This is a genomic window from Desulfallas thermosapovorans DSM 6562 (assembly GCF_008124625.1).
GTDB classification, from domain to species: domain Bacteria; phylum Bacillota; class Desulfotomaculia; order Desulfotomaculales; family Desulfallaceae; genus Sporotomaculum; species Sporotomaculum thermosapovorans.
Map to the genome: position 1 here is coordinate 1 of NZ_VNHM01000021.1, position 40,840 is coordinate 40,840.

The 40,840-nt window shown below is 44.3% G+C and carries 34 protein-coding genes and 1 pseudogene; 4 read left to right on the plus strand and 31 right to left on the minus strand.

Annotation, left to right across the window (positions count from 1 at the left end; genetic code table 11):
- The 30 genes and pseudogenes from LX24_RS13610 to LX24_RS13755 all read right to left on the minus strand — a co-directional run.
- On the minus strand, positions 1–1,149 hold a 1,149-nt coding region (locus LX24_RS13610), incomplete at its 3' end, for an HD domain-containing protein (RefSeq protein WP_166512694.1).
- A 322-nt stretch (positions 1,150–1,471) separates the two neighbouring features.
- A complete protein-coding gene (locus LX24_RS13615; protein WP_243131756.1) occupies positions 1,472–1,864 on the minus strand; it encodes a DegT/DnrJ/EryC1/StrS family aminotransferase in 393 nt (130 codons plus the stop codon).
- A gap of 142 nt (positions 1,865–2,006) precedes the next feature.
- A complete protein-coding gene (locus LX24_RS13620; protein WP_166512695.1) occupies positions 2,007–2,648 on the minus strand; it encodes an acetyltransferase in 642 nt (213 codons plus the stop codon).
- A 12-nt stretch (positions 2,649–2,660) separates the two neighbouring features.
- Positions 2,661–3,284 (minus strand): sugar transferase, encoded by a 624-nt coding sequence (locus tag LX24_RS13625; protein WP_166512696.1) that lies wholly within the window; start codon positions 3,282–3,284, stop codon positions 2,661–2,663.
- Between the two features lie 90 nt (positions 3,285–3,374).
- Positions 3,375–5,051, minus strand: coding sequence for a DUF262 domain-containing protein (locus LX24_RS13630; RefSeq protein ID WP_166512697.1), 1,677 nt, complete (start codon positions 5,049–5,051; stop codon positions 3,375–3,377).
- A 151-nt stretch (positions 5,052–5,202) separates the two neighbouring features.
- Positions 5,203–5,790 carry a hypothetical protein gene (locus LX24_RS13635; RefSeq protein ID WP_166512698.1) on the minus strand — a complete coding sequence of 196 codons (588 nt, stop codon included), beginning with the start codon at positions 5,788–5,790 and terminating at the stop codon, positions 5,203–5,205.
- 14 nt (positions 5,791–5,804) lie between these two features.
- Complete coding sequence (locus LX24_RS15320; protein WP_423244345.1) at positions 5,805–5,897, minus strand: HD domain-containing protein; 93 nt, start codon at positions 5,895–5,897, stop codon at positions 5,805–5,807.
- Positions 5,898–5,957: 60 nt separating this feature from the next.
- Entirely contained in the window at positions 5,958–7,190 is a 1,233-nt protein-coding gene (locus LX24_RS13645; protein ID WP_166512699.1) for a glycosyltransferase family 4 protein, read from the minus strand.
- Positions 7,191–7,240: 50 nt separating this feature from the next.
- Positions 7,241–8,544 (minus strand): annotated as a pseudogene (locus LX24_RS15325) (nucleotide sugar dehydrogenase).
- Between the two features lie 72 nt (positions 8,545–8,616).
- On the minus strand, positions 8,617–9,645 hold the full coding sequence (locus tag LX24_RS13655; protein WP_166512700.1) for an NAD-dependent epimerase/dehydratase family protein: 1,029 nt from the start codon (positions 9,643–9,645) through the stop codon (positions 8,617–8,619).
- Positions 9,642–10,853 (minus strand): glycosyltransferase family 4 protein, encoded by a 1,212-nt coding sequence (locus tag LX24_RS13660; RefSeq protein ID WP_166512701.1) that lies wholly within the window; start codon positions 10,851–10,853, stop codon positions 9,642–9,644. Before LX24_RS13660 ends, LX24_RS13655 begins: the two co-directional genes overlap by 4 nt.
- A 165-nt stretch (positions 10,854–11,018) precedes the next feature.
- Positions 11,019–12,242 carry an EpsG family protein gene (locus LX24_RS13665; RefSeq protein ID WP_166512702.1) on the minus strand — a complete coding sequence of 408 codons (1,224 nt, stop codon included), beginning with the start codon at positions 12,240–12,242 and terminating at the stop codon, positions 11,019–11,021.
- Between the two features lie 49 nt (positions 12,243–12,291).
- A complete protein-coding gene (locus tag LX24_RS13670) occupies positions 12,292–13,422 on the minus strand; it encodes a glycosyltransferase family 1 protein (protein WP_166512703.1) in 1,131 nt (376 codons plus the stop codon).
- Between the two features lie 13 nt (positions 13,423–13,435).
- Positions 13,436–14,689, minus strand: a complete 1,254-nt coding sequence (locus LX24_RS13675; RefSeq protein WP_166512704.1) for a lipopolysaccharide biosynthesis protein — start codon at positions 14,687–14,689, stop codon at positions 13,436–13,438.
- Between the two features lie 270 nt (positions 14,690–14,959).
- Positions 14,960–15,880 (minus strand): tyrosine-type recombinase/integrase, encoded by a 921-nt coding sequence (locus tag LX24_RS13680; RefSeq protein WP_166512705.1) that lies wholly within the window; start codon positions 15,878–15,880, stop codon positions 14,960–14,962.
- Positions 15,881–15,905: 25 nt separating this feature from the next.
- Positions 15,906–16,166, minus strand: coding sequence for a type II toxin-antitoxin system HicA family toxin (locus LX24_RS13685; RefSeq protein ID WP_166512706.1), 261 nt, complete (start codon positions 16,164–16,166; stop codon positions 15,906–15,908).
- Positions 16,163–16,372 (minus strand): 2-oxoisovalerate dehydrogenase, encoded by a 210-nt coding sequence (locus tag LX24_RS13690; RefSeq protein WP_166512707.1) that lies wholly within the window; start codon positions 16,370–16,372, stop codon positions 16,163–16,165. The genes LX24_RS13685 and LX24_RS13690 overlap by 4 nt, the downstream gene beginning before the upstream one ends.
- Before the next feature lie 106 nt (positions 16,373–16,478).
- A complete protein-coding gene (locus LX24_RS13695) occupies positions 16,479–17,009 on the minus strand; it encodes a winged helix-turn-helix transcriptional regulator (RefSeq protein WP_166512708.1) in 531 nt (176 codons plus the stop codon).
- A gap of 181 nt (positions 17,010–17,190) precedes the next feature.
- Positions 17,191–18,072 carry a tyrosine-type recombinase/integrase gene (locus LX24_RS13700; RefSeq protein WP_166512709.1) on the minus strand — a complete coding sequence of 294 codons (882 nt, stop codon included), beginning with the start codon at positions 18,070–18,072 and terminating at the stop codon, positions 17,191–17,193.
- Positions 18,073–18,090: 18 nt separating this feature from the next.
- Positions 18,091–18,567, minus strand: a complete 477-nt coding sequence (locus LX24_RS13705) for a ribonuclease toxin HepT-like protein (RefSeq protein ID WP_166512710.1) — start codon at positions 18,565–18,567, stop codon at positions 18,091–18,093.
- Entirely contained in the window at positions 18,564–18,929 is a 366-nt protein-coding gene (locus LX24_RS13710; RefSeq protein WP_166512711.1) for a nucleotidyltransferase family protein, read from the minus strand. The genes LX24_RS13705 and LX24_RS13710 overlap by 4 nt, the downstream gene beginning before the upstream one ends.
- A gap of 180 nt (positions 18,930–19,109) precedes the next feature.
- Entirely contained in the window at positions 19,110–20,945 is a 1,836-nt protein-coding gene (locus tag LX24_RS13715; protein WP_166512712.1) for a polysaccharide biosynthesis protein, read from the minus strand.
- Positions 20,946–21,293: 348 nt separating this feature from the next.
- Entirely contained in the window at positions 21,294–22,013 is a 720-nt protein-coding gene (locus LX24_RS13720) for a CpsD/CapB family tyrosine-protein kinase (protein ID WP_166512713.1), read from the minus strand.
- Entirely contained in the window at positions 21,997–23,349 is a 1,353-nt protein-coding gene (locus LX24_RS13725; RefSeq protein WP_166512714.1) for a GumC family protein, read from the minus strand. Before LX24_RS13725 ends, LX24_RS13720 begins: the two co-directional genes overlap by 17 nt.
- Before the next feature lie 103 nt (positions 23,350–23,452).
- Positions 23,453–24,256, minus strand: coding sequence for a tyrosine-protein phosphatase (locus LX24_RS13730; protein WP_166512715.1), 804 nt, complete (start codon positions 24,254–24,256; stop codon positions 23,453–23,455).
- On the minus strand, positions 24,249–24,914 hold the full coding sequence (locus tag LX24_RS13735) for a hypothetical protein (protein WP_207706621.1): 666 nt from the start codon (positions 24,912–24,914) through the stop codon (positions 24,249–24,251). Before LX24_RS13735 ends, LX24_RS13730 begins: the two co-directional genes overlap by 8 nt.
- A 242-nt stretch (positions 24,915–25,156) precedes the next feature.
- Positions 25,157–26,770 (minus strand): S-layer homology domain-containing protein, encoded by a 1,614-nt coding sequence (locus LX24_RS13740; RefSeq protein ID WP_166512717.1) that lies wholly within the window; start codon positions 26,768–26,770, stop codon positions 25,157–25,159.
- Positions 26,771–26,930: 160 nt separating this feature from the next.
- Positions 26,931–29,978, minus strand: a complete 3,048-nt coding sequence (locus tag LX24_RS13745) for an S-layer homology domain-containing protein (RefSeq protein ID WP_166512718.1) — start codon at positions 29,976–29,978, stop codon at positions 26,931–26,933.
- A gap of 296 nt (positions 29,979–30,274) precedes the next feature.
- The gene (locus tag LX24_RS13750) at positions 30,275–31,294 is read right to left on the minus strand and encodes a copper amine oxidase N-terminal domain-containing protein (RefSeq protein ID WP_341473581.1); all 1,020 of its coding nucleotides are present in this window, start codon (positions 31,292–31,294) and stop codon (positions 30,275–30,277) included.
- A 205-nt stretch (positions 31,295–31,499) separates the two neighbouring features.
- Complete coding sequence (locus tag LX24_RS13755; protein ID WP_166512720.1) at positions 31,500–31,949, minus strand: hypothetical protein; 450 nt, start codon at positions 31,947–31,949, stop codon at positions 31,500–31,502.
- Between the two features lie 283 nt (positions 31,950–32,232).
- Here LX24_RS13755 and LX24_RS13760 point away from each other — a divergent pair, with 283 nt between their 5' ends.
- Both LX24_RS13760 and LX24_RS13765 read left to right on the plus strand, forming a co-directional pair.
- Positions 32,233–33,840, plus strand: coding sequence for a DUF4127 family protein (locus LX24_RS13760; protein ID WP_166512721.1), 1,608 nt, complete (start codon positions 32,233–32,235; stop codon positions 33,838–33,840).
- Between the two features lie 162 nt (positions 33,841–34,002).
- Entirely contained in the window at positions 34,003–34,776 is a 774-nt protein-coding gene (locus tag LX24_RS13765; protein ID WP_166512722.1) for a copper amine oxidase N-terminal domain-containing protein, read from the plus strand.
- 192 nt (positions 34,777–34,968) lie between these two features.
- Here LX24_RS13765 and LX24_RS13770 read toward each other — a convergent pair whose 3' ends face one another.
- Positions 34,969–39,135 (minus strand): S-layer homology domain-containing protein, encoded by a 4,167-nt coding sequence (locus LX24_RS13770; protein WP_166512723.1) that lies wholly within the window; start codon positions 39,133–39,135, stop codon positions 34,969–34,971.
- Between the two features lie 693 nt (positions 39,136–39,828).
- Here LX24_RS13770 and LX24_RS13775 point away from each other — a divergent pair.
- Both LX24_RS13775 and LX24_RS15390 read left to right on the plus strand, forming a co-directional pair.
- Complete coding sequence (locus LX24_RS13775; RefSeq protein WP_243131757.1) at positions 39,829–40,215, plus strand: helix-turn-helix domain-containing protein; 387 nt, start codon at positions 39,829–39,831, stop codon at positions 40,213–40,215.
- A 392-nt stretch (positions 40,216–40,607) separates the two neighbouring features.
- A partial coding sequence (locus tag LX24_RS15390; RefSeq protein ID WP_479723368.1) for a transposase occupies positions 40,608–40,840 on the plus strand: 233 nt, incomplete at its 3' end.

Genomic DNA, 40,840 nt, shown 5'->3' on the forward strand with positions numbered 1-40,840 from the left:
TGGCAACACTCCGCCATTGTACTCATTCTCTTTCTCGGGATTTCCCAAATAACTCCTTGCCAAGCCGACTATTGCCTTTTCAAGAAGATAATCCGTTTTTATGACACGGTGATGATATATAACATACTTATAAAGTAGCCATCTACGATTAAAAAAGTCCTCAACAGTACTTAAGGTTCTAATATCTGGGCAAAAAAGAAAATGACCATTCATTATAATAAGCCTCATGGATCTAATCAATCTGTCATATTCAATACGTCCATAATTAAATCCGGAGTTTTCCAAATCCCTGGTCACATAATCAAGCCGGTCGCAATCTATAGACCCGTCAATAATGCGGTGAATATCTTCAAAAAGCGAACTTTCTTCGGTAAAAATATAAGTAACAAATTTGCTTACCAACCAGTAAAATAATTGTACCTGTGCTTCATCCCTTTGCTCAGGTCCATTACAAATTACAGATTCAGTCAAACGCTCCGCAATTCTATATCCTATTTCCTCGTGTAAATGGGCATTATTCTCAAAAAATTTTTTTAGTGAATTTTTAAAGTATGTTCTTCTCTCGTTTAAATCGACGTCAGGCATGTCTTTTACATCTTTCCATATCTCTTTTAACGCATTCTCAGATATGTGGCTAAAAGGAGGATGCCCAACATCATGCAGTAATGCTGCAAGGCGAATTGCTTGATAAATTAAAATGTAGGAAAAAAGGTGCTTATCGTTAATAACCTTTGGAGTATTTAATTGGTAAATTGGTTCACGATCATATATTATCCTTATGTTTCTATAGTCCTGCATCAAATCTACAAAGCTGTCACCCAGACTTAAACGCAACGTTCTATTAAAATCATTATCATTACCTAATTTTTCAATTTCATCGTTAATACTATCTAAAAACATATCCCTAACTTCATTATCCGCATTCAGCAGGCTATTATAAAAAATTAACCCGCCTAAATGCATCGTTCCCAGGGAATGTACAAATCGTTTAGTTTGATTGGATGGATATGTAAGATAAACAGTAGAATTCTGCAAAATGTTATGTAAACGGTTAAAAGCTTGCGTAGAAATAATTTGTTTCTCTAGATAACTAATTTGGATTGAGCCATGCAGTGAATCTGCAACCTGAATAATCTTTTGGTTTACCATACCAGCGCCTCCGTTGAGAGGATTTTTCTATATCTCAAGAGGTCGGAATATACGTTATTCATTATTGATTTCCATATGTGCATTTCCTTTTATAGCCTATTTTAGTTAAATATTATCGATATTTTACCATAAATTAATTGCTCCCCATTTTATTTTCCTAACTTCCACAGTTATTTTATAAATTTTTTTACTAAATTCGCCTGTATCATTATAACCGATAAAAACGGTACTTTTCCAATGTTAATCCTTTGGATAACAACAGGCCCTATATAACAATTTATCCGAATAATACAGTTAGTTTAATAAACTTTAAGCCTGACCCCTATTTAATTGCAATGGTTTCAGCGGTTATATTCTGGCTTACAGGGTCTACATCGGCCATCACCGGAGTGGCTCCCCGCATTACGGCGCAAGTGGCTGAAGCAATGAAGGTACGGCTGGTTACAATAACTTCATCACCGGGGCCTATGCCCAGGGCATAAAGGGCCAGCTCCAAGGCCACAGTTCCGTTGGCCAGGGCCACGGCATACCGGCAGCCGGTAAAGGCGGCAAACTCTCTTTCAAATTCCCGCCCCTCTTCCCCGGTCCAGTAGTTCACCTTGCCGGATTTTAGAACGTCACCGGCCGCTGTAATCTCACCAGCGGCAAAATATGGCCAGGGGGCAAAGGGCATTGCACGCACGGGCATTCCCCCGTCAATGGCAAGTTTATTCAATATGTAATCACTCCACAATTTTTTACTTAAAAAATTATTAATGAATCACATAGATCGTGAATTTTTCTGGAGATATTAACCAAGGTCCAATAACAACTTATCCGAATAATACAGTTAGTTTAATAAACTTTAAGCCTGACCCCTATTTAATCGGTTTGGCCGGAACGCCCACCGCAGTGCAACGGGGCGGTATATCCCGAACCACTGCTGCACCGGCGCCAATTGTGGACCACTCACCGATGTTAATTCCTTGGATTATTGAGGAATTAGTACCAATATTACATCCTGTATTTAAAACAACATTCCCGGAAACATTTACACCTGGTAGCAATGTTGAATAATCGTTCATTATGACATCATGCCCAATAGTACAATTCAAGTTAATAATTATATGGCTCCCTAAGCTAATATTTACAGTTAGAATATTACCGGCACAAATTATATTCCCAACACCCATTTCCACATGGCGAGACATCATCACAGAAGGGTGAATCAAATTCACAAACTTATATCCCCACTCTACAGCCTTTTTTACCAGGTTCATTTTGCTTCCGGGGTTACCCACTGCACACACGGTATAAACGGGTTCATTGATACGCCGGTTATAAAAAAAATCAAAGTCGCCCAATACGGGAAAACCGTTTAAAACCTTACCGTGATTGGCAACATTTTCATCAATAAAACCGAGCAATTCCCATTCTTCATTTACAGCATTTATATCCTCAACGAGCCAGGCAACTTCCCGGGCAAAACCACCGGCGCCGATTATAACCAGCTTTTTCAAATAGTATCACCTTCAAGCCCCATATTGACGCTGCTCTTGCCCTTTAAATTCCGGCATGGTAGCATGCCCCTGGGCACTTATTCCTTCGCGTTTAATCGTTTTTAATAATGTAAGCCATAGTATCTTTATATCCATCCGTAACCCCCAATTATCCACATACCAAATATCCAGTTTAAATCGTTCTTCCCAGCTAACAGCATTACGCCCGTTAACCTGCGCCCACCCGGTTATTCCGGGTTTTACCTCGTGGCGGCGGGCCTGCTCCGGTGTATACCGATCGAGGTACTCCATTAATAGAGGTCGCGGCCCCACAAGGCTCATATCCCCCTTTAACACGTTCCACAACTCCGGCAGCTCGTCCAAACTGGTGGCACGTAAAAAACGCCCCAAACGAGTTAAGCGCTGCTCATCCGGCAATGGGTTACCCTGCCCGTCACGCTCGTCTTTCATGGTTCTAAATTTATACATGGTAAAGGGTTTGCCATGCAAACCGGGGCGCACCTGCCGGAAAATTACAGGGGTTCCCATATTCAAACGAATTAGGATAGCCACTATAGCCAGGATGGGAAATATAACAATCAAACCAATTAAGGAAATCAAAAAATCCATTGTTCTTTTAATTGTATACATACGCATACCTCTTTACCCTTTACTTGTATAAAGGTCAATATCAAGCCACCATATATTTTAAACAGGCGGCTTTTCAGCATGGCAACTTATCTCGATTTACAACCGCCAAACCTGCTTCAACGTATCTAAAAGCTTCTGCTGCCGCTGCTTAACCACATCCTGCGTCCACTCTTCTTCCATCAACACCTGGGTAGTCAACGCAAAGGGTGAAGTCCCTTTTCGTGCAAAATATTCATTTTTCTTACGCTCAAACTCAAAATTGCGCGCCTGGCTATTCTTGCTGCGGGATAACAAAACCAGGTTCCCCAACCGGTGTGTCCACTGATCCCGGTCGCCTTCGGCAGGAAACCACTCCAGCCACTTGCTACCCTGCGGCGGGTTTTGGGGCAACACGTGCTCCACTGAAATTACCCGGTAATTATAAACAGCTTCCCCACTGGATAACGCGGCGTCCAAGCGCAGTAGAACCAGCAGGCGAACTTTAACTTGACGGTAGATATCCCCGTCAAGGGCTTCGATAACCAAACGTCGTTCTTCAGCAGTCAGTTGCAGCGGAGAAGTATCCGTGTATAGATCTTCCCCTGCCTCTATGGCCTTTAGCAACGCTCCGTAACGATCAATGCGCTGGTTTATATAGGTCCTGGTAATCATCATTCCAGCCGCCAGGCGCTCCAAATCGCGGAAAAAATGAACCAATTTTTCCGGCTGGTTGTTATTCCGAACCAGGAACAAGATAGCCGGTGGTATCCAGTCTGTATTATCGATGCGCCCGAGCCAACCGAGATACCTGTTTACCTCGCCGGCCAAGGCCGGGCTGGAATAATTAGCGTATAAAATATCATTATAAGCATCAGCCATCGGTAAAAGAACCCGGTCCACCAACTGCCGTGGTTCCTCAGTCGCGCACACCGCTTCCCGAAACTCTTTAAGAACGGTAGCCCGAGGCTTTGTTTTACGGTAAATCATTCGGATGTAGGCAAAAAGGTCCTTAAAAGCCTCCCGCCCCAGTTGTTCCTCAGCTTCCTCCCATTTACGGGCATATTCCGCTTGCTGCCCCTCGGGAATCTGACCGATAATCTCGGCTTTGAGGATATCTGCATGGGACAGATCCATACCCCGGTCGTTTAAAACAGAAAAAATCCGGTAAGCCGAGTCTATATCCGGCGTCCAAACCACCACCAGAAAACATCTATGTAACACATACTGAGCCAGTCGCTGCCGTTTCGCCTCCGGTAGTTCTTGCAAACGCGAACGGAATAATAATGCGTTGTCCCTGAAATTAATCTGGCTGTCCGTAAGGGAACCATTCAATTGTTTCAACTCTTCGATACCGCCACGGGATTGAATGTATTTTTCAAAAAAATATTGGTCCCGGGCGCGCACCGTCAAGCGATAACGATCCGGCGTATCCAGCAAAGAGCTGCCCTTTTCCACCAGAAACCTTTCCAGGTCACCGGCAACCTTTGTATCGGCCGTCAGTTCACGCAATACCGACAATAAGATTGTAAAAGTTATAAGCCTCTGCTGGCCATCCACAACCTGGGCTTCAGGATCTTTCCCCTTGATGAGCACAATACTGCCCAAAAAGTATGGATCCAGCTCTCGCACAGGTTCATCACTTTCACCCAAAGCAGCCACTAGATCATCGAATAACTCCCCGGCTTGTTCAGTAGTCCAGGCGTAGGGGCGTTGGTAGTAAGGTATGGAAAAAGCAAACCAATCGCTGAATACTTCTTTAAGGGGAAACTGTTTCCCTTCGATATCCGCAGACATAACCGTGTTTTCACCTGCCCTTTTCCAGACATTTATTTAGTTAACCAATCACCGATCTTTTTCTTTAAAATGACAACAGGTAGGAACAAATTGAATTAAAACGGGAAAGTTTACTGGTCTTCTTTATGTAATACTTGATAATGTAGTTACTTTAATAAACTTTAAGCCTGACCCCTGACAACCTACCTACATACCCCTTTGCTTCCAGCTCAGCTACAGCGGACTCTATTTCCAACACAGAAAAATGGGGTTTTATGCCATGTATCTCCTGAATGAACTCTCGCCCGGACAGGTTTCTTTTTTCCCTGTGGGCGGCGCGGTCAATATAAACAATGGTGGAGCGCAATTCCAGGTCCCGGGTTTTCATGTAACCGAACTCATCCAACAATTTGTTTATGTGTTCCTGGTGGACTGCTAAAAATTCTTCTGCTTTGCTTTTTATGACATCTTTTCCCGGTGCCGGTGAAATACTATAGCCGTTGACCCGGGAATCAAAGTCCACCGACACAGCACCTAAAGCGTTCATATAATCCAGGTCGTCCGTCAATTCGCTGCAATAGGGGCCGTGGATATACAGTGAATATTGATAGCCGCAAGGAACTTTATAGACCGCCCCCAGTAAATAAACCAGTTTTTGCAATGCCGTTTTTCCAAACCAGTATCCTTTCCCCTGCATTTTTTCAGCTAAAGCCACTATTAGGGCATAACGGTGCCAGGGGATATCAAGCGTAAGTCTCATTTTTTACCCCCACCTTAAAATTTCTCCGGGTTAACAGGCATCAATTCCTCCCCGGCATGGGAAAAAGGGCCATGCCCGACATCGTGCAAAAGGCTTGCCAAGCGCACTATTACGATAAACTTTTAGGTAACACATGCTCCACTTAAATAAACCGTTATAAACAGGCATTATTGCAATTTCACATACTTTTCGCCAGCAGCGTTATATAAACTCCCCCATTCTTTGTTATTCTCCGCAACGCCGCATTCTACCAAGACTTTCAAATAAAAATCCTTGAGCTCTTGCCAAATATATTCTGATTGAAAGTGTTCTTCAACATATTTACGTCCTGCGTTGCCTAACCTTTTTCTTAAGTTTTCATCCTTTAAAACCCAAATTAGATTATCAGCCAATGCTTTAACATCACCAATGGGGCTTAGTAAACCTGTTTCCCCGTGAATTACCGCATCCACAACTCCGGTTGCTAGTGTTCCTACAACAGGCACCCCGGCTGCTGCAGCCTCTAATGCAACGTTACCTAAACCTTCCCTGTGCGTTGGAAATGCCAAGCAATCCATTATACGGTAATAAGGTGCTACATCGTTAACATATCCGGTTTGTATGATATTTTTATCCGACTTTATTTCCTCTCGAATATTTTGCGGAACAGGATCGCCTTCTTCATACCTTCCAATCAAAATTAATCTTACATCCGGAAAAGCCGATTTCACAACTTTATAAGCTTTGATTAATTCAATAATTCCTTTATCTTTTGTAAGCCGCCCAACAAAACCAATAACAGGCACATCTTCAGGGATGCCAAGTTGACAACGTATTTTTTCGTGTTTTAAAGCCCCTTCATTCATGGAAGCAAATCGGGAAACATCTATTCCATTACTACTTCCTTTGCCAATAACATGGGCTTTTTTAGGGTCTAAAAGTCCAAGTGACACAGCCTGCCTACAAAGGCTGTTACTTACAGGCAACACACGGTGTGCGCAAAATACAGCTACCTTTTCACAAATGTACAACACGTTTTTCTTAAACCCTTTCGCAGTTTCCAAACGTAAGCCGCGAAGGGTGTATATTCTACAGGGAACCCTTGCCAGATAGGCAGCGATTCCCCCAAGCAATCCTGCTTTGGGTGTACCCACATTTACAATAACGGGTTTAATCCGCCTCATTAATAGAAACAATCTCCATAATGCAACGAAATCTTTTAAAGGTGATATTTCCCTCTCCATCGGTACAGCATATACATTTACCTTCTCTCTATTTTTAGCGATCTGAAGCTTTTCGCCAGGCGATGAAATTACGTAAACATCAAAACCTGCTTCCCTGAGATAAGCCAACTGCCCGCGCATCAAACCCACACTGCTAGCCGCAGTTACAATATGAATAACTTTGGGTCTTCTTATCATCTTCTGCATCCCCTTACCAAATATAGCGCATAAACAACTGATACCAAATTCTAAGCCTTTACCACATTCGCCCACTTACCGGAAATACAGTTTCTTGTATCAACAATTAACTTTGCTTTTTGCCGCAGCCAATCATAGTCAATACATGAATGGTCTGTAGTAATGACCACGCAATCATAATCAGCTAAGTTTTCCTCCGTTAATTCCACCGAAGTCATTTCCCATCCGGGGTAAGCCCGGTGGCCACCACTACGGGGTACATGCGGGTCATGGTAAGATACTACCGCGCCACGTTCGTTAAGTAACTGGATAATTTTCAAAGCCGGTGATTCCCTTTGATCGTCAACATCTTTTTTATAGGCAATACCCATAATTAAAATCCGGGCGTTTTTCATAGCAATGCCCCGGTCATTAAGTGCCCGCGCCGTCTTTTCCACCACGTAATAGGGCATGCTTGTATTAATTTCACCGGCCAGTTCAATAAAACGGGTGGCGAAATCATATTCACGCGCTTTCCAGGACAGATAAAAGGGATCAATGGGTATGCAATGCCCCCCTAACCCCGGACCGGGTAAAAAGGTTGAAACCCAAAGGGTTTGGTACTGGATGCCGCTATAACCTCCCAAACGTCAATGTCCATCTTGTCAAAAAGTATTTTCATTTCATTGATCATGGCAATATTAACAGAACGGTAAATATTTTCCAAAAGCTTGGTGGCTTCCGCTGTCCGGGTTGATGAAACAGGTACAACCTTGACTACCTTTCCATACAATGTCTTGGCCACCTGTAAGCATGCATCTGTTGTACCTCCTACAACTTTTGGTATAACTTCAGTTTTAAATTTGGGGTTACCGGGATCTTCACGTTCGGGCGAATAAGCTAAAAAGAAATCTTTTCCCACAGTTAAACCACTTTTCAATAATACAGGCAAGATGACTTCGTCAGTTGTGCCGGGATAAGTGGTACTTTCCAAAACAATAAGTTGCCCCGACCGCAGGCACGCTGAAATGGCGGAAACAGCATTATTTATGTAAGTGAGGTCCGGTTCCCTTTGAATCGTTAGTGGCGTAGGTAAACAGATTAATATGGCATCCGGTTCCCCCAACCTTCGAAAATCGGCTGTCGCTTCCAAAAAAGCATTGTTTCTGGCACTTGTCACTTCTTCCGAGCTAATATGTTTTATATACGATTGCCCGGAGTTTAGCAGATCGACTTTGCTCTCATCGTTGTCAAAACCAATAACTTTAAACCCAGCCCGGCTGAATACCAGGGCCAGGGGCAAACCCACATAGCCCATACCAATGACACCGACAACACATGATTTATCTTCAATCTTTTGTATAAAATTTTGCATTTTTATCCCCCACGGCTTGCTTATAGTAACCTACCTCAAAACCTCACATCACGGAACATGTCCCAAGTAAAACTAAATTACATTGTCCTTAAACCAAGTTACCGTTTCCCGTAGCCCGTCAAAAACCGCATAAGCTGGTTCATAGCCCAAAAGTTGTTTCGCCTTGCTTATATCTGCCTGAGAATGTCGCACGTCCCCAGGCCGGAAATCCCGGTAAACAGGTTTTATATTGGCAGCCTCTGGTTGCATTTCGCTAACCAAGTCACGAATCATATAGAATAACTGGTTCAACGTTGTACGGTCACCAAAGGCAACATTGTACACTTGCCCAACTGCTTTTTCATCCTTTACGCTAGCGGCCAATAAATTGGCCTGGACGGCATTATCTATATAACAAAAATCCCGGCTGGTTTCACCGTCTCCATTAATATAAACCGGCTCGCTCCTAAAAAGACCGGCAATCCATTTAGGAATGACCGCCGCATAAGCCCCGTTTGGATCCTGCCTGCGGCCAAAAACATTGAAATAACGAAGACCGATACATTGCATGTTATATATTTGACCAAATACCCTAGCATATAATTCATTTACATATTTAGTTACGGCGTAAGGCGAAAGGGGTTGTCCAATTCTATTTTCCACTTTAGGCAAATCGGGGTGATCGCCATATGTAGAACTGGAAGCAGCGTATACGAAACGCTGCACTCCGGCATCCCTTGCTGCTACAAGTATATTTAGAAAACCATCAATGTTGTTTTGATTGGTGGCAATGGGATCATTTATAGAACGCGGAACAGAACCCAAAGCAGCTTGGTGTAAAACGACATCCGCATTTTCGCAGCATGTTTTACAGATTTCCAGTTCCCTAATATCCCCTTCGATAAGCTTAAACCTGGATGCCTGTTCGCCAGTAACGTTGTTTAGGACAGCATCAATATTGTGTTTATGCCCGGTGGAAAAATTATCAAGACCTATTACCTCTTGATTGAGCTGCAATAGCTTTTCCATCAAGTTAGAACCTATGAAACCAGCCACACCAGTTATCAGCCAAGTTTTACGATTTTCCAACAAGCTTAGTTGAAGTTGTTGATATCTACTCAATTTAAGTTAATCTCGCCTGCCTTTCGTTTGTTCAAACTCTTAACATATTGTGCAAATTCACTCCAAAAATCATATCTAGCCTTATCTATCTTGTCCTTTGTGTAATCCGATGCAGTGATAAAGTTTCGCCTGGCCTGTTGTTCCAACCATTCGTGGTTATTTACGCTTTTTAGAATCGCCTCGGATAATGCGTTACTATCACCCGGTTTATGCAGGCATGATTCGTCCAGTAATTCAGGTATACCACCCGCCGTGGACCCCAATGCAGGACAACCCCTGCTCATAGCCTCAATTAATGCCCGTGGCAATCCTTCTGTTAAGCTGGGTTGAATATAGAGATCTATATTATCCAACCAATTTAAAACGGGATTCCCCCCGGGTAATGTACCACAAAAATATGTAATTTCAGATAAACCAAGTTTGCGGGCAATCTCCTTAAAAGGTTCGGCATTACCACTCCCAAGAATATGAAACTCAAAGGGAGGCAATTCCTTTTTTGCGTTATACAATGCTTTCAAAGCCACGTCAATACCTTTATATTTAGCGGACATGGACCCAATTAAGCCAATCTTAAGAGGTGATGGTTTATTTTTAATGCGCACAAGTCTCATTTGAAGCACATCATCAGAAGTAAAGGGCAACTCCACATCTGAGCAGGCAACTGTTTTACCGTTCGAGGGATAACGCTTTTGTAAGAATTCTTTAGTTACGTATAATACAAAGGGTGCACGGCGAATTAATGCTTTATTTTGCAACTCTGCATAGGGTGCATAAACTTTCCCTTTCCAGTTGCCATAATTCCACAATGCATCCCATGAGCAACCAACCACCTCCACGGCCCATGGCTTTTTTAATCGCTCCGCCACTTGAATGGCCAATCTTCCGGTTAAACTAACCCGGGCAATAAGCGCATCGGCCTTGCTAATCTCATCGAACAATATTTTTTGCGCTTTATTTCGCTTAAATAGCATAGCCTTGGGGTTACTAAGGGATGGCACTGGAACAAAGGACACATTTGGCCCGCTTGAAAGTTTTAGGCCTTTTGTGGATTCAAGTGTAGAAATATCTTGGCATCTTGAGATAACGGTTAGTTCATCAAAGTGCTGCAGATACCGTTGGAATACTTCGTAAGGAAGGTTGCCGTTGGTATAGTATTCGTTTGGATTGTTTTTGTATAAGATAGTGTCATGGGCAAATACGGCTTTCATAAAAACCCCCTTATTTTAAGAGCCTATTCGAAAAGTTTCATAAATAATTTATACCACAATTAGAAACCCCTCTGTCCCGTGGTGATTCCGATTTATAATCACCTTTGTTGTGTCACGTGCCAGCCTGGAAATAACGAAGCTTATAAAAATAATGTCAAGCTCAATTTAAATTTTGATAAACAAACCATGATACGGAAAAAGATATGGTATATGACTATCCAATGCAAATTGCGTTTTATACAAATACAAAAAACCATATACAATTATCAAAAAATATAAAAAAAACCTCCTGGAATCTCTATTTAACGCTTTACAAGCCATTGGAGCGGCTATAAAAAAGGCACTATTTGCGTAAAAAATCAATCTCCCTAGTGAAACCATACTACTATAAAAAGACACAATAAAGGATACGGCAAAAACCGACATAAAAAGTTTATAATAGTCTAATTTTTTTATATCAATTTTATTATAAAATAACAGCAGCAATATCAACAATGGAACCGTGTCAAAACTTAAGATAGAAAAGCTAAAATCATTTACCATAGCATAACCTGCATAACGCTCCCCCATAAGTGGAACTAAAAATTTCGAGATACCCATAAAAATAAAAGGCGTAGCAATAAATCCAATAATTAAAAACCTCTTTACTCTCTTTGAAAGATAATCTTTCTTTAATGCAAAGTAAGCAAACAACAACATAAAAAGCGATGAGTAGTGAAAAAAACCGGCAATTAAAACTAGCAACACATATTTTGTCGCATTTCTTTGCACAATATAAGGCAAGGCATTTAAAACAATACCTAAGGCAATAAACATTCTCAATAAACCCACTGCAAGCATTTGAAAGTATAACATAGTGATTAATAGAAAAATTGCCATTGGCAAACTTATTATGTGTCTAAACTTCACAAAAACCCGATAAAAAAGAAACAATGGCACAAAAGAAGTGGTTATTTGCATATATAAATAATTACTTGTAAACTGCGATATTAAATTATTCAATATCAGGTATCCCGGTTCAATTGTTTCCGTCCGAAAGACATAAAACCACCCATACATAGTAACATCATTAAAAATTCTAATATAGGAAGGATCATCAATAGCCGTGTAACTTCTTAAAGCAAACGTTAGAAACAAAATTAAAAACGACAATGTTATGTACATTTTAAACTCGAAGGTTGTTTTAGATTTTTCAGCTAAAGCAGCAAAAAACACAGCACTTAAAATAATCGCACTATAATATAATGCAGTGCTTAGTTGTTCCTCCGGTAAAATAACACACATCCCAAACGCTATAAAAATATATAAATATAAAATAGCAATATCCACGAACTGCCTGTTCGATATAGTATTTTTAGTGCTCTCAATTTTATTTCCAGCTTGAAACATTACTAAGCATACCTCTATAATCTAATTATTTTAGCGTTAGTCTAAATAACTAAAACTTACTATATAGGACTTCTAAATCTTTAGCCACTTGTTCGACATCATAACCGGCTGTTTTTAATTCAACCACTCTTTCCCCAAATCGAGGGCGTTCTAATTGCAAGCATTTTATAACCCGCTTTACCCAATAATCAACATCACTTTGCAACCCAACAAACTCCATCAAACCCAGCTTCATATCAACTTCCTTGGTAATCACATCTGAAACAACACAAGGAACCCCTGCTGCTTGGGCCTCTATTAAAACAACCGGTAGCCCTTCATAAAGGGACGGAAAGAGAAAAAGATCCAAAGCGCCCATAATAAGCGGAACGTCATCTCTTATTCCCAGCATATGGACACGGTTATCAATACCCTTGGCATGAATAATTGTTTCAATTTCGGTTTTTAACGGGCCATCACCCACAAGCACCAAGTGAGCATCGGGTAATTTTTTTAAAAGGGCATGAAAAATCTCAATTAAAAATTTATGGTTTTTCTGTTCATGAAACCTACCCACATGCCCAATTAGAGGCACGTTTACCGGCAACAAGAGCTTGTCTCTTAGTTCATGTTTATCCCCTAATTTAAATTTGGACAGCTCTATAGCATTAGGTATCACTCTAAACCGGGAATCACTTCCACAATCGGGACCGAATAAATGCTGTCCTGCTGCACGGGAACAACCATACAGGTGCGTGGAATGTTTTAAAATAAGGTGGCGCATAAACTGGCGGTAAATAAGTCTTTTTATTGTATCAGTTTTACCGTCTTGAGTGTTATGACTGTGGGAAATACGCAAAGTCAACCCAGCTTTTTGAGCAGTACGTACAATAAAACCGCTATAGTAATGTACATGGCTATGTACACCGTGAAAAGGCCCGTATTTATGCAGCACCTGCATCAACGTCCGGCCATATACACGGGGACCTACCTTGGCAGGGCTTGGGAGGTGAATTATCCGTCCTCCCAAATCTTTAATCTCGTTATCATAATGGCATTGTTCCTTTGTATGTACTGCAAAATCAAACTGTACTTTATCACGGTCTATATGGCGGTAGATATTCATAATCATGGTTTCCGCGCCGCCACGGTTCATACCGCCAAAAAAGTGAAGAATACGAACAGGTTTATTTTTTTGCATTAATACAGCGCTCCTATCGTTTTGCCGGTATAAAATGCATTTTATAAACTATTGCTAACAAACTAACCAATAACTGCACCAGTGAAGTAATAATTAAAGCATAAGCCGCGCCTTTAAGTCCGGCAATGGGAATTAATATGGCACATGAGGATAAACTAACTAAAGTTACTATGCAAAAAATAGCTGGCTGGATTTTGAAAAACCTAGCCGCTGTTAACCCGTAGCCTAAAAATGATGCTACATATCCAATGCCGGCGCTTACGATAATCAAGTTAAAGATACCGGCATATTCCGCATACTCCGGCGTATAAAGCAAGGCAAGAATTTCTCGGCCAAAGGTAACAGACACGCCCAGACCCATTATACCCAGCCCAGCACCTAAAAGGGCTAGCTTTAACAGCAGCCGCCGGTAAGCCTTCATATTGGCAAAGGCAAAATATTTAGCCAAACGCGGGCTGGCTGACTGCCCCAGCGCACTTACAACAGTATTTCCTGCTACAATTAAATAAGCCATGGCTGAAAAATAACCTAATGCTTCAATGCTCAGTTCATGTTCTATGAAGTAACGTGGAATATTTGAGTTCAATGAAATTAAAGCCATAACAGCACCAAGGGGTAAACTTAGCCGAGCCAACGGCCATAACTTTTCACCACTAAAGACCGGCTGTGGTTCACTAAAGTTACGAGTGTTAACCCAATCATAAAGAACCAGGACTAGAAACCAGCTAATGATTAAACCTACAATACTTAATGTAATGCTACCTGTGACTATAAGTATAATAACCAAAACAACCAGCGACAGAATTCCTTTAACAATATGTGACTTAGCAATCAATTGCATTTGTTCGTGTTTTTGAGCCAAGCCAAAACAAATATCGCTAACGGATTCAATAAATTTGGCTAAACCAAGCAACATAATAACAACCGCTGTTTCCCCACGGTAACCACCGAACCAAATAATTAATAAAATTATGGCTAGGGCAACAGCGCTGCCGGAAATTCGCAGCCCCAAATATTCACCAAAGGAATGTTCATCTTTGGCATCCGTGGCTTGAACGCCCCTTAACTGCAAATTAGTCAACATAAACACAGGTGCCGTTACAGCTAAGCCCAGCGTATATTGCCCCACCACGACGGGAGTGCCTAGTTTTGCCATCGCCATTAACATACCCCACTGGCAGGCGGCATAAATAACGTTACCCGTAAACGTCCAGGAGAAGTTTCGGCGCAGGGACATAGGTTTAATTTGTTTATCATTTGATATCATAAAAACATTATGCTTCCCATCATTTTCTTTAATGCGAAAGTATTGGATACATTAATTTGTTAAACTAAAAAGGACACCCCCAACTTGCTCACCCCAAATTGGCGCGTCCTAATTATAAGAGTATATATGTAAACATAACCTAACACCTGTTTCATATGTAAAATATTCACCTTCACTAAACACCAACATCCCACGACACACTATACATAACGTTTGCGACAAAACTGCTCCGGAATTTCCTTCTTTATATAGCAAAATTCAGCAAGGACTTCAAAATTCCTGCTTCTTTTCCAAAAAAATCTCATTCATTAAACAACAATATATGCCATTTGTCTCTTTGACCTGATCCGCTTTAGCGGCCAGCTCCAGTACAGCTTCCGGTGCTGTTTTGGCATAACGCCGGGTGGTGGAAATGTTTTCATGGCCCAGTACTTCCTGAACCTTGTCAATTGCCACACCTTTTTGCAGTAGTTGGGTACCTACTGTATGTCGGCAACGATGGGGATAAAAATGCACGCCAATTTGTTTTTTGCACTTGTAAGACCAATTCCTGTATTGAATTGGTGTAACATCAATTAGAGATGCCTCACCAGTCCTTTCCTTTTGTATCTCCGCCAATTTCCTGGCCACTTCTGCATCCATCACCGGTACATATCTTTCCTTATTTCCTTTGCCATGCCTAACCCGAATGATATAGCCACCGTTATCTAATCTAATTAGATCGTTACATTTCATAGCCACAACTTCACTTGTGCGCATTCCGGTGGCCAGCATAGTGCGAAATCCTAGAGCAATTGTTTCCGGGATTGTACTTAACCAGTTATCCAGCAACTCAAGCTCGGCGGTAGTCATGAATTTTGGCAGAGCTTGTCCTTCCTTTACACGCAGTCTTCTGGTGTTTATGGGGTTGCCGGCAATTTTGCCTTCTTCAATCAGAAAATCATAAAAACCCTTAAGTACTGATACAGCTTTATTCACTGACCGGGGTTTTAGTCCCGCTTCCACCAGGGAATTTCTGTACAGCCTGGCGTGGGTGGGATTCAGGGCAAGAAAATTAATATTATTTTTATCGGCAAAGTTTACAAACCTGCTCAAATTATATGCGTATCCTTTTACAGTTACCTCCGAATTACCACGCATTTTGAAATCAATCAGATATTCTTTTATTAGTTCCCTTAACTTGGATTGCATTTTTAATTTAACCCTTTTGGGATGACTATGTATTATTCTCGTTATAAAACAGCTCGACAATTACATCTTGTTTGCTTTTCCCCATATACTGAGCAATGTCGGTAATAACAGCACTCAATGTGCCCACCCTCAGAGGGTTGTGGGCAGGCACAGTAATATGGTGCTTTCTCTTTTTTATGTTGGATGTCAGGCGAATATGGCTTCCTGTTTGTCTAGTAACAGAATACCCATATTTCTTCAAAATAACAGTAAACTGCTTGGCATCAATATCACGAGGAATTCTCATATTGCCAAAATCTCTTCTTTTATGAAATGAATTTTTACCATATCCGGCATTTCTTGATCATCAAAATGACATCTTACCGCGTCTTTTATCTCTTCTTTTATTGCATCCAAAGTATCACTTTCCGAGAATATAGAATACCCCAGAGCCCTAGCAATATAACCACCTTCTGGAGCTTCTTTAACAATAAAGATTATCTCGTTTTTCATTTTCTCACACCTTATATTCGAACTGCCCATGTTTTCCTTTATATATATTTTGCCTCGCGGCATCTAAATATAAGCATTTCATACCAAACATTCAACCATTGAACGTTTAACTCATTTTCTCAAGTATATTTACAACATTATATTTGCCATCCATATGATCCACCCGGGCGTCATCCCAGGTGATCACCAGAGCGTTTTCCAAAAGATCCTCCGGTAAATCGTTAATCCCTTCGGATATTCTGTAATTTACCCCCAGGTCGTGCGCGGCAATTTTTAATACGGCCAGCACATCGCCGGGGCTTCCGCAGAGTATGATTTCCTTTACGGGGCCATAAGTAACCTGGTGTTCGGTTATAACTTGTTCCATCGCCCGGCTTATTTTGATGATCTGCTTGTATGCTGCTTTAAGATACTGATAAGCCAGCCGGGTTTTTTCAGCCATGCCCCTGGGGGTTAGAATATAACGCAGCGTCCTGCCGTTGACCCTTTCCAGCTTGACCAGCCCTTTATGGACCATTTTTTTCAGCAGTAGGTTTACGGTGCCCACCGAAAGGCCGGTCCTGCTGGCGATTTGACGCTGGGATAAATCTTTGTTTTTCTCTATATGACTTAATATTTCATATTCATGAATCGACATTTTTCACCTATATATATATATATATATTACCGAACCGCACCCGAACACTTTTACCTGGTTAGGGTGCGGGCTAAAATGTTCAATCATTGAACATTTTAACTCAGGACAAAAATTTTGTCAATATAGGCAGGTTATTCCCTTAATATTAAAAAATGATATATCCCACATTTTATCACTCAAATTACCGCAACCAGAACCTGTACAATGCCCGGCGTTCCTTTATTTCATCCACTTTAGCCGCCAGTTCATAGATAGCTTCCGGGGCGGTTTTAGCGTAGCGCCGGGTGGTGGAAATGTCGGCGTGCCCCAGCACGTCCTGCACTTTATCTATAAAGACTCCCCTTTGCAATAGTTGGGTGCCCGTGGTATGCCGGCACCGGTGGGAGTGGAAGGCCACTCCGGTTTCCAGGCGGCATTTGCGGGCCCACCATTTAAAGGCATGACTGGTAACCCCGAATAAAGGTTCATCGTCCCGGCGGTCCCCCACGAAGTCAATTAATTCATTTACCACCCCGGCATCAATAACGGGCACATACCGCTCCTTGTCCCCTTTACCATGCCGTACCCGGAAGATATAGCCGCCGTTGTCCAGCACAATGATATCGTTAGGGGTAACGGAGGATACTTCACTCACCCTCATGCCGGTGGCCAGCATGGTGCGATAGCCAAGGGCCATATGGCGGGGGATGGTTTTCAGCCACCGGTTGAATATCTTCAGTTCTTCCGGCGTCATGAAGCGGGGCAGGGATTGGCCTTCCTTGACCCGCAAACGGCGGGTGATAATGGGATTGCCCTGCACCTCCTGCTCATCCACCAGAAAGTCATAAAAACTTTTCAAGGCGGCCAGCACCGCGTTGATGGTGCGGGGTTTTAATCCCTGCTGCACCAGGTGGTTGCGAAACTGTTTGACTTGCTTCAAAGTCAGGGTGGTAAAGTCCAGCCCGCTACTTTCCACAAAGGATATGAATTTATCTAAATGGTAGCTGTAATTGCTTAATGTATGCGCCGAGCTGCCTTTCATTTTCAGTTCGGTTAGGTAACTTTTCACCTGCAGGCGGAGCATAGTTTACCTCACGTGCTACTATTCTTGTATCTCAGTCAACAGATCCAGAAAGGTTTCAAGGTTATCCTTAAACTCACTAAAGGTTGGCACCAAATCCCGAACCAGGGGTTCCATCCTGGCCCATTCAAGTTCATACCCGTATAAGTTGCGAAAACGATGTCTAAAGCCCAGGTATTGCTGCAACTCCCCCAACAAATGATCATTGATAACCGCAGGTCTTTTGGAGGGAATGTCCAGCGTCATTTGCTCCAGCAGGTCACGGTGCCACCCCTGTGATTTAGGCACCACTTGATCAATTTCACGGGCTATGCTAATGAAGATTTTCTCTATTCCGGAGTAAAAATCGTGCAGTATTGAGGCATAAGCCCTGAGTTTAACGCTTTTGAGCTTTTGTTCTTTGAGTTTTGCCAGGGTTTTTAACTCGTCCTGCAGCTTTTCCAATTGGTCTAACTCTTTCCGAATGCGTGCTTCCAGCAAAATTAAGTTTGGGATCATAACTCCAACCCCTTTTGGAGAATATAATCCCTCACTTCAGGGTCGATTCTTTCCAGCTCAATCAGGTCAAAGTCAAACGGGTGTAGTATATCCATGACCTCTGCGTATACCCGCCAGAAGTTCTGTTCACTACTCAAGTTTAATGTGGCAATGTCTATATCGGAATGCTCCATAAATTTGTCCTTTTCCAGCAAGGAACCAAATAAGAACACCCGGCACTGATAAGCCTGTTTTAAATGCTCAGCGGCCTTGCGGGCCAGGGTAATAGCTTTTTTGTAGCGGGCCTCCAGTTCCTGCTCCCTCTTCTTTTTTCGTTCAAGCCACCCGGCGCGGTAGCCGGCCAGTTGTTTTGGTGTTAACACAATAACCACCCCGGCATTATTATACCAAACTACCGCAGCCAAAAACTGTATGACTTCCTATACAACTCGAAAGAATTTTTTTATTTAGCGCCGGTAAAGACCCTCCATTTTACACACTGGTTTCGTATTTAATATTGTAAGCACACCATGTATAGTTTTATATAATCTGACGGGACAGGTTTACACTGCCCTCACTTTTCTGTAACACTTGAAATTGGGCAGTATGGCCGCCAGAGCGGCAAATACATCTTCATCCTTAATCCGGGTGGTTTTTTGGGCCAAAAGCAACAGCTCCTGCTCCAGAGCGGCTATATCCACCAGGCAAGGTTTGGCTACAAATATTCTTTTATGCTTGGTGGCAGCGGAGCCCTCTTCGGCGGTGAGCAGTTCTTCAAAAAGTTTTTCACCGGGCCTGGCACCGATAAATTTTATTTTAATGTCTTTTTCGGGTTCCAAACCGGAGAGCCTGATCATTTCGCAGGCCAGGTCCACTATTTTCACCGGTTCACCCATGTCCAGTATGAACACTTCGCCCCCGTCCGCCATGGAACCGGCCTGGATGACCAGCTGCACCGCTTCGGGGATGGTCATGAAGTAGCGTTTCATCTCCGGGTCGGTGACGGTAACCGGGCCGCCGTTTTTAATTTGTTCTTCGAAGATGGGCACCACACTACCCCGGCTGCCCAGTACGTTGCCGAACCGCACGGCCACGAACCGGGTGTGGCTGATCCGGGCCATGTGCTGCACAATGAGCTCGGCCATGCGTTTGGTGGCCCCCATAACGCTGGAGGGGTTTACTGCTTTGTCGGTGGATATCAGTACAAAGGTTTTGGCACCCGCCCTGTCCGCTGCCTCGGCCAGGTTTTTGGTACCGAATATGTTCGTTTTCACTGCTTCGTCCGGGTGTAATTCCATCAGGGGCACATGCTTGTGCGCGGCGGCGTGGAAGACCAATCCCGGCCGGTTTTGTTGAAATATGTAATTAATCTTGGGCTGATCCCGTACGTCGGCGATTTCTATACCCAGGGGAAGATCCGGATACTTGGCGGACAGCTCCAGCCATATTTTATGGATACTGTTTTCTCCGTGGCCTAAAAGCACCAGCTTTTTGGGGGCAAAGCCCGCCACCTGGCGGCAGAGCTCCGAGCCTATGGAGCCCCCGGCCCCGGTCACCAGTACTGTTTCCCCTTTGATATAGTCCGATATTTCACCAAGGTTCAGTTTCACGGGCTCGCGATGCAGCAAATCTTCGATTTTCACCGGGCGCAGGTGACTGACGGATACCCGGCCGTCGATGAGCTGGTACATGCCGGGTAATATTTTTACCTCCAGGCCGGTTTGGTTACATATGGCCACCAATTCCCGAATAGTTTGTGCATCCGCAGAGGGCATGGCAATGATGATAGTTTCAATATTATAACGTTTGACCACCAGGGAGATCCGCTGCCGGCCACCCAACACCGGCAGGTCCAGCACTCGCATTCTTTGCTTGCCTTTGTCATCGTCGATAAACCCCACCGGCATAAGGCCGCTGTCATGGTTTTTCAGTTCCCGGGCCACCAGCACGCCGGCGTCCCCGGCCCCGATGATCAGGGTGCGCTTACCATAGTGACCGTTGCCTTTTTTGCGTTCCACCACCAACCGCCAGCTTAGGCGCGAAGCTCCCACCAGTAAAATTAACAGCGCCCAGGAAGATAATATGATGCTGCGGGGCAGCAGGTTTTCAAATAAATATGTAAGGGCGATGAAACCCAGGCTGCCCAGGGTTACCGCCTGTACGATGGCGATTAGTTCACTAATACTGGCATATGCCCATACCCGGTTGTATAATTTCATAACATAAAAAAAGGCCAGGTATACCAGTACCACCATGGGAGCAATTTTGTAATACTGTAACAAGTGCGGAGCGGTTAGATCCAAACTTTCGAACCTGAAAATATAGGCAATAATAATTGACAGATTGATTAATACAGCATCGCAAAATAGCAGCAGTGCTAATCGCGCGTGACCGTTCATGTAAAGTCACCTCAAGGGATCATCTTATTCTGCCCATATACAGCCGGTATGCTACCGGTCACCAAGTATAGGGACCTTTTTCCTGCTTAATATAGGACTTCCACTTTATTGCCCGGTAAGTTCTGATATATTATAATAAAATTGTAGAATGGTGTAGTGTGTATTGGTGAAACGAGTATGGTGTTATAAATGAGTACATTTTGAGCGATTGAATGTTATTTCGCTATTTTATTGGGAAACTCCTCCATGTTTGGAGGAATAAATAACAAAAAACTGAAATAAATATTAATTTTTTTTAATAAAAAAAACCCGGGTATACAAGCCCGGGTTTTCTTGTTCCCTAATTTTTTATAAAGCTACTTTGGGCATGCTCTTTTTTTTATCATCCTTGGCATAGTAATAATAGTGGTAATAATAATTGCTGCTGTTGGCGTCCACCTGGTTCAGCACTACACCGATTATTTTGGCGTTAGCCTTTTCCAGTGACGATTTGGCCTCTTGCACCATCTCAATTTTGGTGGAAGCAGTTTTTACCACCAGTAGCACTCCGTCCACCATAGCGGACAGCAGTGATGCATCGGTTACCGTCAAAGCAGGTGGCGAGTCCACCAGAACAATGTCATAGGCCTCCCGGGCAGCGTTTATCAAGGCGGCCATTTTATCGGAGGCTATTAGTTCCGCCGGATTGGGGGGGATCGGCCCGCAAGTCAATACATCCAATCCGAGCACTTCGGTACTCTGCACCACCCGGCTGAGTTCCTGGCCGTTTACCAAACAGTTCGTTACCCCAACTGTATTATTTAACATAAAGTTATTATGCTGCACCGGTTTTCTCAGGTCGCAGTCCATAATCAGCACTTTTTGCCCGGCCTGGGCCAGTACCACCCCCAAGTTGGATGTGGTACTGGATTTACCCTCATCGGGTAAGGTGCTGGTGACCAAAATAGTCCGGTAGGGCTTGTCTACCCCCGCAAAACTTAAATTGGTACGCAAGGTACGGAATGCCTCCGCAAAGGGTGAACGGATGTCGACACTGCTGAAAACCGGGCTGCTATGCTTTTTTGGCATTTAATAACCCCCTAACGGATTTATTACCGGAACCCCTGTAGAACGGAATAGTACCCACCACCGGTAATCCCAGGTGTTTTTGCACATCGTCGGGACTTTTGATGGTATTATCCATAAATTCCAATACAAAGGCCAAGCCCACCGCCACCATCAACCCCAACACCAGGGCTATTGCCATGTTAAGCTGTTTGTTCGGCTTTACCGGGTTGGCGGGCACCAGGGCCGGCGAAGCAATATTAATGCTGGTCTCGCCCATATCGATGGATTTGGCGATTTGGGTTTGGGTGATCTTTTGGGCCAGCATGTTTTGAGTTTCTTCCAGCCGGCTTATTTCATTTTGCAGCTGCTGCTGTTTAATTTGCTTGGCACTTAGCACTGTCTGCAGCGAGGCCAGCTGTGCCCGCAGCCGCTCGATGGCTTCGTTCATGGCCGCTAGGCCGGCGGTCTTTTCCGCCAGTTGGGCTTCCTTTTCGTTTAACTGCTGGGACAGGCTAACATAAACTTGGTTGGCTTCCTCCGAGACAATAACCCCCGTGCCATCCTGGCTCACTCTGTCAACGGTGATGGTTTCCGGGGTCTGGGCCAGCTTGGCCCTTAAACTGGCCACACCGGCCTCCAACTGCCTTGCCTCGGCATAGGCTAGATCCGCTTGGGTCTGGTAGGCGTTTAAATCGTCGGTCAAGCTGGCAAACTGTTTTTGCAGGTATTCCACACTTTGAGCGTCGGAATTAAATAGCCTGTATTCTTCCAAAAGCGCGTTCAATTGTTTATCGGTTTCTTCCTTTTGTTCCAATAAAAAGTCGGTGGAGCGTGTCATCTGCTGCTGGTTTTTTTCCGATAGGTATTCCAGGTATACTTCACCCAGCGCATTGGCCACGTCGGCGGCCAGCCTCGGGTCGGTGTGCTGCACCCTGAGCTCTATAATGTTGCTGTCCTTGGCCACTTCGGCCTTAACCATACCCGCCAGGTTTTTAGCCTTGTACCCCTGTTCGTCCAGATTAAGTTTGTCGACCACCCGCTGGTACATGGTATCACTGGTTAACTGGCTGACATAGGTATTCATGGTCATGAGGGGTAGCCGGGATATAGTATTGATCACTGATTCCAGATCGTTACCGCTTTGCAAAGAGGCCGGCTGGTTGCCAACAGGCATGGTGACCAGCAGCATGGATCTGGCTTCATATACCGGGTCCATGACAAAATAACTCATCACGGCACTGGTAAGCAATGCCAGCAGGGTGATGATCACAATCACCTTGCTCCATTTTTTGAGCACCCCGAATATTTGCCGCAGGTCTATTTCGTCGGACTCTATGTAGTCAGGTTTTTCAGACATTACTTCACACTCCTGTGTAATGTTTAACTATCTAATTGGATAAATTAGTTATCTCGCCCGCCAAGGGCCTTTTGTCCGGCAAGCCCTACAAACACGGCGCAACTTAGCGACTGGTGAATTTCTTGCGCCATAGCCTGCCCAAAAAGCCCAGCTTACTTTTATTGACCTCCTTCTCCAACACAGGTGGCCGAGCCGGAGCATGCCCTTGGAGCAATCGTTCCGGGTTGTCCATCGTCAGCAGTTCCCCCAGGCCCGCACTGTACCCCTCGGCCACCCGGCAGGCTTTGGCCAGATCGGGAGAGCGGCCGCCGGTGCCGTGGGCATCGCTGCCGATAAAATGGTAGCAGCCATCCAGCAGGTAATCTATGGCTACCTGGCGCACCCGGCTGCCGAATAAACCGGTGAGACTGCCCGCAGTGCACTGGCACAGCGCCCCTCTGTCAATAAAGGAGAGCAGCAAATCCGGGTCCTCAATAAACCTTCTATTCCGCTCGGGATGGGCAATAACGGGAGTTACACCCTGCAGGGCGATTTCAAAAAGTGTTTGGTTGGCATACACCGGGATTTCCCCGGCAGGGAATTCCACCAGCAGGTATTTGCCACCGTCATACAGCGTCAGCGCCCGGCCTTCTTTTAGCCAGCGCGGTATTTCCGGTTCCAGCATATATTCCGCCCCGGGATATACTGCAAGGGGTATGTTATGGGTTTGCAGCACGCCACGCAATTCCTGCACCGCAGCCAATATTTTTTCCCGGGTGTTATTATACACACCGGTCATAACATGAGGAGTGGCCACCACCGCTTTAATACCACCGGCCACGGCACAGCGGGCCATTTCCAGTGATTCCTCCGTGTCCCGGGAACCGTCATCCAGACCGGGAAGTATGTGTATATGTAAATCAATCATTGACATACCTCGCCATTTGCTGCAGCATTTCTTTGCGCAGCTGGCTTTTTTGTTCCTTATAATGCTTTTCCGCCCGGTCGGCCATATCAGTGGACAATCCCTGGGCCTGCAGTTCGGCCCGCATATTACCCAGAACTCTGTTGAAGCTGCGATCGGCTTCCTTCTCCAACTGTTTTCCGGCGTCCACATACGCAAGGGCCAACCGGCCGATGGAGATATCCTTTTGCCCCTTTTGGACGGCAATGTAGTCCGCTTTGGCGGATTCCACCAAACGGTTTATCTCCTGGCGGTACCGGGCTTCCATGGTTGAAAATATTTTTGTGTATGTATTCTCAATAATAGCTTTTTTTTCTGTCTTGTTTAACTCCGGGTCATAGGATATGTTTACATTCCCCGCAGGAGTAAATGTGACATAACTTGGCCAGTCCAGCTCCTTTATTTCCACATCCCAACCCGGCCTGACATCACCGCCGGGGGTAGTGCCCGTAGGGTCTTCTCCCGCGGGATTATATGAAATAGGTTGAAAATCGCTCCTGCCCAGCAGGCTTGCAGCGACAACAACAGCTATACACACCAAAGCACCGGTAAGTATTACCCAACCAGCTTTTGATTGGGGCCATATTTTCTTTTTGCGCTTCTTCCTTTTGCGCAAAGGCAATAAACCACCCCCGGCTTGGTCACAAAATATAGTACAGTTTTATATATTTCAACATGGATTCTGCAACTCCTGCAGCATTTTCCCCGGGGTCAGGCTTAAAGTTTGTTAAAGTAACCGTAGTGTTTGATAATGTAATATGGAGTGGTGCGGGGGAATGGGGGTAAATAAAGCTGCCTCCCGCGGTTGTTGCGCGGGAGGCTGGTTGTCTCGCTAGTCTTAACATTACCCGTAAATTGCAGGAATTATTTCTGGGCAGGTAGTATTATTTCTACTTCAACTGTTTCTTTATCTTTGTTTTCACCGTATATAGTGATTTTAATGTCATTTGCCACTTTTAACAGTGTCCTCAGTGACTGCAAGCTTATACCTGGTTCTCCGGTATCAAGTGGCCCCAGTAAGTTCTTCACTGTAGTACTTGCCACGCCTTGATTAAAGTTAATCTCTCTAGTCTCACCCATTATGGTAATGCTGGCCCTGGTGGCGTTTTGAGTTGCCCTGACGGTCAATTCAGTAAACATGTCCGTATCATTATAACCGGTTAGATCCACCGTAAATACATTATTTACGCCCGACACCGTTTCTTGCCGGTCATCAACCACAAATGTTACGGAGTTTACCTTTAATTTGGGCTCTTTCTGGTCATTGGAATCTCCTCCGGAGACTCCACCGGAACCATCGCCGCCAATCTTAATAACTTCGCCATCAAAAGAAGCCTTAATATCACCTACATTATGATTCCCTACACCCTTCACTTCCAACTTATCCTTCACAACCACCGGCTTTTCATCTTTATTATCGGGATCGGTAGCCCGGACTTTATATGTTTTGTTGGGGTAAACCGGCACCTTAAACTTTCCATCGTTATCAGTAACGGTAACGAACGTAGGATTAGTTGTAAAGTACATGGTGGTTTTCTTTACCGGTCGGTTGTTATCATCCAATAGTTCACCACTAAGCACAGCTGCTTTGGTAAGGAGTAAATCCACCCGTGTCATTTTTTGTTCAACAATAGTTATATCATTATTGAAAGATACTTCCCAGTCTGTAACAGCTGTAATATCGTATTTTCCGGGCTCCAACTTGATTTTAAAGTTGCCCTCACTGTCGGTTTCGATTTCTTTGAGCACTTCATAGCTATTAGCTTTAAATATATTTACTGCAGCGTTTTTTACTGGCTGGCCGTTATAAGTAACCGTACCCTCCAAACCGGTCTCCAGCAACGGTTTGGGTTCAACCGGTTTTGTCACGCCTGGTACATATTCTAGAGCACGGTCCAGGGATACTACAGCTTCGGCACGGGTAATGCTCTTCAGCGGCATAAATTTGTTATCAGGCATCCCGCGCATCAGCCCTGTTTTGACAACAGCGCCAACATTACCCCGGGACCATTCGGAAATTTGAGCCGTATCCGCAAATACGCTTAGCCCTTCGGTGGTGGTTTCAATGTCCAGTAACCTGACCAAAATACTGGCTACTTCCTGGCGGGTAATGGGGTTATTGGGTTTGAAGGTACCGTCTGCATATCCACCTATGTAACCGGCAGCTTTGGCGGCCGCCACTTCACTGGCGTACCAATCACTGGATTTGACGTCACTAAAACTGACTGCTGCTTCCTTTTTATCAATATGGAAGGCACGGTTGGTCAAGGCCACAAATTCAGCCCTGCTTACTTGTTGGTTGGGTTTGAAGGTGCCGTCGGCGTACCCGCCGGCCAGGCCGTTTTCGGCCCACTTGTTGATTTGGCCCTCGGCCCAGTGGTTATTTACGTCTTTGAAACCAGCCGCAAATGCATATCCGGAAACAGCTAACAGCATAAACATCGTTAAGAATACAGTCAAGTATTTCCTACCATACATCAACAAAAATCCTCCCTTTCAAATTAGTTGCACATTATTTTTAGTTGGCTATTTATAGATTCTCTGTAAATAATGTTATTCCCTGCACTCGCATGCATTTGTTATCGGCCCAATAAAAACGCCCCGCTACTATAAATAACGGGGCTAAGCAGTACAATATTTATTTCTCCACATCCACCGTGTAAACAGTTTGATTAGCAGGGTTCTTCTTATCTTTGACGATTACCACCAAGTCGTTACCAACCTTTTCACTTACGTTAATCATCAACTGGCTAAGGTTGACAGTATTTAATATTTCCTTTTTGCTATCGGAGCCAAGTTCATCCAGGTAGACATATACCTTCATAGCCATGGCCGCTATAGTAGTCGTGCCTGCATGTTCGGTGATGGCATTAATTATTGCTTTCTCATTGATAGCGTCAATAATGGCGTCCTTTTTACTGGATGATTTTATAGTTTCATACAGCGCAGTAATGTTTACAGCGTTGTAAAAGGCTTCTCTACATTCCGATTTTGCAATATTGTCCAAGGTATTTACATAATCATCAACTAAATCTTCTACGGCAATATTATCTCCGGCACAGGTGTTATACTTTTCGACTGCAGGCCGTAAAATATCTTTTATCTTTGCCTTGGTATTTGTGTCGGCGGCATTGTTAATTGCGGGAATGTTCAATGCTTCAATTATAGCTTTTCTGCCCTGTTCAGATATATTTTCATCATTGTTTGCTATTATCGCAATCTCGTTCACGACCTCAGCATAGAATTCATCTTTATTAAAATTAGACGATCTTTTAATAGCCTCAAAAAGACTACTAAACTCCACAGCATCCAACACATCCTGGTGACTTAACCCCGCTCCAAGCAGTGCAGCTGCAGTTGTTGCAATATTAAAACCTGATATACTGTTGCCCAAGCTAAGATCATTAGAACCATTTATAAAATCCCAACTACCAAGCTTACTACCATTAAGGTTTATTTCTAAAGTGCTATTACCGGAAGGTGAATATAGTTCAATTTCCAAATCCGAAAATTTGCTTGGTTCTTTATCTATAATAATCTTTTTATTTTGCTGATCAACCGTTCCATTGGTAATACTTTCAATATAAGGTTTGTAAGGTTTTATGTTATATTCAAAGGTTTCCACATGGCTGTTCTTCATATTATCTTTGATAGCTAATGCTTTAATGGTAGTATCTGATGTTATAACAATCGGTGCTTCATATAGGATTCTATGTTTAGGCGCATTGGGGTTTTTACCGTCCGTGGTGTAGTAGATCTTGGCATTCGGTGTAGCTGTGCTTAATTTGACCTTAGTACCTTTGTCTATTTCTCCGGGCTGCGGATTGGCAGTTGGTTTTTCTACCCTAGCAGCCTCAATAACACCCCATTTAGAAAAGTGGTATACCGTTACCGTAACTAACTTGTTAACTTTATCAACAACAGGGTCGGCGGCACACTCCCACTTTTTCTCACTTTCATTATAATAAAAGATTGCCAGGTTGTCAGGATCATCAACCTTTGACTCATCATAGGGCAGGGTCAATTTAACTCCGGCACTAAAATCATCGACTTGTTTATCAAACTCCACTTCAATTACCTGGCCCGCTACGGTAAATACCGCAGGAGGATCACTAGGAAGCTCATAATCATCTTCATCGCATTTTTTAACAGTCACTTTTACACCTTCTGGAAGACTGCTCTTCACAGAGGTAAAGTCTATGGTAATCCCACCCTCATATGCAACGGGAATATCAGGATCCACTTCCACAGATGTACCTACAGGTGCCTCTACCCTAAGGGTAAGAATAACCTTGGGCGCATACCCGCTAACGGTGCCTTGGAAAGTAAATACACCGGCTTTTGTTGTATCTACAACATTAGGACTCCATGTTACAGAATATTTTTTAGTTTTACCATCGCTCATATTAGCTGTAACTTCGGTAGGTAAACTATAATTTTCATTTAAGGCAACAGTGTATTGAATATTATCAATGCTTACTATTACGGGTGTATCGTCACCCCCACTCGGCCCACCGCCACCGCCACCACCGGGTGCTGAAAGTGAGAACGGTGCCTTAAAGATGCCCAAACTCCGGGTACCGGCGGCTCCTACAGCCACATCTTCGGCCAACAGCAGGGGATCCTCGTCTTCTTTACCGGGCTTGTACACCTGCACCGTATATGTACTGTCAGGCAGTACGGCCCCCTTAAACTTTCCATCATTACCCGTATAAATAATAAACGTGGGGTTTGTGGTGAAGAGCATCTTGGCATTCTGAACCTTGGTTCTATTTTCATCATACAAAGTACCGGAAACTACCGCTGCGGGTACCAATTCCAGTTTTGCCGTGGCTTTCTCATCTTTTACCACCGTGATATCACTTTGATAAGCCACCTTATTGTCGGTAACCGCCGTTAAATCGTAATCACCGGCAGCCAGTGCGAATTCAAAATAACCTTTGCTGTCGGTTTCGGTTTCCTTTATATCTTCATAACCACCGGCCTTAAACACACGCACGGTGGCACCGGATACTGCTTTACCGTCCAGTGTTACCGTTCCCTGTAAAGTTGCCTCTTCAATTACAGGCGGTGTAACCGGGGCAAATTCCCTGGCTCTGTCCAGAGCGACCACTGCCTCGGCTCTGGTGATGCTTTTGCCGGGCTGGAAAGTGCCGTCAGGATAACCGGCCATTAGACCGGCCTTGGCTATGGCACCGATGCTGCTGCGGGACCACTGGGGAATCTGGCCGGCGTCTTTAAAACCTTCCAATCCCTGGGTAGTGGGTTCCAGTTCGAGCAGTCTGACCAAAATACTGGCCGCTTCCTGGCGGGAAATGGACTGCTGCGGTTTAAAGGTACCATCTGGATAACCGCCGGTATAACCCGCCGCGCTGGCGGCTGCAATATCGTTATAGTACCACTGGCTTGAGTTTACATCGCTGAAATTAGCGGCAAAACCTTTAGTTTCAATGCCAAAGGCACGGTTGACTAGGGCTACGAATTCAGCTCTGGTAACCTGGTTATTGGGTTTAAAAGTACCATCTGAATAACCGCCGGCCAAACCTTTTTCCGCCCATTTGTTAATTTGTCCTTCGGCCCAATGCCCCCGGGTGTCCGTGAACCCTGCGGCAAAGGCGTATCCCGCCGCGGTAAGCATCAGGGATAACACTATTAATAAAGATAAAAAATATCTCCTATTAAACAAACAGGTCACTCCTTTCACTTACTATAAATACCGACCCATCCTCGCAACCTGGTTTTTTATCTCTAATGCCACCTCCTATTGTTTTTTGACAATTTTTTCATTAACGTAATAATATAGACATGGAACTTAAGAATTCCACAAAACTTGTTATAAATCCTTCCAACATGCTTAAAATGTCCCAATATTTAAGAAGCACAAAGCCAGACGTCGATAAAATGCAAAGTGAACATGTAAGCCGGATATAAAAAAACAGAAAACCGGTTCACCCGGTCTCTGTTTTTTGAAAGGTTTCATCATTAAACATTGTACTTAAAACTTTCCAGCTCAAAACCGTCCTCATCATAAAAATACAACTCTACCGTATCCAGCCTGACATTTTCATCTTCAAATTCCTCGGCTATATCTTCTCCGATACTATCCACGGCATCCTCAATATCACGATCACGTAAATATCTCCACTCTACCGAACAATCATCATCCTCTGCGTCCAAGTGAATGTCAACTTCCTTATCGTCCTTATCATAGTTTACCTGGGTTACTCTAAATTCCAAATCTTCCACGCTATATCTTTTGTTCAGCAGGTTATCTTCCACCTCGGAGGCATTATCACTGCCACCCCGGTAGTCCTCGTCGTTAAAATCCACTTCCAGGTCGTCCTTGCCGTCTTTATTAAATTCCACCAGCTCTTCATCATCATCTATATCGATGACTACACCTTCGATTACCGTATTTTTCGTCAGCTCGTCCTGGATATATTCAACCAGATCTTCCAGCCAGTCTTCAATATCTTTGTCCCTCAGATCTTCCCACTCATCGCCATAATCGCCCAGATCCACTTCAATCTCCACTTCCACGTCATCCTCGTCGCCGTCCAGCCTGATGTCCTCTATGGCCACATCTTCCAACTCATCAAATCTATCCAGCAATTCATCTTCCAGGTCTCTTAAATCATTCTTGTCCTCTTTGTCCGGCTGTTTCTGCAAATCTTCGATTTGCTTCTTCAAGTTGGCTATTTCCTGATCCTTTGCTATCAGTTGCGCCTTCAAGCTGCCAACCTCAGCAGCGGCACCGCTGGTCAATTGGATGGTTTTGGTTTCAGCCTGCCAGTTTACATTACATTTTAAGGCTTCCCCGGCCACGCGCAGCGGTACATAAGTAACTCCATTTAGCAAGAAAGGCTCCTGCCCGGCTGATAGATTAACCGCTTTCCCATCGGCATAGATTACAATATTATTGTAGTCTACCTTAATTTGTTTGCTGCCCACAGTCGCTTCCGCCATCCCACTCAGAGCAAACAATAAAAACGCCGACATCATCAAAACTATGAGTCTCTTTTTAAAAATGGCTAATCCCTCCCTAATAATTTTATCAACCTGTTAGTTATGACGTAGCTTACTGGCAGGTTGTTCCTAACATTGAAAAACTTCTACATTTTATGATTCAATCCTGCCCTTAAAGGGTTTTGACAAGAAAAGAAAGCCGGCAATGACAGTAAGCGGCTTTCTTTCTTTAGTACAGGGTTTAAAAACCCCGGTACATAATAATGGTCGGTTTTTGGGCTTTGATACCCCGGCCGTCGGACTTGGGCAGGCTAAACAGGTGATTGTTTTCCACTACCTGGCCAGCCATGACATTTTTCCCGGCTGTCAAATCGGGTATACCGCCGCCGCTGGGATCCACTACCACAGCGCTGCCGCTGCGCACAATGATTTCAGTACCCGCTTTGCCAATGAACTCCTGGCCGGTTTCCAGCTCAGCAACAACCCATTCCAATGATGCAGAGCCCCCGGATAAACCCAGGCCGGCAATGTATTCCTGCACGTATCTTTCCACGAAGCTTCTGGTTACCAGGGGGTCACCGGCGGATCCGGGGTCACCGCCGTCGGCCGCAGCTAAACCTGCATACCCGGTGATGACTGCCGCCATGAGCAGCAGGGCCACCAACACTGCTTTGCTTTTGATTTTGCTCATCGAAAAACCTCACTTTTCGTAATAATGTATGGTTTTCCAGTTCGACAAGACAGGCACATTTCCTGCCATCACCTTGTACCTGTTAAACCCTTTCTATATAATTGACATAACTTGTAACACTCTCCGGTAATGGTCTTGCTATTGCTACGTTATATTATAGTAGAGGTTAGCCTTGTATTTTTGCCATCACCGCAATGACAAAGTTTTACTTCGCGGCTGAGGGTAGGTTAGCTTAAAATCCGGGGAAAATGTCTCCATATCTTTTAGGAAGGTGGCAGGTCTTATGAAAAAAGCGCAGGTAATACTTGCAGGGTTGCTATTGGTATCTTTGGTATTTATCTACCAAACCCTGGGCCAGGAAAGTAGGGTATCAGCAAACAACACGGCTGACCCCGGCACAAATGTTTTATACATACCGCTGGACAACCGCCCGGTTAATTATCAGAACGCCCTTGAGCTGGCCCGGTTGGCTGGTTTTAATCCAGTCTTCCCCACCCAGGAACAGCTTGCCGGTAATGGCGAGTTAAATACTTGGTTAACAGGCCAAATTCCCCACTACGGGGCTGCGGTATTATCGTTGGATATGCTGCTTTACGGTGGCCTGGTGGATTCCCGCAAACATAACTTGACCATGGATGAAATAGCCAAACGGGTTAACTTAATAAAAAGCATTAAAAAAGACGATCATCTTGTCTACGCTTTTATCTCCATTATGAGAGCGCCAATGGCCAATACCCCCCACACCATGCCGGATTATTACAACACATACGGCGCCAAGATTTTTAAATACGGCCAGTTAATGGATAAAGACCGCCTGGGCATTATTGAACCGGCTGAAGCTAAAAGGTTGAGCGAGCTTACCAGTGAGATCCCCGGTGAATACCTTAAAGATTTCACTGCTAGAAGAGATAAAAATTATCAAGCAACTGTGCAGGTTCTTAAGCTGGTACAGCAGGGCTATATTGACCGCCTGGTGATAAGCAAGGATGATACCGCACCCTACGGGTTTACCCGCATGGAGGCGGAAAGATTGACCAGGCTGGTGCAGCGGTATAACATCGCCGGCAAGGTGGAGTTCTTGGCAGGCACCGATGAATGCGGCCAACTGCTGCTGGCTGCCATGGCCAACAAGCTGGGCGCAGGTGTGGGCGACCGGGCTCTCCGGGTTTACGTGGATTATGCCTGCCGGGAACTGGCCGGAGATATCCCATTATATGAAGATGTTCCTTTACAGGAGAACATACTTCTGCACATTAAGGCTATCGGGGCCGAATTGACAGCACTGCCCGGCAAGGCTGATTTGGTACTGGCAGTGCATAACGGACCGGGATCGGGCGAACCGCAACAGCAAGATGCTTATGAGGTTACCGAGGCACGACAACAATTTATCGAGCGCATCAAAAACTACAATGCCCGGGGAACTTCAGTGGCCATAGCAGATGTGAACCGTCCCAATATGGCGGATGCCGGGTTTATGCAAACCCTTAACACCCACTATGACCTGTCCCAGTTGGCGGGCTATTCGGGTTGGAATACTGCGGGTAATTCAGTAGGCCTTGCGCTCAGCCAGGGAATTATAGCCACCGGGCATACCGGTGCAGGTGACCCGGGCTTTGCCGAAAAACAGCGGGACATCATTCTAAAGTGCTTGCTTGAGGATTGGGGCTACCAGGCAATAACCAGACCGGTGATCAGGGAAAAGGTACCGGTGGAACAACAAACATTAATGACCGATCCACAATTGGAACAGCAAACCACGGCGGAGATAGCACGAATGCTGAATGACTTTGCCGACCGAAATTTGCGGGAGGATTTTGGTAATGTTGAGGTAACAGAGGTCAACTTACCCTGGCACCGGTTATTCGATATCGATTTTGAAGTGCAAACATAGAAATAATAGGAAATGTTTAATTTTGTAAAAAAGAAGGGATTTATGCGTCTTATATCAAATTAAAAAATGTAGCTTAGCATAAGGGGGTGGTTTCTATTGCGCATAATTTCAGATCTGAGATCTGAAGTAAAAAATCTTTTTATAAAAAATAGGAGGTTGAGTATGAAAACTAAATTAATAGCAGTATTGACCCTGAGCATTTTCTTGCTTACCTGCAGTTTTGCCATGGCGGCGGTCTCACCGGCCATTTTTATCAATGGAAACGACCTGGCAGCAGAAAGCTCCGCTATTGTAGAAGATGATACTACCCTGGTACCCTTAAGAGCAGTTTTTGAAGCCCTGGGTCAAGAGGTGGAATGGAACGCTGAAGACAAATCAATCACCTCCGGTGGTATTTGGTTACAGGTTAACAACCCTGTGGCTACCGTTGACGGAGAAAATGTAAATTTGGCGGCTCCTGCCAAGATAATCAATAATGTAACATATGTGCCCCTGCAATTCATCGCTGTTAGCCTGAATAAGAATGTCGCTTTTTACAGCGAACAAAACCGCATCGACATAACTGACGAGCCCGTTGTAGATGAAGAAGTTGATGAGGAAGTTGATGAAGAGGCTGTAGCGGACGAAGATGTGGCCACCGATGATGACGCGGATGTTGATGAAGATGCAGCCGCTGAAGAAGATGTAGATGTGGATGAAAACGTTGACGCTGATGAAGATGCTACCAATGAAGAAGACGTGGATGTTGATAAAAACGCCGACGTTGATGAAGATGCTACTGCTGAAGAAAACGTGGATATGGATGAAAACGCCGACGTTGACAACGAAGATGTAGCTACCGATGAAGACGCTGATGATGTGGACGAAAATGCTGACGCTGACGAAGATGCAGCAGCTGATGAAGACGTGGAAGCTGAAGAGGTCGTAGAAGAATAAGTTAACCAGCGTTAAAATATATAAACCCCCTGCTCGAAAGCGGCAGGGGGTTTTAAATAGTTTACTGGATCCACCTATTTTTTAACCATGTTGTTGTTGAAGTTTCAGTAAACGGGACTGTGAAATATTGTGTGTAAATTCAATAAGTTGATAAGTTAGGTGCCTGGCACCTTTTCTTCCTTAACGCGGCTATCAATCAACTCTGATATACATTACCCTTTCAGTGATTACTGCATCGTTATTATTTAGATCTATCAACTCAAATGCAATTTCATATCTACCTGCTGTATCGGCAAATACATACACATCCATGGTTTTTTCATAATCAGCCGCCAATGGGAATCCATTTTCACCACCCCAACCATGCACTGCTATGTCAATCCACTTCTGGTCATCCTCAGAGTAGTACCATAGCTCAAGTTTTCCCCCACTGCCTGCCGTCTGCTTTATTTCAGGTACTAATATCTTTACGCTATCATAGCCCAGATTTTCTACAGGGTCGGCTTTTAAGTTTACCCCTATAGGTGTTAAACCGTCTGTGTCTACTCCATATACCCCATCTATTACTGAACCACCTGAACTGCCCGGTAAATCTCTTATTTCAAATTCCAGAGGGCCTATAGGGTAAAATAAAAATGTGTACTCCGATACAGCCGGTTTTTGTACAGTAATGGTTGCTTTATCGCCAACATCATTGATTTGCTTTTTACTATCTAGATCATAGGAGACGAATTTAATTGTGTAGTCCCCAGGTTTGTTGATAGTTGCATCAAAACCGGCGGTAACTTTGTGACCGTCTTTGATTAGATCGCCAAGTTTAATACCTTTATTATCGCCCCAGCCAAGGACTAAATCATTACCCCCGGCACCTACATTTCCTTTTTCTTCGCCCGTAATAATTTCTATCATGTCGGTGCTAACATCAGTACTTTGATCCGCTTCGGTTATAATGTGTCCGCTAAGTTCGTCTTTTTCAATATCGTCGCTACTAAGGTCGGGAATTACCCCGTAAAAACGAACATTGTGATCTTTATCCGCGTCCATTACTGCGCCCCAGATTTCGACATCCATGGTGAACTCTTTGAAAGCAGTTGTTTCCACGTTATATTTTGCATTCATATTCAACTTGGTTTCGTTTAAATAAAATGTAACATAATTAGTTGTTCCCGCAGCTTCTGCCCTAAGGTAATAAACTCCTGCTGATGCCAACTCTTTTGGTACAGTAATCTCAACTGTAGCCACATTGTCCTCAATAGTGCCTGATACAGGCCCTGCAATTATTTCGTTAATTGATTCTCCTGTAAGCGCTACAGTTACTTCAGTACCACTAGCTATTCCACTGGTTTTTACCGTTACTGGAATAGTATGTTCCCTGCCTGCCAGATAAGTGTCCTCGGGATATGTTATTTCTGTTATTTGGGGTTCTTCCACACCCAGTGTAATATCTTCGCTGACCGACCGATAGCCGGATTTAGTAAATGTTAATGTGTAAGTTCCGCTAAAAACACCCTCCGCAGGACTTATCAAATACTCGTGGGGAGGAATATCGAGGTCACGCAGTTCCGGATCATTAAATTTAAAGTCTACATCCTGTCCTGAAGCATCTTTTAATGTAAAATCTTCTTTAGTCAAATCAAGTATTGGCTCATCTTTGTAGGTATCATAAACACATACCCAGAATTCTTCTTCCGAGGGGGCTATAATTTCTAATGCTGTGAATACATCGCTATACTGTACTTGTACGCCTTCATGTCTTCCATGGCCCCATGGCACTCGAGAAGTAATTTTCCAGAAACCCGAGTTATTATTCAGATAAAAAGGACCATTTGCCGGGTCTAAGTCGGCTGCAATATTGTATATAGCCGCATTAGCCCCTTGAGAAACTGATGTAATCGGCACATAATCACCCTTGTTATCTGTTAATATTAACTCGTTTGCCCCAAGACCATTGACTGATTTATGCAGATTAAGAATAAAGCCCGACTCGCTAACATTAGTGATATAAGCGTCATTAGGCATAACTGCAATCATTTGAGAGAAAATCTGGGCATAGCCGCCTACATTTTCCCCATCGCCGGTTGCCCGAATCAATAGCTTATAGCCTAAATCAGCTTCGGTAGTGATATAGGTCAGTTCTGTTGCGCCTACAATCGGGGTCATTGCATAGGTTAAAGGATTAACCCGATACCACTGGTAAGTTATATGCTCATCCGTGTATTCAGGCTCCTCTCCACCATAATTGGCAACTTTAGCCGTAAAGGAAGCTTCCAAACCGCTTCCGACAAAGGGAGACATTACACCGGAAATATCCATACTTTCACTTAAGCTCCAACCGGTGAATTGGGAGCTGACGGGTGGGATATCAGCGACAACGGCATTGGAAACATAGCCATCTTTTGTTCCTCCTATAACCTTTAGCCTATAGGAGTAGTTACCCTCGGGATCACTCACGATGAAGTTATCTTGGTCTTCCCGTACGGTCACCAAATCGGCATCGACTCCAGTATCGGAGTCCAGTGTCTGATAGTTATCCCAGGTCTCTCCAGAATCTTTGGAATACTGTAGTTTATAGCCGGTTGCTCCAATTTTATCAGGCTGGACAAAATATAGCTCTATCTCATGATGATAAATTGGCTTGCCACTAAAGATAATTGAATAGTATTTGTGATTTTTCGCTATATATAACCCGCCAATTTTACCGGCCTCTGCAGTAAAAGGAGTAAATTCTGGAAGGCTACCCCCCGCACCAGGAGTAAAAGCTGCTTCCTGCCCGGAAATGGTAACCACTAACTGCCCTTTCACACCCGAACCGTCTTTAGCTGTTGCTGTTACTGTGACAGTTCCATTTGTTAATGCTGTTAATAAACCTGTTGCACTAATTGTTGCCATGCCGGTGCCATTGGCAACTGACCAGCTAACACTCTTATTGCTTGCATTGGCAGGGCTTACGGCTGCATTCATTTGCAGTGTGCCACCATCTGTGGTGATGGTAGTGGCATTACCTGCACCTGTCACCGTAATAGCGTTTACGTTTATTGTGTCTGATCCGCCACCTGACCCGCCGCTTGACCCGCCGCTTGACGTTACGGTGCCAACGGTTTTATCACCTACGGTTGCGGTAACACCCTTTGCTGCCATTGTGTTGGTGGGTGTCTGCATTATGGTTGAACCGGCGACATTAATATGCGCAGTCTCGATGTCACCTTTTCCTGTGACGACAGCCCTGGCATCAAGGATCAAATCCCTTACCATACCTTCGGCAATCTCAATTTTGGCATCCTTTGCTTGTACATTTACCGTCACAAAGTCTCCGGAAAGGTTTATTTTAGCGTCGGCAGGAACAACTTCGGATAATGTCACCGTATTAAATCCATCCCCGGTCACTGTTACCTCAACCAGTGTTGCGCCGGACTTTAAAGTAACTGCTTTAACAGTGGTTTTTCCCACTGCAACCACCCGTACACCGTCCTTATCCACAGTGATGTTGGGGATGGTGCAATCCTCCAATGTAATACTGTTTGCGCCACCTCCATTAACGGTGGTTTCTCCTTTAACAGTTACATTCTTCAGGATGACGTCACCATTACCGATGCCTTTGGCCAAAAGAAGATCCCCTGTAATGATCACGTTTTGCAAAGTCACGTCGGAGACGCCAATGACAACATCAGATTTGATGGTTTCAGTTCCGGCCGCCGGTCCGTATGTTCCGGCATTGTCATAAGTAACCGTGGTCGCTGCCGGTATGGATATGTTTACCGCCCGATCCAGGGTGACTACGGCTTCCGCCCGGGTTATAGGACTAGCCGCTTTGAAGGTACCGTCAGTATATCCGCCCATTATCCCCGCTGAGACTACAGCATTGACGGCATCCGTCGCCCATGCAGCAATACCCTGGGCATCTTGGAAGGAAACCTGGGTAGCATTATCTCCCAACTGCAAAAGCCGTGACATTATTGAGGCAACCTCTTGACGGCTAATGGGGTTGTCCGGCTTAAAAGTACCGTCGCTGTAGCCGCCAACGTACCCGGCCCCGGTAGCAACCGCCACTTCTCCGTAGAACCAATGGGACTTGTTAACATCCTTGAAGTTGGCCTCGGCTAAGGGATTCGATTTTCCAGTAGCCCGGTTCACCAACGCGACAAACTCCGCGCGGGTTATTTGGTTATTTGGTTTAAATGTACCATCCGGGTATCCTCCAGCTAGTCCTTTATCCATCCAATCGGCGATTTGTTCCGCCGCCCAGTGCTCATGGAAATCCGAAACTTTGGCCAAGGCGGCTTGTGCGCCACCAATCGTGATCGAAAGTAGAAAGATTATAGCTACGATTGCAGATAACCTGCAACGCCTTTGAAATCCCACTAAACTCCCCCCTTAATTATGTCGTGTTGTCGTGTTAATGCTCATAAGTTTTTTTGAACAATAACTATCCTTTTTCTAATTAGTCAATCAGCATCATCCCCCTCATATGCATCACGCCATATATAATAAAGTTTAAAAAACAATCCGGAGTAAATCGTCGATCAAAAGTATGAAATTAAGTAAAAAGGCTCCTCATACCAAAGTATGAGGAGCCTATATTACCAGTATTTATGCGGCTTTGAAAAACTATGAATGGAATTGATTTTTAAGCAGGTTACTGATGAGCTCAGGCGTCAAATAATCCCCACCTTGATTACAGAGTGGGGATTAAATATGCTTATTTATATACCAGACAGACAATAGGTAAAGTGCCTGACCAGGGGAGTATCTCGTCTAAGTTGCCCTGGTGTTTTAGCTAAGCTAAAAAGTCCAAAAGTTGACCTTATTGCCTGACCGAAAATTACCATATATAATGACCATAAAACAGGAAAGGAAAAGACGCCCCTTTTTGATGTGCTTACCACGTCAACAGAAGCACAAGAGGCGTCCCCACTAACATGGTCATTGTATCAAAATATAATTTAATTGAAAACCCCGAAAAGGGTGTTTTTTATTAGAAGCGGGGAGCAGAATCCATGTCCATGCTGTGGTGGTTTACTAAAAGTTATAGGCAGTCGCCGTCGTGGGATCAACATGAGAGATCAAAAGAAAGCTGAAGATATTGCCACCCAGCGGCTACAGTTACTATCTCCGCTACTAGCAGAGGGTCTGGATGCCGCCCAAGCTAAACAGATCAAAGCAGGTATTTGCCAGCAGACAGGGATATCGGAACGCACCTTGCGTAGATACCTGGCCCAGTACCGGTTAGAAGGGTTTAGCGGTCTAAAGCCAAAAGGTCAGGGTCGACCCCGAAACGAAGCTGCAATTCCAGTAATGCTGGAAGAGATATTGGGCCGTCTGGAATACGCCGCCAAACGGCAGCTTTTCGCTGTAATTACCGGTGATTGCGGTACCGCCAAGACCACCACCATACGCTATTTTAAGGAAACCCTTGATTCAGCTAAATTAAAGGCGAGATGATTGAGGCCATATGCAAAGTCGCTGACAAATCCAGAATTTACCCGCCAATCATAAACAGGAGCGCCTGGTTTAGAAAAGTTTACAGGGAAAAATTGCTTGAAGCAAGAGCAGATATCCTGGCTTTTAATAAATGCCGGCGCTGATGCAGTTACGAGTCCGAAGTGAAATAGGTTTTAACGCCGGTGGCTATTAAGTTTACCGGCTTTCTTGTTGCTAATCTGTCGTCGTATGGACTGACTGACTGACGGACTATTATTGGTCAATAATATCGTCATGCTTTGGACATTTAACGCCGTCTATCTCTAGCAGCCTGTCTGAGTATTAACATAATCAAGGAAAATTAGATACTATTAGCAGGGCAATTGGTACAAGTTGTCGAAATATACAATATTATGATCAAAGGATATAAGCCATACAACCCAAATCAAATATATTTATTTCCGCCCGCGCCACAGGATTGGTTACCCAAGGAACATCTTGTTTATTTTATCAGTGATCTTGTTGACCACTTGGATCTAACGGTTATCCACAAGGTATACGAGAAAGGGATAAAAGGTCAACCACCGTATCATCCTGTTTTAATGACTAAGATTCTGTTTTATGCCTATTGCCGCGGCGTATTCTC

What these genes read in the sequence shown, in the direction of transcription:
- LX24_RS13760 (WP_166512721.1), top strand. Translation starts at nt 32,233, where the DNA reads ATGAAAAAAGCGCAGGTAATACTTGCAGGGTTGCTATTGGTATCTTTG.
- LX24_RS13765 (WP_166512722.1), top strand. Translation starts at nt 34,003, where the DNA reads ATGAAAACTAAATTAATAGCAGTATTGACCCTGAGCATTTTCTTGCTT.
- LX24_RS13695 (WP_166512708.1), bottom strand. Translation starts at nt 17,009, where the DNA reads ATGTCGATTCATGAATATGAAATATTAAGTCATATAGAGAAAAACAAA.
- LX24_RS13755 (WP_166512720.1), bottom strand. Translation starts at nt 31,949, where the DNA reads ATGAGCAAAATCAAAAGCAAAGCAGTGTTGGTGGCCCTGCTGCTCATG.
- LX24_RS13690 (WP_166512707.1), bottom strand. Translation starts at nt 16,372, where the DNA reads ATGAAAAACGAGATAATCTTTATTGTTAAAGAAGCTCCAGAAGGTGGT.
- LX24_RS13700 (WP_166512709.1), bottom strand. Translation starts at nt 18,072, where the DNA reads ATGCTCCGCCTGCAGGTGAAAAGTTACCTAACCGAACTGAAAATGAAA.
- LX24_RS13720 (WP_166512713.1), bottom strand. Translation starts at nt 22,013, where the DNA reads ATGCCAAAAAAGCATAGCAGCCCGGTTTTCAGCAGTGTCGACATCCGT.
- LX24_RS13660 (WP_166512701.1), bottom strand. Translation starts at nt 10,853, where the DNA reads ATGAAAGCCGTATTTGCCCATGACACTATCTTATACAAAAACAATCCA.
- LX24_RS13630 (WP_166512697.1), bottom strand. Translation starts at nt 5,051, where the DNA reads ATGTCTGCGGATATCGAAGGGAAACAGTTTCCCCTTAAAGAAGTATTC.
- LX24_RS13645 (WP_166512699.1), bottom strand. Translation starts at nt 7,190, where the DNA reads ATGATAAGAAGACCCAAAGTTATTCATATTGTAACTGCGGCTAGCAGT.
- LX24_RS13730 (WP_166512715.1), bottom strand. Translation starts at nt 24,256, where the DNA reads ATGATTGATTTACATATACACATACTTCCCGGTCTGGATGACGGTTCC.
- LX24_RS13685 (WP_166512706.1), bottom strand. Translation starts at nt 16,166, where the DNA reads ATGAGAATTCCTCGTGATATTGATGCCAAGCAGTTTACTGTTATTTTG.
- LX24_RS13635 (WP_166512698.1), bottom strand. Translation starts at nt 5,790, where the DNA reads ATGAGACTTACGCTTGATATCCCCTGGCACCGTTATGCCCTAATAGTG.
- LX24_RS13665 (WP_166512702.1), bottom strand. Translation starts at nt 12,242, where the DNA reads ATGTTTCAAGCTGGAAATAAAATTGAGAGCACTAAAAATACTATATCG.
- LX24_RS13750 (WP_341473581.1), bottom strand. Translation starts at nt 31,294, where the DNA reads ATGATGTCGGCGTTTTTATTGTTTGCTCTGAGTGGGATGGCGGAAGCG.
- LX24_RS13680 (WP_166512705.1), bottom strand. Translation starts at nt 15,880, where the DNA reads ATGCAATCCAAGTTAAGGGAACTAATAAAAGAATATCTGATTGATTTC.
- LX24_RS13725 (WP_166512714.1), bottom strand. Translation starts at nt 23,349, where the DNA reads ATGTCTGAAAAACCTGACTACATAGAGTCCGACGAAATAGACCTGCGG.
- LX24_RS13675 (WP_166512704.1), bottom strand. Translation starts at nt 14,689, where the DNA reads ATGATATCAAATGATAAACAAATTAAACCTATGTCCCTGCGCCGAAAC.
- LX24_RS13705 (WP_166512710.1), bottom strand. Translation starts at nt 18,567, where the DNA reads ATGATCCCAAACTTAATTTTGCTGGAAGCACGCATTCGGAAAGAGTTA.
- LX24_RS13625 (WP_166512696.1), bottom strand. Translation starts at nt 3,284, where the DNA reads ATGCGTATGTATACAATTAAAAGAACAATGGATTTTTTGATTTCCTTA.
- LX24_RS13715 (WP_166512712.1), bottom strand. Translation starts at nt 20,945, where the DNA reads ATGAACGGTCACGCGCGATTAGCACTGCTGCTATTTTGCGATGCTGTA.
- LX24_RS13775 (WP_243131757.1), top strand. Translation starts at nt 39,829, where the DNA reads ATGAGAGATCAAAAGAAAGCTGAAGATATTGCCACCCAGCGGCTACAG.
- LX24_RS13670 (WP_166512703.1), bottom strand. Translation starts at nt 13,422, where the DNA reads ATGCAAAAAAATAAACCTGTTCGTATTCTTCACTTTTTTGGCGGTATG.
- LX24_RS13740 (WP_166512717.1), bottom strand. Translation starts at nt 26,770, where the DNA reads ATGTATGGTAGGAAATACTTGACTGTATTCTTAACGATGTTTATGCTG.